Origin of the sequence: Pacificibacter marinus (assembly GCF_018860665.1) — a bacterium.
Lineage (GTDB): Bacteria > Pseudomonadota > Alphaproteobacteria > Rhodobacterales > Rhodobacteraceae > Celeribacter > Celeribacter marinus_A.
Genome location: NZ_JAHKPK010000040.1, coordinates 106,384 through 149,156 on the forward strand (window position 1 = coordinate 106,384; position 42,773 = coordinate 149,156).

The following is a 42,773-nucleotide window of genomic DNA, read 5'->3' on the forward strand; positions in this document are numbered from 1 at the left end:
CCGAAAGACCAAAGTCTTTTGCACGTTCCATGTGGTGGAAAATTTCCGCAGAGCGCAGCAAGGCTTTGGTCGGGATACAGCCCCAGTTCAAACAGATGCCACCAAGATTTTCGCGCTCGATACAAGCGACGGATAGACCGAGCTGAGCCGCCCGAATTGCAGCAACATAGCCACCAGGGCCAGCGCCGATTACGACCAGGTCAAAAGATTTGTCTGCTTGTGTCACAGCACACCCCCAAGGCACACATATTTGAGCTCAAGGTAATCTTCCATGCCATGACGTGAACCTTCACGCCCAAGACCGGACATTTTCACCCCGCCAAAAGGGGCTTCAGCCGTTGAAATCAACCCCGTGTTCACACCGACCATGCCGTATTCCAGCGCCTCAGAAACTCGGAAAACCCGAGCCACGTCTTGAGCATAGAAATATGAGGCCAACCCAAACTCGGTGTCATTCGCCGCAGCAACGGCTTCAACCTCGGTCGTAAAGCGAAACAGCGGGGCAATGGGGCCAAAAGTCTCTTCACGCGCAACCGCCATGTCAGAGGTAACATCCACAAGCACAGTCGGCTCATAGAATGTACCGCCCTTGGCATGCCGTTTTCCGCCCTGCAAAACGCGCCCCCCCTTGGCCAAGACATCGGCCACATGATCTTCGACCTTGGCTAGTGCAGCAGTATCGATCAACGGGCCAAGATCAACACCTTCGTCCATTCCATTACCGGCACGTAATTTAGATACGGCCACCGCGAGCTTGTCTGCAAAGGCGTCATAGACACCGTCCTGCACATAGATCCGGTTTGCACAGACACAGGTTTGACCATTGTTGCGAAATTTCGCGATTATCGCCCCTTCGACAGCCGCATCCAAATCTGCATCGTCAAAAACGATAAACGGCGCATTGCCACCAAGTTCCAAACCGAGCTTTTTGATTGTCGGCGCAGACTGCGCATACAGTTTTGCGCCGATCTCTGTTGAGCCGGTAAAGGTCAGTTTGCGGATCACAGGGCTTTCTGTCAGCTCAGCCCCAATTTCAGCGGCGGATCCCGTAATCACGCTGAACAACCCTGACGGCAGTCCCGCACGCTCGCCCAAAACGGCAAGTGCAATTGCAGAATACGGCGTTTGAGACGCAGGCTTGAGAACCATAGCGCAGCCAGCTGCAAAGGCAGGGGCAGCTTTGCGCGTGATCATGGCGTTCGGGAAATTCCATGGCGTAATTGCCGCCACCACACCAATGGGCTGTTTTGTCACCGAAATGCGTTTGTCAGGCTGATGGCCAGGGATCGTCTCGCCATAAACACGGCGGGCTTCTTCGGCGAACCATTCCACGAAACTGGCCCCATAGGTGATTTCGCCTGTCGCCTCTGCGAAGGGCTTGCCTTGTTCGAGCGTTAAAATTTGCGCCAGTGCATCACGGTTCTCGATCATCAGATCAAACCAGTTGCGCAGGACCGTGGCCCGATCTCGCGCGGTGCGCGCAGCCCATTCCTTTTGTGCCGTTTGGGCCGACTCAATGGCACTGGCCACCTCGGCCCGCCCTAACTTGGGCACATATCCAATAAGTGATCCATCTGAGGGATTATGCACTGCAATCGCGTTGTTTGGATCGGCATCCAGCCATGTTCCAGCGACAAGATTGACGTCGCGCAAAAGGCCCATCGCACGCAGATCATTAAGGGTAAAGGCCATCACTGCGTATCCTCCATATTTTGCGTCAAGAACTTAGCCAATTCGGACAACTGCCCCTGAAGCATTTTTCGGCCGCCATGCGTGGCAAATCCTAATTGCTCTGCAGCAGCTAGAAGCGGGGTCACCTCGGGTTGCATGATGACCTCTGCCACGATCGAACCAGATGACAGGCCCGCTGGATCAAAAGGCAAAGCATCGTTTGGCGCCATGCCAAGCGACGTTCCGTTCACCGCAAGATCATGTCCGCTCGGATCATCACCCACGCAGAATTCCACATCCGGAAAGGATTCTGAAAGTCGCTCACTGAGCGCCTGCGCTTTTGCCCGTGTTCTATTGGAAATGGTGATTTTTTTCGGCCCGCGCGACGCCAAAGCAAATGCAATCGCGCTCGCGGCGCCTCCGGCCCCGACGAGAAAGACCGCCATGCCCGTGACCGAGATTTTTGCATCATCAAGGCCGCGCGTAAAGCCCTCGCCATCCAGAATATCGCCATGCAGTTTACCTTGTGCGTCACGGCGGATTACATTCACGGCTCCGGCAGCTATTGCACGGTCAGACAGCGTATCACACAAAGGTGGTACGGCTGTTTTATGTGGCACAGTGACGACAACCCCCGCAAAGTTGCCAATATTGCGAAACCCAGAAACAACAGCCGCGAGACCTTCGCGCGACACTTCGACAGGCACGAGAACAGCGTCTTTTCCCATATCGGATAACATCGCATTCATCGCCTGCGGCGTGCGGACTTGAGTGACAGGATCAGCGATAATCGCGAGTAGTTTTGTACGTCCAGTAATCATGTTTGCCTCACACTAAAAGAGTCATAGGAGATTCGAGAGCGGCCTTAAACGCCGCCAACCATGTGGCTCCAACTGCGCCATCAACTGATCTATGATCCACGGATAGGGTCACGCTCATCACAGAGGCAAGCACAATCTGGTCACCGCGCCCGACGGGTCGCCTTTCCGCGGCCCCGACAGCAAGAATACAGCTTTGGGGTGGGTTGATGATGGCGGAAAAGCTTTTAACGCCAAACATCCCGAGATTAGAGACCGAGAAACCGCCACCTTGATAGTCTTCAGGTTTAAGCCCCCCATCGCGTGCTTTGGTTGCCAAAGTTTTCATTTCCGTCGAAATGGCGCCAAGGCTTTTTTGGTCCGCATTGCGCAACACAGGCGTGATCAATCCCCCTTCGATCGCGACCGCGACCGAAATATCAATGGATTTGAGCCGCAACATGGCCTCATCGGTCCAGATGACATTGGCCTCGGGCACTTTTGCCAAGGCATGCGCCACCCCTTTGATTATGAAGTCGTTGACGGAAATTTTGTCCGCCTTTTCGCGCCCTTCGTTGATCTGCGCTCTCAGATCAAGCAAGGATTCGATATCGCAATCCGCCTCAAGATAGAAATGCGGGACCGTGGTTTTGGCCTGCAACAACCGGCGCGCGATAATGCGACGCATGTTGCTATGCGGAACACTGTCATATGCGCCAATACCAGCCAAATTGGGGGCGGAGCTTAGTGCAGGCTTTGCCACAACGGGAACCGCCGCAGTCAGCTCAGCAGCGCGATCTACGTCAACCCGAACGATGCGGCCACGTGGCCCCGAACCAGTTAATCCCAAAAGGTCTACGCCTTTTTGCGCCGCAATCCGACGCGCGAGCGGCGAGGCTGCAAGCTTTTGCGATGGCACAACCGGCGTAATGTCAGACAGTGCCGCCGGGACAGGTTCAGAAGGCAGATCACCCTGCCCCGACGTCGCTCCACCAAGCACATAGCCCTCCAGCGCAGAGGTATCTTCACCCTCGACCAAAAGCACCGCGATCACTGAACTCACATCCGCGCGTTCGCCTGCAGGCACGATGATTTTGCCCAAAATGCCCGCACTTTCAGCTTCGAATTCCATCGTTGCCTTATCTGTCTCGACCTCGGCCAACACCTCGCCCGCAGCGATGGCATCGCCTTCGGACTTGAGCCAGTTGGCGATGATCGCATCTTCCATTCCAGCTGACAGGGAAGGCAAAATAATTTCTATGGGCATATCGTCTCTCCTTATTCCGCCGCCAGAGGCAGCCCCTGATCAGCCATGATATCACGTAGACCCGCTTCAATATCTTGCGGACGCGTACAAGCCGCAGCTTCCAGCACTTTGGAAATGCTGGGGGACGCTTCTGCGCCATGCACACGTTTGATGGGTTGATCGAGCGCATCAAAACAGCGGCGTTGCAGCGCGTCAGACAACCAACCACCATAAGAGGTGCCCCCCACGCCTTGTTCAACGATCAACACATTTCCTGTTTTCTCAACCGAAGGCTCAATGGTTTCCCAATCAAGTCCGGCACGATCGAGGCTGCGCAGATCAATGATTTCTGCATCAATACCCAGACGCTCGACCACTTCGCGGGTCTTTTCGACCATGCCGAGATAGGTGAGGATCGTTACACGAGAGCCTTCGCGCACCACCTTGGCTTTGCCCAAGGGGATACAATAATCCAGATCCTCAGTCGGAACCGCACCTTTGGACGCATAAAGATCAACATGCTCAAGAACGAGCACGGGATCTTCACACAAAAGCGCGGAATTCATCAAACCGATGTAATCAAAGGGCGTCGAAGGCGCCACTATACGCCATCCGGGCGCAGTGGCAAAAATACCAGCAGGATCCATTGAATGCTGCGAGCCATAGCCCGTGCCCATCGCCACTTTCGTGCGCAACACCACTGGCATAGGACTATCACCGCCGAACATGTGGCGCGCCTTGCCGATCTGGTTAAACACCTGATCTGCTGCGACCCACATGAAATCGGGGTACATAAATTCTATCACCGGACGCACACGCCCATCAGCGGCCATGCCACCCGCGACCCCAGTGAAGGCATTCTCGGAAATCGGCGTACCGAGGCAGCGATCGGGGAAGTCTTCAGACAGGCCGCGTGTCGCGCCATTTGTGCCGCCTTTGAGGCGATGTACATCTTCGCCTAGAACGACAATGCGGTCATCTTGCTCCATGCGGCGCCCCATGACATTTGCCACCACATCAATGAATTTCACCCCGTCTTTGAGCGGACCTGCAAAAGTCTCTTGCTCTTCAAATCGGGCATTTTTAAATTCCGATAGGTCGCCACGCAGGCCGAAATCGCGGAAATCTTCTTCTGGCCACAGAGCGGGTATGATGCGGCGCTTGCCGTCCACCTCTTCAACCAATTCAGCTGCGACATCTTCCATCAATGTCTGACACTGAACCTGCAAATCTTCGACCGCATGCGCCCCAATGATTTGACGTTCCGTCAGATCGCGCGCCATCGCATCCAACGGATCACGACCGCGCCATTCCAGTTCTTCTTCCTTGCTGCGGTAGCCAAAAGCAGATCCGGGAAGTGCGCCATTTTGATGGAAATAACGATAGACATCCGCCTCAATCACCACGGGACCATCGCCGCGGCGCATGATCGCATTGGCGTCTTCTGCCGCCAAATAGACAGACAGCGCATCCATTCCATCCACTTTGAGTGCAGGAATACCAAAAGCAAGCCCGCGTGCGGACAGACGTGTTTCGGCAGTCACTTCTTCGACATTTGTCGAAACAGCATAACGGTTGTTTTCAATAAAGAAGCAAATAGGCAACTTCCACGCAGCGGCAATGTTCATCGTTTCCAGAACAGAACCTATGTTTACAGCTCCGTCACCGAAATAGGTGTAAACGACATCTCCTGTCCCAGCCTTTTTATGCGCCCAAGCTGCCCCTGCAGCCATAGGCACGCCCCCACCGACAATCGCATTTGTGCCAAGGTTGCCACTTTCCGCCCAGCGCAGGTGCATTGATCCGCCACGACCTTTGCAAAACCCTTCGGAAAGCCCGAGAATTTCTGCCAAAGTCCGCTTGGATAAGCCGCGTAAGGTTTCACCAAAGCTTTTCTCTGGGTCAATCCCATCAGGCGCAGCATAGGCGAATGCTTTGGCCAAAAATTGGTGATGCGCACGGTGCGAGCCATTGATCTGATCAGTGCCACGCATCGCCATGGCGGACCCAACAGCACCGCCCTCTTGACCAACCGCAGAGTGTGCGGGGCCATGGATCAACCCTTGGCCTGCAAGATCGAGCACCTTTTCTTCAAACGCACGGATCAGGTGAAGTTGGCTAAGCATGGTACGCCCAACACTTGGGTGAAGTGCGGAACGATCCTCTTTTGAGGCTTTGATCGCCCGCCAAGTTGTTTTCGGTGTCAGATCATCATAGATCGGCATATCTGTTATCCTTTACAAATAGCTGTAGGAGGACCAGCCGCCATCAGCGACGAGGGTCTGGCCAGTCACATAAGCGGAAGCGTCCGAGGCGAGGAACAAAGCAGCGGTGGCGATTTCTTCAGGGGTGCCAAGACGCCCCGCTGGAACACGCGCATTGAGCGCATCAAGATCAAGCCGCCCCTGCTCTACAAGAGTTTCAGTCAAAGCGGTGCGCACATACCCCGGCCCAATGGCATTTACGCGGATGTTGCGGTCGGCCCATTCAATAGCCAGCACCTTGGTCAAGGCCACTACCGCCGCCTTTGTGGCGCAATACGCGGCACGTTCGGGAGCGGCGACCACACCATACATAGAGGCCGTATTGATGATACTTCCCCCACCGTTTGCGGCCATAACGCGTCCAGCCGCCTGCGCCATAAGAAAGGTGCCGGTCAGGTTTACATCAACCGCGTTGCGCCAAACGGATTCTTCCAAATCAAGGGATGGCGCATTGCCGGCAATTCCGGCGTTGTTCATCACGATGTCCAGTCCTCCGCCCAATTCAACAGCCAAGTCGCAGGCGGCCTTAACGGCGGATTGGTCGGTGATGGAGCCCGTAAATGGGGTCATGCTATCTGGCCGTATCAAATTCAGTTCTGCTGCGGCTTTGGCCAGCCCATCGCCATCCAAATCGAACAGCACAAGACGCGCGCCCGATTTGGAAAGAGCACGGGCCATCGCCAAACCCAGACCTGAAGCCGCGCCAGTTACAAGCGCAGTGCGTCCGGTAAAATCGAACGATGTTGTCATGGTAAATCTCCTCTGTTCCCGGACAAAATGCTGTGCTCGGGTCGAAAACTGTTCAGTAATGATTGCGTGCGAGTGAGACCGTCAGCTCATGTAGAGCCCGCCATTGACGTGAAGGGTTTCTCCATTAACGAAACTCGCAGCCGGACTGCACAAAAAGGCAATCGCTGACGCCACCTCAGATGCCTGCCCCATGCGCCCCATCGGCGTATGCGTAAGCGTATCATCCCCCCGCGTCGCGATCAGGTCCTGTGTCATGGGCGTCTCGATCACCCCAGGCGACACAACATTGACGCGTGTTCGGGGAGACAACTCATTGGCCAGTGCGCGGCTCATCGCCCCGATCGCCCCTTTGCTGGCTCCGTAATGGACATTTGATTTTGCGCCCCGATGCGCCGCCATCGAGCTCAAGTTCACAATTGAGGAATCCGCTTTAAAATGCCCAACCGCACGGCGGGTAAGATAGAACACCCCGTCGAGATTGATCGAAAGCGTACGCCGCCATTGGTCATCTGTCATTTCCGAAAAGGGTTCCGACCGGTAGATACCAGCCGACGGCACAAGAAAATCAATCCCACCCATGTCAATCGCCACAGCGATAATCCGGTCGGCATCATCAGGATTTGCAGCGTCAATAGCGAGGGTTTCAATACGCCCTCCCTTTGGATCAGTCAGCGTCGCGGCAAAGGCCAAAAGCGCCGCACCATCAAGATCGGCAAGCACAAGGTTGGCCCCTGCATTGTGGAACATCGTGGCCACGGCTCGCCCGATCCCACCATTGGCACCGGTCAGAACAAGCGTGCGATTGGTGAAATCAAACATCATGCCTCGCCCCCGACCAAATCGGTGCGGTACTCCGTGATATCAGCATATTCGACGATCTCCAGAATATGTCCTTCTGGGTCACGTAAAAATGCTAAAAATGTCCCTGGACGTACCTCGACAGGCTTTTCGCCTGTGATCAGAACACCTCCAGCAGCCACAGCACGTGCCACAACGGCCCGCAAATCATCCACGATAAAGGTCACATAGCTGGCCTCATGCCGATCAAGAATATGTTCACTCGGCGCTGGCCGCTCGGAGGGCGCGGTTTCTGGTGCCAACAGCTTAATCCGCTCTCCCCAAGAGGTTTGCAACCGCACGACACGATACCCTCCCAAGCTCAAAGAAGCCTGCGCGGCCTTGTCTGCAGGCACGGAAACATCGGCGGCAACAGTCAAGCCCAGCGCATCGCGGTAAAAGGCAAGCATCACAGGCAGATCGCGGACTGTCAGGCCCATTTCCATTGGTGCAGTCATTTTCATGGCATGTATCTCCCTTACACCGCGAGCCATTCGTCGGTAATTTCCGGCCTGTCATTCAATTCTTGGGGTGTGCCTTCGAAAACGATTTGGCCATGCCCCATCACACAAACCCGATGCGACACCCGCATCGCGATGGTGAGTTTTTGTTCAACTAAAACCACCGAAACGCCGTGCTTGTTAATGTCTTCAATCACTTCACCCACAACGGTCACGATCTTGGGCGCAAGCCCTTCGGTCGGCTCATCAATCAACATCACCAACGGATTGCCCAAAAGCGACCGGCACATCGTCAACATTTGCTGCTCGCCGCCCGACAGACTGCCTGCGCGGGTGTTGCGACGCTCTTTAAGGCGCGGAAAATAGGTGAACATCTGGTCCACCGTCCACTTTGCTGAATCAGACGGCCCCCTTTGACGTCCCATTTCTAGGTTCTCGTCTACCGTCAAATTGTGGAACGTTTCACGTTCTTCGGGAACATAGCCTAGGCCGCGTCGACAAATCGTATAGCTGCGCAATCCAGCGACATCGGCCCCATCAAGGCGGACATGCCCCTCGGTCGGCGGCACCAAGCCCATGATCGATTTCAACGTGGTTGAACGGCCTGACCCATTGCGCCCCAAAAGGCTGACCACTTCGCCACGGGCGACATCAAACGTCACGCCGTGCAGAATATGGCTTTTGCCGTAATGGGCATGCAGCCCTTCGACGGATAAAATAGTCGGATTACTCATGCCGCCTCCTCGCCCAAATAGGCTTCCTTAACGCGCGCATTGCCGCGAATTTCTTCGGGGGTGCCTGTGGCAATGATTTCGCCATAGACCAAAACGCTGATGCGATGCGCCAGCGAGAAAACGACGCTCATGTCATGTTCCACAATCAACAGCGTACGCCCTTGGGTAATCTCGCGGATCAGCCCAGCGGTGTAATCCGTTTCCTCATGCGACATGCCAGCCATCGGTTCGTCCAAAAGGATCACCTGTGGATCGGAAGCTAAGGTCATGCCAATTTCAAGCGATCTCTGCTCGGAATAAGACAGTTCACTGGCCAAAGACTGCGCCCGATCGGTGAGCCGGATTTTGGTCAAAAGATCATCGACTTCGTCATTCACCCGCCGCACACCTGCAGCGGATCGCCAAAACACATACTGTAGATTGTGTTTGCGCATGACCGCCAATCGCAAGTTTTCAAACACACTCACACCGGGAAAGATGTTGGTGATCTGGAATGACCGCGCCAAACCGCGTTTGTTGACCTCTGCGGGTTTCAACCCTGCAATGTTTTTCCCGTTCAGTAAGATTTCACCCTTTGTCGGGGCGAACTGACCAGAACAAAGGTGAAATAACGTGGATTTTCCGGCACCGTTCGGCCCAATGACCGCGTGGCGTTCGCCTGCTGTCACATCAAGGGTCACCCCTTGGATGATTTTCGCTTCGCCAAAGGATTTATGGACGTTTTGCAAAGTAAGAATGGGATCAGTCATGCCTGTGCCTCCTGACGGGCCGCAGCGCGGCGGTTGACGATGATGGCAAGTCTGATGCCCAGCGCAAAGACACCGATGCCCAAGCCCCAAGGCACCGCAGAAACGGGTGACCAGTCATAAGTGAAAAGTGTGATGTCAGGCCAGTGTCCGTCACGGGCCACAGCGCGATACTCAGTCGAAAGCACCCGCTGGAGGAACTCGATCACAAACACAGCGCCAAATGCTGCAATAGCGAGGCTGGCAATACGTTGCGCCATAGTGATGGCCGTCTGCGCCAACCCGTCACAGGAAGGATTTTTAATGCGCTCTGCGATTTCACCGACAATACCACGTGGCAAGAACATCATCACAAGGACGAAAATGATCCCTTGATACAAAAGCCATACACGCGTCAGATCTGACGAAATATAACCAAAGAACGTCATCACGGCGGCACCTATCGCGGGACCAAGAAAGACCCGTACGCCACCGATGAAGCTGTTTAGAACCACTGCCGTCGAAATCTGAGACTCAAGCACAACATAGTTGCTGGCTTCGATATTGAGGGATTGCAAAGCGCCTGCAAGCCCCGCGAACATGGCAGAAACGGCGAAAATCAACGTACTTAACGCATGGGTATTATAGCCCAAGAACCGCAAGCGATGCGCGTTTTCCCGCAGTCCCAGCGCCAACCGACCCAGCGGTGTTTTGCTAAAGAGATACAGCAATCCAATGGACAATAAGGTCCACACAAGCGTCAGGTAATACACGTCAGTGAACGAACCGAATTCGATCCCCCAAGCGGGCATGCGAAAGGACGATATCCCAGCTTCACCGCCAAATACATGTTTTAGATGCGGCGCAAGTGCGTGCAACAATTCGGCCAGCGCGAGGGTAATCATCGAAAAATACACGCCGGTACGCTTGGTCGAGAAATATCCGGCAAGGATACCACTCACCAACCCCGTGGCTGCGCCCACCAAAGGCAAAAGAGGTGTCGGCAAAAGCCCTTCACCGTCAAAGGCATTCATCGCATGAACCGAGGCAAAGGCCCCGACCCCAAAGTAAGCGGCATGGCCAAAACTCAACATGCCAGCTTGCCCGCACAACAAACCAAAGGCCATGGCGAACAGAGCAGCGATCAGCATTAATATGGCTGCATTCAGCAAAGAGTCAGAGACGAGCCAAGGCAGGACAGCCAGAAGCGCCACGGCGGCAAATAGAATAATATATTTGAAGTTCATGACTTATTCCTTCTCGCCCATAAGTCCAGACGGACGCAGCATCAACACCAGCAACATGATGAAAAAGGGCAATGTTGCAGCCAGACTGGACATACTGATGGTCAACAGCCCGCCGGATTTTTCAGCCCAATCGCCAAGTCCGACGATAGACAAAACATCCACCGCACGCAGATCACTCCCGACTGCGAGAGAATTGGTAATCCCGATCAACAGAGAGGCCGCCATAGCTCCGCCCATAGATCCCAAGCCGCCAACAACAACGACAACGAACACCATCACACCAAGCTCAAGCGCCATATTCGGGTTGGTGGTATAAAACGCCCCCGCCACAGCGCCAGCCAGTCCAGCCAGCCCAGCACCGATGCCAAAGACACCCATAAAAACAAGCGGCACGTTATGCCCAAGCGCCTCAACCGTTTGCGGCCGGTAAATCGCCGATCGCACGACAATTCCGACCCGTGTTCGGGTCAACAACAGATATATGGTGATGAACATCGTAACCGCTACGCCGCCCATAAACAGTCGATAGATTGGGTAATCCAAACCGGACAACGTGAAGGCCGCAAAGCTCAATTCAGCTGGAACGCGGTAATCCACGGCGAAGTTGCCATAGACCATCTTAACCAGCTCAGCGATCACCACAGCCAGCCCGAATGTCACAAGCAGTTCGTGCGCATGTCCGAACGCGTGGACACGTCGTAGAATAAAGCGTTCAACGCAAACCCCCAGCCCCATAACAACGATGGGTGACAGTAAGATCGCGAACCAGAACCCGACGAAGGGTTCAAGCGTGTAAGCAAAATAAGCACCAAGCATGTAAAAGGATGCATGTGCGAAATTGAGCACCCCCATCATCCCGAAAATTAGTGTCAATCCGGCTGAAACCATAAAGAGCAAAAGCCCATAGATTGTGCCGTTGAGCAAAGCAAAGAGTATCTGATCCACCCTGTCCCTCGTTTCTGTAAAGCAGCCTTCTCTCACCATGGCCGAAGGGAATCTCCGGCCATGGTTGTCGGTTATCCGTGAGAGAAAAAGAGTTCGGTTTCCCGAACGTTACATTTTGCAGCTGTCTTGCACGGGCTGTTCAGCATCTTCCGCAGAAACAAGCTTCACTGGAACAAACCCAAATTCGGATTCATCCGCTTTATACACAGCATCGCGGCTCACTTTTTGCACGACCATCGGCAAACGGGCTTGGTGATCCTCAGCCCGCATAGACATATGTCCCATAGGGGTTTCAACCGTTGCATTCTCAAGTGCGACAACCAAATCAGCGGCCTTCAAACCATCTTCCGTTGGCTCGACGGCTTTAAGTGCCTCTTTCAAAAGCATCATGCCAAAGACGCCTTGCGGCTCAACATATGTTGGGTAATGCCCGATGACTGATTTATAATCCTCAACAAAGGCCTTGGATTTTTCAGCGTTGGCCTCAGGGTTGAAAGATGTCGCAACAAAATGTCCCTCAGCAATGGCACCAGCGTTGCCGATATTGCCCGGCTGATCGAGGAATGCCGTGCCGAAGCGCGCGTCAAGACCAGCGCCGCCGGCAGATTTCATCAACAAAAGTAAGTCATTTGACCAGTTGCCAGTGATAACTGTATCAGCGCCGCTTTCTTTGATACGAGCAACATAAGGCGAAAAGTCTTGGATTTTGTTCACTTCATGAAGCGTCTCTTCAACAACGGTGAAGCCAAGACGCTCTGCTGAGGCAAGCGTACTGTTTTGAACATCGACACCCCAAGAATAGTTCTGGTTGATGGCGTAAACATTTTCGCCTAACGCGCCGTTTTCCTTCATCCCATCAAGCAGCGCATTCACGATGATATCTGCGTTCGGGGTCATGCGGAAATGGTATTCGTGGCACTTTGCGCCCGTCAACTCCATCGCAGCACCACCGACGTTGATGTAAAGCACTTCATTGCCCTTGTTACGCAAATTGTATTTGCGCACATCTTCGGTGATCTGTCCCGCGACAGCAGAAGACGACCCTTGAATAATAATTCTCGCACCGTCTGAAATTGCGGCACGCACACGATCAGCAGCGCCAACTGGACCGCCTTGGTTGTCATACTCAAGCAGCTCCACCGGCTCACCGCCAAACCCGCCTTCGGCATTAATTTTGCCGATGCCGTAGATAACTCCGTTGCGATAAAACAATCCTGTAGAAGCCTGTGGTCCAGAAAGCGTTTCGACCAAACCAATTTTAAGCGGCTCCGCAAATGCAGCACCCGCGCAGCAAACAAGAGCCACTGCAGCAGTGCCGCGAAGAAGATTCCGAATTGCCATGTTTTTCCTCCCTAACATGTGTTGAAGCATTCAAAGAGGCCTCCACCTCTTTGGATCACCGTAACAATTACATGAAATGTCATACCAGTCAATAATTGGATGGACCAATTTTATTTTTAAACAAAAATCTCAAACCCCCATGCTTTTTATCATTATATACAGTAGTTTTATAAAAACTTCCTCTTTGATCTGTCAGACCAAATCTGTATAATGCATAAATAAGGAGTAAAAATGTTACAAGACACCCGAGCCCAGCCCCCCCGAAAACGCAGCAGCCACCTACCAGATGAAATTGCCAAAGACATTATAGAGCAAATCAGCTCTGGCACTTTGATCGTGGGTGAACGACTGCCCTCAGAACGGGATCTCTGCACAAAGTATGGCGTGAGCCGCGCTGTCGTGCGCGAGGCCTTAACGCAACTCAAAGCGGATGGGCTAATCGCCGCGCGTGCAGGTAGCGGAGCCTTTGTCACCAAACGGGATTCAACAAACGCCTTCCGTTTTCAGCACTTTTCGGTCTCTAATCGAGCGTCTTTAGAAGAAGCAATGGAGCTTTTGATACCGATTGAGGTCGCCGCCGCAAGAATCGCAGCAAAACATAGAACCGATGAAGATCTCAAAAAAATAAAACGCGCGTTGATTGGCATGGAATATGCAATTGCCAGTGACCAGCTTGGTGTCGAAGAAGATTATCTTTTCCATCAGGCCATTATTGATTCCACACACAATCAACATTTTATTTCTCTGTGTCACCATCTGGAGGCCACAGCCAAAAACATCATTCGCCAAGCACGCAGCAACACGAAAAAAAATCTCTCCGAGCTACAAGACGCCGTTCAAGCAGAGCATAATGCCATCTACCAAGCCCTTAAGGACGGAAATGAAGCCGAAGCGGCCCATACGGCAGAACGCCATCTGCTCAATGCCGCCGCACGGATTCAAATATACTTGGACATTCCCGAAACACTTTAGAGCTAAACGCTCGTGCTGCAGGGTGCATGCCATCTTTACTGTTCTGGCCAAGAAGCACGGATGGCGTTTCTATGCACTGAAACCGAGACCCGACAAACCCAACGACTTCAATGAGGCCTAAATGCTTTACCATGTTAAAATGACAGTAAACCTCCCTGCGGATATGCATCCTGACGAGGCTGCCGATATCAAATCTCGTGAAACAGCTTATTCACATAGGTTACAGACAGAGGGCATCATACGCCATATTTGGCGGATTACAGGCCTTTATGAAAACATCAGTATTTTCGATTGCCGCGACAATGCTCACTTGCATGAGGTGCTTATGGGGTTACCGTTACGCCCCCATATGACGATTGACATTATGCCGTTGTCCCAACACCCTTCGTCCATACGCTGCGGCGATTTATGATATGTGAGGTGTCCCTTATATGTATCGGAAGTTTACGAACTCTATCACGATCCGGTGTTTTGCAAGATACTGGAACGGGAAGGTATACGCGGCTATTGGTCTTATCGCAGTTTCGCTCCGGTCTTTTTGGAGCAATATTTCGAGAGGGAGCCTGACGACCTGATGGCCGCTCCGCACGAAGACGTCGACAAAGAGAACGAACGCCTTCGCCAGGAAGTCCGGCTGCTATGTGAAGAGTATCCGTCTTGGTCAAGCCGCTTTTCCAACCATTTACGATTAAAGCCGACCATGCCAAACTGGTCGACGCAATCCTCGCAGGCATCCCAGCCGATCAGGTCAAAGACCGGATGCTGACTTTGACACGCGCCGCATTGAATTGGAAGCACAGCTTGAGCGCGCCTCCCACCCCCTCAGCAATCCGAAGATGCCAGAGACCTACCGCGACAAAATCAGCGATCTGATTTCGCAACTTCAACAGACCGATCTCATGCTGGACGCCAAGGACTCCCTGCGTGGTCTAGTGGATCGGATTGTACTCACACCAACGGAGCCTGAGGGCAAGCTGTCCGTCCATATTCATGGCACCCTTGCTGTGCTGTTATCGTTAAGTGTGGGCGTAAAACGCAAAAAATGCCTGAGTGACAAAACTCAATCCCTTGATAATATTTATTTTATCCATCCTTTGCCCCGCAGGCGATTACAACGCAACCTGTCCAGAGGAAGATGCAAATTCATGCTACAATAGTCGTCGTTTTGGACGCGCATGCGAAATCTGCGAAATGCGCGACACGTATCTGACACAAGATCCAAGACGCAAAGGTAGACATTGGTGTTCGTGGCCCACGCACTCGTTTGCGGCTGCTGCAGCGCGCTCCCAGATTTTCTTCGACCTCGCCGCTATCCACAAAATTATAAAATCGATGGCGTCCCAAATGTCAGCAACCAAGCTGTACAGTACTATTTTTCTAATCGCATATATTATTTGAATTTGGGAAAATCCGAGCATCATTGAACAGTACAAATTGTGATCCAGGCCATCTAAGACGTCATGGCTGGCCACCTCATATTGGTGGTATGAACCCGCACAATGGAACCGTGATCAGTTCGATTGTGGGGTCAATATCCCATCACATTGCCCCTCGACCTAGAGCCACAGATTTTATTTCAAGACCTTTGCGCAGGTGACGATCGGAGGGCCTATATCAGAAAGCACAAAAATAAAGTCGCACCAAAAACCCTGCGATAGAGTTTAATAGAACGCACCATCAGAGCGCTCTAAGTTTTACCCAACTCCATTTCAGCAGCGGTATTGAGACCAGAGTAACGCATATTACGATTAGCACTGCCGAAATCGGACGCTCCAGAAAAATTGACCACGACCCCCGACTGATCATAAGGCTACGCCGTAAGTTTTCTTCGAGGATTGGCCCAAGGATCAAACCAAAGGCCATCGGCGTTACTGGCAAACTCAATCGCGAAAAGACAAACCCCACCACGCCAAAGGCAATCATCACGTAGACGTCGTTCATGTCATTGCGGATGGCGAAAGCGCCGATCACACAAAACACCGCGATAAAGACATACATCAACTGCGGAGGGATCCGCGTCACAAGCACTGCCGCGCGGATCATGCCAAGACCAACCACCAGCGTCGCGATCAGCGCCAAAAGAACCGATACATAAATCCAAGCCACAAAAGTCGGATTGTTAGCAAACAGCAACGGCCCCGGGGTCAGGCCATGCAACATCAATGCGCCCATAAGAACAGCCGTAATCGTATCCCCCGGCACCCCCAAAGCAATGAGTGGAATAAGAGAGCCACCAACAGAGGCACTGTTGGCCGCTTCGGGCGCTACAATCCCATCGGCATGACCGGTACCGAATTTCTCAGGTGTCTTGGACAAGCGCCGTTCTTGCGCATAAGCGATAGAGACCGCCACCGCAGAACCAGCCGCGGGGATAGCGCCGATAAACGTACCGATAACGGAACCGCGCAGCATCACTTTCCAACGGCTAGTCAGTTCATTCAGTGGCAACATCACTTTGCCGATCTGTGGCCGCACCTTGGGTGTCTGCGCAAAGCCCACCAAATTTTGCAAAATTTCACCCAGACCAAACAGACCAATGATCATCGGCACCAAATTCAAACCCGATTGTAACATCGGCGTATTAAGTGTCATGCGTTGCGCATCTGTCAGCGCATCAAAGCCAACCATACCCAAAATGACGCCAATAAATCCGACAACACTGGCCACCAGAGTTGATCCATTTGAGGAAAAAGACAGCATCACAATACCAAAAAGCGCAACAGCGGCAAATTCAGGGCTGCGGAAATTGGTGGCAAATTCAGCCAGCACCGGTGCAAGCAAAACAAGCATCGCAAGACCGATCATGCCGCCTATCGTCGAGGACACAAGCGCAAAGTTCAAGGCATGCCCTGCTCGCCCCTGCTGCGCCATGGGGTAACCATCGATCTGCGTAAAAATAGACGCTGGCGTGCCGGGCAGCTTCATCAAAATGGCAGAAATGGACCCGCCATAGACACTCGACATAAACACCGAGATCAAGAAAAGCATCGCAACGCCTGGTTCCATGGTAAATGTCACGGGCATCAATATAGCCAAAGCCATCGTTGATGAAATTCCGGGAATGGCCCCAAGCACAAGACCTAGAACAGTCCCAAGCACGACAAGACCAAGCATCATCGGGCTAGATAGATATCCGAGCAATACGTCGATAAAAGAGGTAAGCAGCATGTAATATCCCCGATCAAGCAGGTAGTGGAAGCGTCAAAAGACGCACAAAAATCAACTGGATGAACAGCGCAGCGCCCGCTCCGAAAATGAGCGCTTCAACAGCATGTCGCACCGCATGTCCCCGCAGGGCAGAAAGCAACACGTAAATCCAGATCGAGGAAAACAGGACTACAGCCAACATTGTCCCCAGCCCTTCGATGGCCGTTGGCATCGCGAGTAAAGAGGCAACAAAACCAATTGGCAGCCCCCAAGATCGCACACCTTCAATGAATTGATGTGTTGGCAAAAGGCTGACACCTTGGTCTCGCACCCCCAGCAGCCCGATCAAAGACAGAATACCTCCAGCCAAAGCCAGACATCCAAGACACAAAGACGCCAAAAAGAACGGCCCAGGGTCGCCCCGCATAGGCATGTTGGAATACATGCCTTGACTGTCTCTCAACAGCAGATAGCCGCCACATGCGAGGAAGAGAAACAGCAATCCTGCCGCAAATGTTTTGCGCGCCGATCCATCAATGGGGGGTGTCATGTCTGGCTCCTAGGGTATACCTTGAAATATGCTGGCGGACCCCACAAGAAGGCCCGCCCGTCGTTAGCTTCAGTCGCGTTTGAGTTCCGGTGCAACGAGTCCAGCGTTTTCCAGCAGCGGATAAACAAGCTCTTGCTGCATGGCGAGTTCAGCAGCGGCATCAGTCGCGCCAAGCGGACGCAACACCATGCCGCTTTTCTTTGCTGCCGCAACGAAACCTTCGCTATTGACTGCGGCCAGAAGTCCTGATTCCAACTTTGCGCGAATATCAGTAGGGATACCGACCGGCGCAACCATCATAACAAAGTCATTCACAACCACATCGTAACCTTGTTCTTTGAACGTCGGCACATCAGGCAACTGCGGGTGACGCGTCTCAGAAGCGACGCCAAGCACATTGATCGTGCCAGCGAGCGCATGTTCAAGGATCGGTGGAATCGGCAGCGTTGCGGTTTGCACTTCGCCGGTTAACAACGCGGTCACTGTTGGCGCATGACCCGGATAAGGCAAGCGCATCATATCAGTGCCCAGCGCCTGCGGGATCACTTCAGCAAAGACGAAAGAGTTACCACCCTGTGGGTCATTGCCATTCATCAGCCCCATCGGGTCCTCTTTCATCGCCGCGACATAGGCTTCAAGCGTGTCGATGCCAGTATCGGCTGAAATTTGAAGAGCGCCCGGTTCGTCACTGACATAGGCCAGCGGATCAAGCCCATCGAGCTGTGGCGCACTGGTATTCATGTAAGATTGCGACACCGCATGCAGCCCCATCACGCCTATGGTGTAACCATCGGGGTCTGCTTTGGCGATGTGACGTATACCCGTAGAGCCGCCAGCGCCGGTGACATTGTCTACGACGACAGCTGTGTCCATGATGGTTGATAGTTCGTGCCCAATCAGACGACCTACAAGATCATGGCCACCGCCTGCTGGCCAAACCACAGTGATGTGAATAGGCTTACTGGGGTAGGCATCATCAGCGAATGCAGCCTGAAACGGCAGCGCGGCAAATGTGGCCAAGCAAAGGGCGGAGGTAAAGAGGTTACGTTTTTTCATGACTTCCCTGTTCGTTTTGAAGTTGAGCGTTGGTAGATAGACACAGGCTATCCGCGCACAGCCCACCGAACGCGGGCCGCGAATTTCTTTTCAAGATATCAGCCTTGAAGGCAGTGCATTTCACTACGGAGTTCTTTGCCCTTTTCGGGTCTTTGCTCCCTTATTCATTTAGAAAAGCTGACTAAAACTTGTTTGTATAGAAATAAAATATTCAACTGAATAATTTATTTCTATCGCATCCGATTGCACCCTAAGTATGCCTATTTTTCAGGCAACCTCTGCTAATTTGAAGTCCGAATGCTTACAGATCGATTTCGACATTTCCCTCTGGTACAGAGCAACAAATGAAGACTTCTCCCTCTTCAGGCGAATCGATCAAGTCTTCCGTATACGTAACATTTCCAGACACCTTGCGGCAGACGCATGAACCACATATTCCAGATCTGCATTCAAAATTAGGAGCAAGCCCTTGAGCTTCCGCAAGCTCTAAAAGGTTTTCACTCGAACCATCCCAAGCCACCTCAATACCAGATTTCACGAAGCGAACGATAGGTCCCTGCCCTGCACTTCCAGCTTCAGAAGCAGGCAACTGGGACGCACTAGGGACAGTGACTTTTTTTGTAGCAGCCACATGAGAGGCCCCAAAAACTTCCTGCTTTATCTCACTATCAGGCACCCCAAGGTCACACAAAACCTCACGCATCGCGGTCATGAAACCACTGGGGCCGCAAAGATAGACATGGTAGGCATCAAGCGGCAGCAAATTACGCAAGCTGTCTCGCCCTAAGAGACCAATTTCTTGACAACGGCCAGAAGACAGGTCGCCATCATCCCCTTCTGCAAAGACGGTATAACTGTGAATATGCGCCGCTCCCGCGATGACCTCAGCAAGCTCCTCGGCGAAACCGTGCTGCGTCGCATCCATGCAAGCATGTACAAAATACACCGGTCGATCAGGCTGGCGTGCCAACACAGAAAGCATCGCGAGCGCCGGTGTTATCCCGATCCCGCCAGTGAGCAAAAGCACCGGACGCGCATCGTCCGCCAACACAAATCCGCCACGCGGCTTTTCCGCCGCCAGACGCGTACCGACCTGCGCCCGTTCATGCAAAAAGCGTGATCCGCCTTTACCGCCAGCCTCTAACTTAACGCTGATACGATAACCGCTGTGATCCGCCGGATCAGAGGAAATCGTATAGGTTGCGATTTTGCGCTCTGGTAAATTCAGCCGCAAGGGCAAGTGTTGCCCAGCCATAAATGGCTGAAATACGCCCCCCACGACCTTTAAGCGCAACGAAATCACATCTCGGCTTTCCTGAACACGGTCCGCGACTTCCAGCATCATAGGAGCGTCAACCATTTGACCCACCTTGCGGCACACCAAGTACCGTCATTTCGTCACGCAAAAACTGCGCAATTGCAGCATTTTGATCAATCAAAGAAAACCGCGCACCATCGCCATAGTCTGTCAAATTAATCATTTCAGTTGTGATCACCGCCAAACGGCTGTCAGGATGATCCGCGTGGTATTTCAACACTTTGCGGGCCACATGCTTACACGGCTCCAACCGCCATGCTTCCCAAGGTGAATGCCATTCCCCTGGCGCTGGCCGAGTAAAGGGATAAAGGATCGCGCGCCCGTATTCCCCATCGCGCTTTCGTTGGTGCGGATCATCGGGCACGCCTGCTGCCCCATTAGATCTATCATGCCTAGACCACAGGTTACGCGGCCCAGACGGCGTCACAGAACGCAACTGAAACCACCGCACAAGTCCGGCATCCAGCCATTGATCCACCAAATTTTTTGGCTCGTAAGGATCAAGAACCACACGCCCAGCAGTCACATCTTCGCGAATACCAGACACCTCTAATTCAGCATCATCGCCCATTTTGAACAGCATATGAGAATAATCGAGCGTCAAATTAAATGGAACGCCTTGCTTGTCCGACGCTTCAGCCACTGTCAAAATGCGGCGCGGATCTTCGCTCCACATATTCACATGCAACTCAAAGCAGGGCTCTATCCCAAGCTCCTGCCCCAATTCCCACGCATCAAGCCAAGCGCGAATGACCTCATCATCTGTGACCCAACGCTTTTCGCTGTGCCAGTTATAGACCATCATATTGTGGAACTTCGCCCCGACCCTTACCGCGCGCTCCATATTGGCGCGCAAAGCAGGAAGATACTGCTCTCCCAGCTCATAAACACCGCTCGCCGTATGCACTGGCAAAGCGTTTGCAGCTTTTAAGTCAAGAAAAGCATCAACCTCATGCTCAAGAGGCAAGCGATCAAAAAAGTCGAACACACCTGCTTGTGCAACCATTTGAAACTGGTCTGAAAGCGATGGTTCAGTGAATGCAACAGGTCGCTCGGGCGTAGAGGCTTGCGCCCCACGGCCGTTACAACCAATCAAGATTGGCGTCATGCGTTTACTTTCTGAATAGGATGCCCGCGAGGGCAGTGTTGCCAAAGGTGTTACGACGCATCAGTCATGATAGATGAAAGACGTATCTGGCTCTGAGGCCGCATCAACCGTCCTCTCGCGTTCAAGCAACGCGTTGATACGCTTGCGATAAACCATCGGCCCGCGATCCACGGCGATCCGAATTGGGCGGCGTTTAAGGGGGGCTTGCTCTTCGGCGTGAACCGCCTCAAGGATTTCCTTGTCTTCACCAAATGCAATCCGGAACATCGCATCGATTTTCTCGGAAGCCTCTTCGGTGTCCACTGCGGTATTTCGCAAATGCATCCAGCGGTCGATTGTGTAGTTTTCTGTCACCGGCGTCATGAAGTGCAGCGCAAAAATACGGTTTCCGGAATCTCGATCATCTTCTTTAATTTTATCTGCAACATCAGCCGAACCGAAATCAATCACAGCGATGGATGGGACATAAAGATGGTAGTAGTGCCAGCGATCCACATTGCCCGTAAAACCGCCAAACGCCTTAAAGAAGCCGATCGGCTCAGCATCGCGTATCCAGCGCCACGCTGTGATCGTCTTGCCCTCTGTCGAAACATGAACCGGCACGTTTTCCGATGCAGAATTGCCAAGTGTCGTAGGATGGACAAAACTCACATGCGCCGGATCCACGAGATTTTCAGCCACATTCAGATAATTGGATTCAAGATGTAGAGCATCACCGTGATGTGCATGCCAATTCGGATCGGAAAACTGCGGCAAATCGAAAATATCGTCAGTGTTCGCACTATGCGCATCCCCCATCCATATCCAAACGATACCGTGACGCTCCTCGGTAGGGTAAGCCTCGACATATGCAGATGGCGGGATCTTATCCTGACCCGGCACCCGCGTGCATTTCCCGTCAGAGCCAAAAGTCAGCCCATGATACCCACACTGCACAGCGTCCCCGATGCGCTTTCCCTTAGAGAGCGGCAACAGGCGGTGCGGACAGCGGTCCTCAAGAGCCGCAACAGTGCCATCTCCACGGCGGTACAGCAAAACCGGATCCCCAAGGATCACAAAGCGACGCAACTCATCATCAATTTCCGATGACCATGCCGCGACGTACCATGCATTTCTGACCAAAGTTGTCATATTCATTCCCTCACTGTTAGCCTGTGCGTTGAGGGGAATTAGTACGTACTAAAAGTAAATAGGGATAGAAAAATCATCACAAATCGAAAATAATTGAAGTAATTTATCAAAAATGGGCGATAAAGATTAATATTTAATCAAAAATGAATAAACACCATTCGATAATTAATTTCAGTACGAAGTTACTGAGAGTCGGGACAATCCGACAGAACTTTGCGCAAGAGCTCAACAAACAAGCTGCGCTCAATAGGTGTGAGCGGCGCAAGAAGGTCTTCTTTGGCCTTCAGGCTGATCGGAATATGGACCTGCGCACAGTCGCGCCCAGCAGGCGTCAATTCAATAACTGACGCGCGCTGATCGTCTGCGCTCTTTGTTTTTTTGATCAACCCGTCTTTTTCAAGCTTTCGCACCACAACTGTCGTGGTCGACGGATCCATAGAGGTCAGACGCCCAAGTCGGCTTTGAGACACGGCACCTTCCTTAAGCAAAGTCACCAATGCCACAAACTGAGTGACTGAAAGGTTCGGCATCACGACGGCCTGCGTGAACATTTGCGCGACGCGCTGATGCACTCTACGAACGAGTTGCGCCGGATGTTCACGCGGATCGTAACTGTCGATAGTCTCTTGAGAGACAGATTCATTGTCCATGAGGGGCCCATTGCAATCAGAACTGTATGAACCAAATCCTATCGCCTTCCGCAACGAAACGCCAGCCAGCGAGATGGCCACGCGACTTGAAAAACGTTCCCACCATGCGCCGCCTGATTGGCGTGTTTGATAGTCATCTGAGCAGTATTGTGGCATATGACGCGTCAGCAAAAGAAACGTCGCCAGCAAACGCTGAAATCGAATTGCCCAAATTGAATCACCGCCACAACCGCTTTAGAAAATACGATTAATACAGTACGCAAAAGTGATGAGAATACCGAGATAAAGCGGCTATTTGGCCTCGTCAGGTTGATGGGCGCGCCGTAGATCAGCGATGGTATCGATGTCCAAAAGCGCATGTGCTGGCAATGGCAAAACTTGATTATCGGACAACGCTTTGATTACACGCCCCGCCCCCTGATCGCCAGACAGCGCCAGAAGTTCGGCGACGTAAGCCGCGGGAAATACCGCAGGCGGTAGAGTTTGGTCGCCACAGCTACTGGCAGCGGGTGACGCCTGCGCCATTTCAAACAAGGCCGCAATATGCGGCACAGGCACAAAGGGCATATCCGCAAGCATGACCAGCACCTGAGTAGCCCCCAGTGATTTCGCCATATGCAGCCCAGCGCGCAGGCTGTCACTGTGCTGCGCATTTTGGGGCACCTGCACCGCTTTAATCCCAGCCGCTTGGGCGATTTTAGCCACTTGATCGCTTTGCACGCAGGCAAAGCTGGCCTCCAAGCCAAGCGTATTCAAGGTTTCAAACGCATAGGAACACAGCGGACGCCCCTTCAAGAGCGCCAGCAATTTATCATCCGCCCCAAAGCGGCGCGAGTGGCCCGCAGCTAGGACAAGCCCGACCCGCATCACAGCTGCCTTTGCGAATTTTCAAACGACAGGACTTCGGCCAAAACTGACACCGCCAAAGTACGCGGGTCGCGCGTGGAGCGGATCAAACCAATTGGCCCTTTGAGACGCGCAAGATCGGCCTCATCAACGCCTTTAGCACGCAATGCTTCAATCCGTGCAGTCGCAGTACGAAAACTGCCTTGTGCCCCGATGTAAAACGCTTGAGAATTGAGAACACTCAAAAGAATATCCGCTTCCCAATCGTGACTATGAAAGAACAGGGTCACAGCCGTGTGGGCATCAATCGCAATCTCATCGGGAATGGCCGCTTGGGTGATGTGGAGTGTGCTTAAATTCGGAATAGCACGCCGCGCCGCCGCCAGTGTACCGGTATCCGGTGACAAAAGAACCGTGTCATACCCCGCAGACACCGCCATCGCGGCAAAGGCAGACGCCTCAGCCCCTGCTCCCAGCACCACAAAACGCACGTCAGGAATAATATGCAGCTGTGTGGTTTGCTCTTGGGTGTTTTGGTCGCGGGCACTTTGGCCATCAACGCTTTGACCATCAAGACTGTGTGGTGTGACAGAAACCCCACCCTGATCCATATCGACTGTCAGCGTCACGGCACGCTGTTCAGTTATAGTGTCGGACACGGGCTGTAACTGGCCAATGTCAGCAATCGGAACAAGGAAAATATCCAATGATCCACCACAAGGCAGTTGGATATCCATAAAGGGTGATCCTTGCCCATAGCGCAATTTGCGTGGGATGCTATCTTTGAGCACATGCGCTGCGTGTCGCACCACATCCCCATCGATGCAGCCTGACGACAGCCCACCAAAACAAGTGCCATCTTGCATCACAAACATGCTGGCACCGATAGGGCGAAACGATGGTCCCGCGATGCCCCCGATCATCGCCAAAACACATGGCATATCATCACTCTGCGCGCGGCCTTGCGCGTGAGCGATGGCATGAGAGATTGGAAAATCAAAGGCGCGAATTGTTATCATGCAAACGGTTTAACGCACTTGTGCTGGGAGGCAAGAGGTGCCGCGCATTTTTCTGAACAGTCGAAAAACATGCTCCCCCACCGCCATTTATCCAAACAACTGGGGGGGAGACACACTTATCCTGGATTATGATACCTCAAGTGCCGCAAGAATCGCAGCCGTGATTTCATCTGTGGTGCTTTGACCCTGTTTCGTGCCAACACCCTGTAAGGTGGCGGCCTCAACTGCGGCAAGCACGGCTGATGCTGCATCTTTTTCACCCAAGTGATCCAGCATCATTGCGCCAGACCAGATGGCGGCAATCGGGTTGGCTATGTTTTTGCCCGCAATATCAGGTGCAGACCCGTGAACAGGTTCAAACATCGATGGCACGGCAGGATCAGGGCAGATATTTGCAGAAGCCGCAAAGCCCAAGCCCCCCTGAATAGCAGCGCCTAAATCGGTCAAAATATCACCAAACAGATTGGACGCCACGATGACATCCAAAGTTTCCGGCGCCATCACCATCTTGGCGCACATCGCGTCGATATGCATATGGCTGACGGTCACATCAGGATACTCTTGCGCAACCTCGCGTGTCACTTCATCCCAAAACACCATAGAGTATTTTTGCGCATTTGATTTCGTCACAGACGTCAAATGCTTGCGACGTGCGCGGGCTTGCTCGAACCCAAAGCGGATAATGCGCTCAACACCTTTACGCGTGAAAACAGACACTTCGGTGGCGACTTCATTGTCTTGACCTTGATGCACACGCCCACCAGCGCCAGAATATTCGCCTTCGGTATTTTCGCGGATGCACAGAATATCAAAGGCGTCACATTTCAGCGGTCCTTCGACCCCCGGCAACAAACGATGCGGGCGGATGTTGGCATATTGCGTGAATGCTTTGCGGATCGGCAATAAAAGCCCGTGCAAGGACACCGAGTCTGGCACCGTATCTGGCCAGCCGACGGCGCCCAAATAGATCGCGTCGAATTTAGACAGAGTTGCGATACCATCTTCGGGCATCATCACACCGTGTTTTATATAATATTCGCAAGACCACGGAAAGACATCGCTTTTCAACTCAAAGCCAAAACGTTGCGCAGCAGCCGTCAGCACCTCCATTGTGGCATCGGTCACGTCCAAACCAATTCCATCACCGGGGATCAGCGCAAGTTTATAAGTTGTCATGTTCAGTGGCTCCAAATCTTAGGTTTGACTCACGCCCATCCAAGAGGTGAGCAATAAATCTCGCTGCTGTTTTGCTGCCATGCGCCTGTTTTGCAATCCCTGAAAATGCTATTTTGTAAATGTCATCTGAATTTTAAGTGTCCTGACGGCGGCAAAAACACACGAGCGCATGGCGACTATAGCAACGTAATACCCGTTCAAATACGCGACAGATTCCACTCAAAACGCCTACCAAAAAGGCCAATACTCAACTCTAGGATGCGACGCTACAGCTAACAAGAATCTATCAAATTTTTACAATTGCGGCGCTGACGACGTGAACCGACTGTAAAAGGATCAATTTTAGAGATGCGCCTGATAAAAAATTGAGCAAATTCAGAATGTGCGTATTTTTTAATCGACAGCATAGATCCTCACTTGTCGACCCCACCCTTCAGAAGCTGTTTCTATATGCAATCTCACCTAGAGATTTATCCAAGACGAACGTGCCCCCCTCTTGGGCCAAAAACCTATATCCTTGATGATTTATTGCTAATTACCTTAAACAGGTGCCAGATGACTCAGTGCCATCCTTGCCTTTGCAGACCCAAGCCATTTGTTCAAAAATCAGCGTCGCATCGTAAATAAATCAGGCATTTTACCCCATGTAGCTGAGAGTAATTTGCTCGAGAAATCATAGTTTACGCTATGGCACTCAACCTCATACTGAACCGTTTCAAAGTTTATCTCTTGACTCAAAACGCTGACGCAAACATGTTTCTATACAAACATAAATTACACCCAAAAATGGTGTGTCAAAAATTCGCACGTTGCCGCAATAACGAACACGGTTGACCCGTGGCAACAGACTTCAACAGGAGAGAACAATGAATAAAATTCTAACCGTCTTGGCAACAACGACTTCAATGCTATTACCGCTTGCTGCCACAGCACAGGACCATGATTTTCGGGTCGGCCTTATCACGCCCCCTGTCCACGTCTGGAACCAAGAAGCGCGCGCCATGGGGGAAACCCTGAACGAAACTTCCGATGGTCGTTTTTCTGTCACGACGTTCCCATCTGGCCAGCTTGGTAGCGAAAGCACAATGTTGCAGCAGCTCCAAACAGGCGCATTGGACATGGCTTGGCTCACATCTGCAGGCCTAACTTTACGCGTACCAGACATGAGTGCCCTTCACGCGCCGTTCCTTGTTGATAACATCGCAGATGCGGCCAAAGTTTTGCGCTCTGATGAGGCTATCGAAATTCTTGACGCTTTGCCTGCCGCAACAGGCACCGTTGGTTTGTGCTACGCTATGACAGGCATGCGCCAGTTGATGACGAAAGATGCCATTGAATCCGCCGAAGATCTTGACGGCATGCGTTTCCGCATCACGCCGGCACCAGCTATTCAGACGTTCTTTGAAATGTTTGGCGCAGCCCCAGCCCCCATGCCGTTGACACAAGTTTACGATGCATTGGCAAACGGTCAGATTGATGCGATCGACATGGATTACGAGTCAATCATCAACTTTGGCTACCACGACCACGCGTCAAACTTGATGGAAACCAACCACCACTTGTTCCCAATGGTTGCTTTGATTTCTGGTCGTGTTTGGGCACAATTGTCCCCAGAAGATCAAACGATTGTACGCGCGGCGGCTCAACAGCACTGTGACGCCACGATCGATCGTTTTGTCGAAGAAGAAGCTGGCAAACTTGAGAAACTCAAAGGCATCGAAGGCCTGACAGTGACCGAAGATGTCAGCTCTGAATTTTTTGGTGACATCGTTGAGCGTTGGGATGCTGACTGGAGCAAAGAAACACCTTACGTTGAAAAATTGCGCACACTCGTCGCAACGTACTAACCCCAAAAAGGCCGGCGACAGCACCCCCGTGTCGCCGGTTTTCACTTATCCAGATTGGAAGATACGATGATCCCACGTGCCCTGAGCCGACTATCATCAGGCTTTAGCGCCATCGAACGCTTTTTGCTGAAATTTTTGATAGGTGCGCTGGCCGTTTTTATTTTGACAAATGTGCTGTTGCGAATGTTTGGCATCACCTTAGCATGGGCCGACGAATTGGCCATTTACACCATGGTTCTGTCAGGGTTTGTAGGTGCCTCTTTGATGTTACGCGCACGGATTGATCCGGCTGTATTACTGCTGCACACCTTTGTGCCGCACAAAGTTACAGTGCTCTTGCGGGCGACTGTATCGCTTATATCAGCCGCGTTTGGGATCCTTCTTCTCTATCTCTGCGTGCGATGGTTTAACCCTGTCGTATTGATGCAAAACGGGTTTGATACGCGCGCGTTTGAGGCCCAGACGTTTAATTTCATCTACACAGACATGACACCTGTGATGGCGATTCCGACCTATTTCCTTTATTTTATCGTCCCGTTTTTCGCACTCGGGATTACGATACACGCGACAACAAATCTGCTGGAAGACTTAGGCTTTTTGACACGCCCTAATGATCCCGCGGGCCTTAAAATGGATAACATCTAATGACCGTACTTATATTTTTCCTTCTGTTGGTCGTAGGCGTTCCAATCGGCATTATCCTATGTTCTGCCGCCTATGTTTTCATTCTAAGTTCTGGCAACACAGTGTTGCTGGACAGCTTTGGCCTGCAAATGTTCAGCTCTTTGAACAACTTCGGCCTTTTGGCAATCCCATTGTTCATCTTGATCGGTGAATTGATGAATGGCGCGGGCATCACGCAGCGCTTGATCCGCCTTGCGGCTGTCTTCGTTGGCTCCCTGAAAGGGGGGCTGGCCTATATCAACCTGATTGCGAATATGATGGTGGCATCAATTTTGGGGTCCGCCACAGCGCAGATTGCGATGATGACGCAAGTTATGGTGCCTGAGATGGAAAAAGAAGGCTACGAGCGCGACTTTTCCACGGCCGTGACGGCCTTTGGTGGTCTTCTTGGCCCGATCATTCCGCCCTCAATCGTCTTTGTTGTCTATGCTGTTTTGGCGCAGCTTGCCGTGCGTGACATGCTGCTGGCAGGCATCCTGCCCGGCATCATGCTTACGGGCTTGTTCATCGCGACAATCGCGGTGCTTGGCTACTGGCGCAACTATCCACGCGGCAAAAGCCTCAGCTGGCCTGACCGTTTTAAAGCGCTCTACCAAGCGCTGCCAATGTTGCTCATTCCCGCTGTGATTATCGGCACCATCCTTGGTGGATACGGCTCCCCAACCGAAGCCGCGGCACTTGGTGCGCTCTGTGCAGCTTTGCTCGGTATATTCTTTACCAAAACATTGAAGGTTTCAGACTTAGGCCCCATCCTGTTGCGCACAGGGATCAATTCCTCTTTGGTGCTGTTTCTTGTTGCCTCGGCGGGTGTATTTTCTTGGGTGTTGGTGTTCGGCCAAGTACCGCAAACTGTTGCCGCATGGATTGAAACGGTCGCAACGACGCCGGTCATGTTCATGCTGCTTGTGATGGTGATCTTGTTGATGCTTGGCACGATTATTGACGGCATCCCTGCTCTCATCATGGTCGTACCGATCTTGCTGCCCATTGCGACAGGAACCTACGGCATTGACCCTATTCACTTTGGGATTGTGGTGTCGATCAATCTTATCCTTGGATTATTATCACCGCCTGTCGGCATCGGATTGTACATCGCAGCGAATGTCGCGAAAATCAGCCCTATAGCTGTGTTCCGCACATCACTGCCGTTCTTTGTCGTCACGTTCTTTGCACTGATTATTCTCGCACTCGTCCCACAAATCAGCCTAGCGTTCCTGTAACCGACAGCAAAAGCGATCTAACAAATCTGACGAAGAAGCCTTAGCAGCGTTTGGCGTTGCTGAGGCTTTAATGGTTTTAGGGTCTCTTTCGAGATCTCAGTCGCGGCCCCCATCACCTCAAGCAAGGTCGACAAACCTGTTTCGGTCAGTTCAAGCAAGATCATTCTCTTGTCAGTTGCACTTGGATTTTTTTGCACAAACCCGCGCTTAAACAATCTTTGCACCACACCATTTATGGTCGACTGATCCATCGCCGCCTGACGCCCAAGTTCGTTTTGAGACAGCCGCCCAGCTTCACGCAACCGCATGAGTACGGCAAACTGTTGAGTCGTCAGCCCATTTTGCATGTGCTCTGTAAAAATACTGATGTGACGCTGATGCGCCCGCCTCAATAAAAACCCAATTTGTTTTTCGAGTTCGTATTCTTCAATCAAAGTTTCGTCGGTGTCTTGTGATTTCAGCGTGTCAGTCATCATACCAGCCCAAATAAATTTCGCCGCCAACGGCATCGGGGCGGCGAACATAACTATTGCATGGATGAAAAGGCTTCGCCAGTCAGAGTTGGCACGGCTACTCGCTTGGCCAAGCATCCAAATCAGATGCGTATCGTTTACGCAAATACTGCGCCATCTCATCCATTTGAGCCGTACTCAGATCGTCCGAAAAGCTCGGCATATCACGCAGGCCAAGATTGCTTGGTGCGTGTAACCCTTGAGATATAATGGTTTTCACGGCTTGACTTGATGGTGCGCGGATCGCCATCGATTTCCCCAATGGCACTTGAGCGGCGGTAAACATGCCAGCCACAGCGGGTTCATGACAGGATGCACATGAGGTTTCAAAAATACGGTGCGATTGCGTGTTCAACATAGCAGGCCCGAGATCAGCAATGGTCGCAGATGTGGCAACAAGCGCAGACTCAGGCGTTTCAGGCAAAAGGCTCGCCAAATACTGGCTCATAGCTTGAATATCGCTCTCGGAGAGCTCTTGAAGATTAGAAACCACTTCAGCCATTGGACCAGCTGCGGCAGCAATTTCATCTGAGTGACCTGTTTGCAGATACGTACTCAAGCTGGCCTCGGTCCAGCCTCTCGTGGCCGCATCGGGCCCAGCCAAAGGCGGCGCATACCAACCGTTGACCATGGCCCCCGTATACCGCGCCTCGCCAGTTTTCTCCGCCCCCAAGGCATTGCGCGGGGTGTGGCAAGCACTGCAATGGCCAATGGTTTCCACCAGATACCGGCCACGATTCCACGCGTCGGTTTGATTGGCCAGCGGTTCAAGCGGTGCAGACACATTTTGGAACATCCAATTCCATGCAATATTTGTCGGGCGCAAGTTCGCTGGGAATGTCATCTGCGCTTGCTCAGCCGGCTGTTTTACGGCTTGGCTTGATTGGATATAGGCATAAACCGCGAACATATCATCATCAGACATGCCCGCAAAAGACGTGTACGGGAATGCAGGGTACAGGTTTGATCCATCACGACTGATGCCTGTGCGCATGGCGCGATTGAAAGCGTCATAAGACCAGCTGCCCAAACCTGTTTCAGGATCTGAAGATATATTGGACGAATAAATCGTGCCAAATGGGGTCTCAAAGGGCTTTCCCCCAGCGCCTGGAACTCCACCGGGCGCAGTATGACAATCAATACAATTGCCAGCTGCGAAAACCTGCCGTCCCTGTTCCAAAAGCTCAGCAGAAAAACTATTCATAGGCGGAGGGCTGGTGGGCGCAATCGGGCGATAGAGCGGCATCGCAACAGCCCCAACCGCTAACGCGCCCCCAACAGCCAAAGCCGCAGTTGTCATACGTTTTCGCAGCCCAAATTTGGGCTTTGCAGGCGCGTCGCCTTGGACAAAATACCCAGCGTCCCGCAATTCAGACCGCATACGTTCAGGCGTAAAGGGCACTTCGCGCAGCCGTACCCCTGTGGCATCAAAAATAGCACTCGCAATCGCAGACGCCGACGGAACGGCGGCACTTTCCCCCACCCCAAGCGGCGGTTCATCTGGCCGCTCGATCAACATTGTTTCAATGGCTGGTGCTTGCGGAAAAGTCATAATGGGGTAATCCCCCCAGCTTTTTTGCGTCGGTTCAATCGAGTCAAAGCTAACTTGTTCGCCAAGCACGCGCCCTGCCGTTTGATGTACATTGCCGTGAATTTGCTGACGCACCCCATCGGGATTAATGACCAAACCTTGGTCCTGCCCAACGAATACGCGGGTCAACGTAACCTCCCCCGTTTCGGTGTCTATAGCGACATCACAGACCCAAGCCGCAGAGGCCGCCGCCACACCAGGGAAATTCCCATGCACATAGGTCGCATGCGAAAATCCGCGCCCGTAAGCCATGCGCCCTTCGCGGCGCAAACGCGGGCCTGTGCGGCGCTCCCAGCCAGCAGCCTCAGCCGTGCGTTGGATTAAGTCCGCCGCCCGCGTGTCTTCGATATGCGCGAGGCGAAACTCCACGGGGTCAGCCTCGGCCTCAGAGGCGAGTTCGTCGATAAAGCATTCATGGGCAAAGGTATTCGGCAAAGCAGACACGCCGCGAAACCATGAGGCCCGCACAACGGGCGCCAAATCATGCACGGTAATGCGTTTGTGAGGAATGACATAGGGCGGCACAACGGTTCTATCGCCCATTTCCACAGGTTGCGGATGGTTGCCCATCACTCCGGTGAGCAAAAGCGCCAAATTCGGCCCGCGATTAGACGGATACCATGTATCAAGGCGGTAAGCGTGAAAACGGCCATCCTTTAAACCGCCCTCAACATCCATAATCTGCGCAGCCCCTTTGGGTTCCCACAGGTTTTCTTGCGCGCGTGTCAATTGCACCCGCACAGGCTGCCCAACAGCGCGCGACATGATCAGCGCATCGCCCGCCACATCATCGGCGCAGTTACGCCCGTAACACCCAGCGGCCTGATACCGTCTGACGTCGATCTTTTCGGGATCCAAGCCAACAAGTTGGGCAAGATCCGCACGCAACATATGCGGGTTTTGGCTGCCACACCAAATGACGGGCGCGCCATCGGCCCAATCGGCAACCGCACAAGACGGACCGATAGAGCCGTGCAATTGGTAGGGCCAAACATAGCTGCGTTTGAGATGCTTATCGGAACTGTGCAAAGCGCTATCAATGTCGCCCGCAATGTCCAACACACGTTCTGTGCTGGGCTGTTCACGGATAGTATTGGCCAAATCACCCATATTTGGCAACTCTGGCGGCATACGCCAATGCACGGGCAACATTTCGGCCAAAGCGCGTGCAATATCGGGTTGCGTTGCGACAACGCCCAGCAGATCGCCTTGGCGAACGACCGCAACGAACCCGTCGCGGCCAGCAATCGCAGCTTCGTCATAGCCAATCAAACTTGTGCCAACAAACGGCCCACTATCGCGTCCAGAATACGGCGGACGGATGACATGGGCGTGCAACATGCCATCGATTTTGACATCGTGAATATAGTTGAAATCACCATTCACTTTGGCAAGTAAATCTCGGCGACCCGTTTTATGCCCGACAACTTTGTACTCAGACGGGTCTTTGAGCTTGGCAGTCTCATCTATCAGCAACTCAGTATCAGTCGCCGCGATCAATGTGCCGACAGCCACCTTGCGCTCAGCGGCACAGGCATGACCTTGATCAAATACAATGTCTGCTGCGGCGACATTCAACTGCAAAGCTGCGCGGCGCGTCAATTCATGACGCAAAGTTGCAGCCGCACGGCGCAGTGGAATTGCTGTCACCTGAATGGTTTCAGAGGCAATCGTCGGCCCCTGATCTGGCGTGGCGGCGGTATTTCCAAGCACCATCGCCACATCTGTCAGCGCAAAGTCCAACTCTTCGGCAACGATTTGTGCCAGAGCCACCTCAATGCCTTGGCCCAAATCCACATGGCCGCAAAAGCCCGTGACTTTACCTGTACCGTCGATGGACACATGCACTTGGCCAAGTGTGTCACAAATATTGAGCTGGGGCAGATTGGTCATGGTTTGGCTTTCATTTTCTCAGCGGCCAGCATCACAGAGGCGATAATTTCAGTATGCGCCCCGCAGCGGCAAAAGTTATGGCGCAGGGCTTGACGAACTTCGACTTCGGTGGGGGATGGATTTTGATCTAAAAAGGCAATCGACGTCATGATCATGCCATTGGCACAGTAACCACATTGCGCCCCTTGCATCTCAATAAAGGCTTCTTGCACGGGGTGAAGTTGGCCTGTTTTAGCGTCGCGCAACCCTTCGAGTGTGGTGATTTCATGCCACCCAGCTTTGCGCGAACGCAACACGCAAGACCGCGCCGGTGCGCCATCAATTAACACGGTACAAGCGCCGCATTGCGCCATGCCGCAACCGTATTTCGCGCCTGTGAGGTCCATTTCTTCACGCAGACAATCCAAAAGTGTTCTGTCTGGATCGCCCGCAACGGCCCTGCTGTGTCCATTGATGTTTAAATGCAATTTTTCATCAGGCATAGGGGCGCATCCAATACAAAGTCGTTAGCTTACAAACAATATAACGACCATAAGAGACGGGGGAAGTCATAAATTTTATGAAACATTAATTTTCAAGAGTGTCTCGTGGAAACGGCCAAAATTGTGATGGACTTTACGTAAAGTGATCGAAATTTTTGCACAGGAAACAAGGAAACTGTGCTTGCCCCCAACAGTGAATAACCGTGCTAAAGCCAAAGGGCCAAGATCGCATATCCGCTCAAGGCCCGATAGAGCATCAGCACTTTTTACCAGTTTTATAGGCTGTCGAGCCAGTTCAAGATATCATCACTATCGGTGACATCCGCGTATTTTTGATCCATGTCATAGAGGTTCGCATCATGGGGCGCTTTTGCGCGGTCAGCGCAGCAATCATGAGGTACCAAAACGTTATAGCCCGACTGCACCGCATCAACCACAGTTCCACGCACACAACCAGATGTGGTCGCCCCCGTGACAACAACGGTATCCACGCCCGCTCCTGTTAAAAGTGCATTCAGCGTTGAGCCAAAGAACGACGACGCCCCTTTTTTGACCACGATCGCATCCTCGGGCTGGATGCCTGTTGCCACATCGATTTCAACCAAACGCGTACCTTCAACAAGTGCGCGCATTCCTGTGGCTTTTTTCAGCCAAGGCAGTATGTCAAGTTCGCCAGGATGATAGGAAATCGTCGTAAAAATAACAGGATAGCCTTTGGCACGGGCCGCGTCACAAATGCGCTTCGTCTTTTCCAACTGCGCGGCAGCATCTGAGGCTGTTGGGTATTGAAGATCCGTAAACCCATATGAGAAATCAACCACAACAATCCCCGGACGCGTGCCACGCGGCACAGATGCGCCGAAACCTGCGGCCTTGTAAGTATTTGACTGAGACATGGTTTGTCCTTTGTGCTGATGGGATGTGTTACGGCTTCAAAACTATTTTAATGAATTTGGCAGGCGACCATATCAGGGGAAAGATGGCCGCCCTAGAAAGAACCTAAAGAAAAGCCCTTAGGTGCGTTCCATCTGAATGTCTTTGACCACGATATCACCATCGATCACGATGGGCTCATCATCAAGGAACAAAGAACAATTGCGCATTGGAATATCGAGGTGACAGGCCGTGTCATTTGGTCCACCCAATTCGTTATTTGGCCCAGTCGAGAACATCACGTTGCCGTAGTAGCTGCGCGGTTCCATACCCATGCCACCGGGGAATGCGCCCGGCATCATGTTGTGCCATTTTGCGTTGGGGTTCATGCCCCAGCCAACATGGCTCATGCCCAAACCGCGTGGATCGTTAAAGGCATCCATGTAGGATTTCACCAGCTCGGTATCGAGCCCACCAGACATGTCGGTGATAAAGCCTTTTTTGATCGTATAGGTGATCGGATCACGTACATAGGTGTTCTGCGGCAACAGAACGTCACCCGCCGCCACAACGATCGTGCCATCAACACCATCATCATCGCCACCTGTGAACACAAAACCAGACGGCCAGTGATCCCAGCGACCAGCCTCATCCGTACAAGCGTATTCTGTGACGGCTGGATAGGTGTTCAATTTATACGTCACATCGGTGCCATAAGGCGACGTGATGCGCATGACTTTGGCTTTAGACAGCATTTCGCCTGCAATCGTGACCTTTTCTTTGATCTCTTGCGTGGGCAACATACGGGCCAAAAGCTCTGGCGGCTCAACTGCGGTCAAGATGCGAGTGCCCGCGGCCTGAATTGCGAATTGCTCAGGTGAGAACAGCAAAAAGATACAATCGATCAGCATCTCACAGTTTTTCAACGCTTCAACCGCGTCAGGCATTGCCGCCAGACCGGTTTGACCCACAGCCCATTCGCCGGTGATCGCAGGCGCTGGCAGGCGCATGTGGTACATATTCGCGCCAAGCACACGGCCCGCCGCCATAAAGGCGTCAGCGTAATCCAAACGCTCGTTGCCTTGGGTCAAAACGATCAGGCGTTCATCTTTACGCACGCCTGACATCTTAAGTTGATGTAGACAGATTTCAGTAAAACTTGCGTGGTCCATTATCTATTTTCCCTGTTGCTTAGGCTTTAAAATCTAAAGTTGCGGCCAAGAATCCTTCGAGATCATCCCAAGGGATCATATGCCCTGCACCCTCAACTGTGCGCACCTCAAGCGATGGCAAAAGCTCTTTGAGTTCGGCTTCATCTTCGGCCTGAATCACAGGCGCGCCGCCCGCAATGACCAACCGTGTTGGGATCGTCAATTTCGGCACATCGACATGGATGTCATCGGTGTGGAAGCCGTCATAGGCCGTGCGGATCGCGCCCCAATGACAGGTGTGCAACCATTCGGCACGCAGCGCGATTTGCTCGTCCGTCCACGTTGGGCAATAGGCCCGCATGTCTTCAGCGGAACAGCCTTTAACGGCCATGTGAATGGAGTCGCCATACCACGCCCACTGCGGTGGGTACGCACGACGATTTGGACCAGAAACAGGCGGATCAAGCAGGATCGCGCCTTTGAAAGCATCAGGTTTGGTCGCAGCCGCACGAATAGCAGTCCGCGCGCCCATAGAGTGACCCATTACAATTGGCTGGCCCATGATTTCAGCCAAGGCCAAAGCATCAGCCGCCATCGCATCTAGCGTGTAATCCAGATCACCAGTTTCACTCAAACCACGACCACGAACATCCAAAACATGGACATCGAAAGAAGCGGCAAGACGTTCTGCAACAAAACCCCATGTGATCGCAGGTGATGTAATTCCAGGGATCAAAAGCAGCTTTGGTCCTTGCCCTTCATAATGGATCAGGTGGTGACGAATGCCATTGGCGTGAACGTTATATCCGTATCCCATCATAGTCTCCTTAGTACGCGCCGGACAGCAAAGTGCCGCCACCGGGAACGCGTGTATCAAGATCAAGTTCTTTGAGCATCTGCCATGTCGTGGCGATTGCTGCGGTGACGACAGGCTTACCAGTGATTGCCTCGGCCATAGACACTGCAGCCAACGATGGCATTTGCACACAGGCGGACAACACAATCGCGTCGACGTCATCTGCTTTCAACCGCTTCGCGATCTCAGGCAAATTCATTGGATCATGTGCTGCGACGGCCAAATTGTCTTGGATTTCAAGCGCGATATAATCGACGACTTCGATGCCTTCGTCGCGAATGTATTCCACAACCATTTCAGTCAATGGCTTCATGTAAGGCGCAATCAAAGCAACCTTTTTGGCACCAAGCGCGCGGATACCATCAACCAATGCACCAGCAGAGGTGACAACAGGAGCAGCGCCACCGTTGTCAGCAGCAACACCAGCAAGACGTTCGCCAGAAACGCGGTGATAGCCTTTGCCCATGGACATAATCGCCACGAGGCAGGCGTAGCCCATTACGTCAACCTTGGCATCAGAAAGTTCAAGCGCACAGCGATCGCTATCCCCATCCATCTTTGCCAATTCCTCTTTGGTCACATGCTTCATCCGCATCCGTGCGGAATGAAACGTGAAACGCTCAGGGGCGATGGCTTCACGCGCTTTGAGCAGCGCGGGGATTTCTGTTTCCATGGTGACGTTAGAACTTGGCACGATTTGCCCGATACGAAAACTCTTCATGATTCTCATCCTTGCTGGCTTGGGTTGACCTGAGGATTAATTACAACTTGGTATAATTACAAGTCTGAATAATTATTCCAGCGACAGATGCACAGAAATTAAGCAACAGTCGAAATGCGTGATTACGGCAGTGGCGCCTTAAGACCCGCTGACAAGAACGCAGTCAGATGATCCAACATTGCCACCTGCCCTACATCGCCGATTTGGCCATCAGTCAAGTCATTGAGCCGTCCAAGATCATTGAGCATGAACATGTAGGTGCCAACGAGAAAGGCCATGCGCACGGAAATCACGTCTTTGGGAATATCAGGCAATACGTCACACAATGCATCAATGTACCGCTTGACAGACGCGTCATAGACTTCGCTGCGCAGGTGCAAGGCATGTTCATCCAGCTCAGAATGCAGGCGCGCCTGCAATCGCACAAATGCTGCGCCATTGGGACCAGAATACTTCATATCCCATTGAGGCTTAAGGTAACTTCGTATGATACCCTCAACATTCAAATGTGATTTTTGAGCCAAAAGTTTATCTAAAGAAACGTGACGAGCAGCAGAAATCACCAAGCCGCGACGACGCACAACCTCGTCAAACAGATCTTGCTTTGACCCAAAGTAATACCGCACAAGCGCTTGATTAACCCCCGCGCCCGTCGCGATATCGCGCACTTTGGCGCCATTAAAGCCAGCTTGTGAAAAGATAAGCTCCGCTTGATCTAGGATCACATCTCGCAGCTCAACGCCCTCTTTGGGGCGTCCCGGCTTGCGTCGCGTTGTCTCTTGTATGCTATCCGCCACGTCACTGCCCAATTACAAATATTTCATCCATTTTGACAGTCGGCCCTCTGAAACTCAAGCCTCTATATTATACAAAATATTAATTAATGGCGTTATTCCGTCGAGAAATCATGCCTATCAACAATGCAGCCTTTCGATATCCACATTCATCTCTACTGCAGGCCATAGCCTATTTTTTAAGCATTTTTCTCTTTCAAATGACTGTTTGAAACATAGGCTTTTGACTTTTGGTCAGTCTTGGATAATTGTTGGCATACAAACAAATTGATTCTGACATACAGGACACCACATGACACAGATCGACCAAGTAGATATCGCACTGATCGGCGCGGGGCTCGGTGGCGCAGCCGCTGCGGCTTTGCTTTTGGACGCTGGATTTTCCGTTCACACGTTTGAACAGGCACCAGAATTCACGCGCCTTGGCGCAGGGATTCATATCGGCCCAAACGTAATGAAGATTTTCCGCCAAATCGGACTGGAAAAACGGCTGGAAACCATTGGGTCCCACCCCGATCACTGGTTCTCACGCGATGGGAACACAGGCGAGTACTTGTCGAAAATCCCATTGGGTGACTACGCGAAAAAAGAATACGGTGCGTCTTACATCACAATTCACCGCGGCGATCTGCATGCCGAGCAAATCGACGCCCTGCCCCAAGACAAAGTACATTTCAATCATCGCCTTACCGATATTGTCGAACGTGATTCCGATGTATTGTTGACCTTTGCTAATGGCAAAAAAGTTGCAGCAAAATTGGTGATCGGCGCAGATGGCATCAATTCAATGCTGCGTGAAAAACTGCTTGGTGTTGAAAAACCCCGTTACAGCGGCTGGGTCGGCCACAGAGCGCTTGTCAATATGGACAAACTGCGTGCCTCTGGTCTTGAGTTTGAGCCCTGCGTCAAATGGTGGTGGGAAAAATCCCGTCACATCATGGCATATGCGACTAAAAACGATCAATCCGAATACTACTATGTCACTGGCTTGCCACAGGACACTTGGGATCATGAAACGAGCTTTATCGACAGCTCTCGCGAAGAAATGGAAGCTGCCTTCGGTGGTTCACACCCAATGGTTCAGGCCCTGATCGACGCCACAGAAACCGTCACCAAATGGCCATTTTGGAACCGTGACCCATTGAACTTATGGAGCCAAGGACGCTTGGTATTACTGGGTGACGCCTGTCACCCAATGCGCCCACACATGGCTCAAGGGGCATGTATGGCAATCGAAGACGCGGCTGTGCTAACCCGTGCCTTGTCTCAAAGTGGTCTCGACAATTACACCTCTGCCTTTACATCTTATGAAAACACCCGCCGCGAACGCGCGACTAAGGTGCAGACAATTTCCAACGCCAACACATGGCTGAAAGAACCTGAAGATCCCGCATGGCTTTACGCCTACGATCCGATGACAGCGGATTTAAACTAAAATTAAAAGCGGCCCCTGAAACGGGGCCGTTTTTTTAATCAGCGTCGTGAAACTGATTCAGATTGAATACACTTTAGCCCATCATCCAGTCCTGAAAAATCATCTTATGAGTTAGGGGGTAGATAGGAACCCACCGATAGCAAAAGCGTGGAGCCCTTCTTTGTTGGGCCCCTGTCATAACAAGCTCGCTCAATCGGTTGGCGTCGGAAAAAGCGTATAAGTAGGCCCCGACCACTGAGCCTACCACTTTGAAGATGATCTGCCCCTGCAGTTAGATAAGCGCGCGAGCAACAACGCCTATCAAACCGTAACAGGTCTATGCAGCATTATCTGTACCCAACTAAATTCAAACGTGAAATGGCCCGCCAGATGAGCTCAGGAAAGCTCAGCATTGGTGACGTAGAAAAAGGCTGTCGGGTATCAAATAGGTCGGCCTATAAGTGGAGGCAAGTTTTCGGGGGGGGGGGCGCGGCCAAAGAAAAACGCCTAAAAAAAACAGCCACCACAAAAGGTATTCACTGAGATCATGGTCGACGACGAGAAGCCCAAAGTTGCGACACCCTTTGAAAAAATCACCTTGAAGCGTTGCGAGATAGTGTAGATATGTAGGGACTCTCGGGACACTTCCTGTAAATTACCCAATTTTGGGTGGAGGAAGTTTTTATGACGAACGAAGAACGTGACATTCAACGCAAGCTGAGGCCTCGCCATCCCCCCGAACTTCTTATGGACCTGTCGCGCTTTAGTGCCGCCCCAAGTGCTCGTTTAAGCCACCTTGCGTTCGAAAGCGACAGGGCTTTTCCAGCCCAATGCTGAGTGGCGACGGCGTGGATTTACGAGGCCGTTGATGTATTCGAAGATCGCCACCTCAGCCTTGCGTCGTGTCTCCCAAGGATGCCGCCAGATCAGCTCAGCCTTGATCACTGCCTAGCAGGGTATTGCGCAGCAATGTCCCGAGAAGGGGTTTTGAAGAACGTCTCAACAGCCGCGTTATCGTAGCAATTGCCCTTGCCAGACATTGATACCTTAAACCCGTGCTGGCGCAGGATGCATCGATAATCATGAGAACAGTATTGCGACCCGCGATCCGTGTGGTGGATGCAGCCTCTGGGCGGTGTTCTGAACGCAATGGCCATTTACAACGCACGGATCGCCAAGTCCCGTTTCATCAGATTGCTGACCGCCCAGCCAATGACACGGCGTGAATGCAGGTCCAGAAGCGAGACCTTGTCCGCCATTGGTCCGAGGACAATGGTCGAGCGCAAGATAAAGCCAACCCTCCTGGGTCCAAACATAGCTGATGTCACCAGCCTGTTATCTGTCAGGGTATTGCGCAGCAATGTCCCGAGAAGACATTTCTGGTTCGGCGCGTTGGCGGTGAAGTCACGATCCAGCAGGTTTGGCGCAATGTTGAACTTGTGATTACTGTCGGTCGTGGCCTTATGTTTGCGGGTTCGCACACCGGATATGCCATTCTGGCCCAGTGACGAGGGTTCCGCAAATGATCTGGGGGATCATTTGCCCGAGGGACACGGCCAACACGACGATGACCCACATTCAAACCAATCTCCTTCAACTCTACGGTCATACGGGGGCGGCCACTCTCGGGACATTGCTACGCAATACCCTGACGTGCAGTGCATAGCTGCCCAAGCTCAGGCGCGATTGTTCTTTAATGTGTGCCAACGTCACCATGTCAGACCGCTGTCTGCGGCTGGCAGGTCGGTTGCGATGCGCCCGCAAACCGCGCGGACTAACAGCCATAGCCCGACACATCAGTTCAATGGAAAATGCAGATCGGTGTTCTTCCCCTCTCATCGAAACTACGTTTCAATTGCCGGGCAGTGGATAAACTTAAACCTCACGGCTTTTGGCTCGCAAAGATCCCTCTCGGGACATTGCTACGCAATGCCCTGCCGGTCGACGCACCGTGACTTTTTTAGAATTTCCCTCTTTCACCGGGCAAGCCGTCCCCCGGACGGTTTGCATATCCGGATCAAGTCCTTGTGAATGCGGTTCTCACGTCGAAGCCGGTCATTCTCTTGGGCGAGGCTTAAATCCTCTTTTGACACGACATCCGTGTCTCGATGCGCCGTAATCCATTTGTTCAATGTCGACATGCCGACGCCCACCTTCTCGGGACATTGCTGCGCAATACCCTGCCAGGCAATGGATCATCAGCCACCTGCTTACGCGTCAGCCCACTGGTCAGCGCGATCCGCACTGCATCTTGGCGGAATTCGTCTGTCCGTTTCAGTCCCACTCTCGGGATCATGCTGCGCATAACCCTGCCGTGCCGTGCATAGTCCGTCTCTTTTGTTACAGTAAATGCTATCAAAGGAGCGGCATCAAACCGTGACAGGTCCATCCCGCCATCTATAAAAGCTGGATCTCCCAATCCCAAAATACTGGCATGCTTTGAGTACATTGACGATCTTCTCAGCATGCTGGAGCACTCTCAGCTTGCGTTGAATGTCACGTTCTTCGTTCGTCATAAAAACTTCCTCCACCCAAAATTGGGTAATTTACAGGAAGTGTCCCGAGAGTCCGTACATATCTACAGGAAAGGCGCAGGCACATGGGGGCGCTCTAAAATCATGGGCAACTGGAAACGCGGCACCGGTATTCTCAACAACGAGCTCTATATCGGCAATTTGGTTTGGGATCGCCAACACTTCATCAAAGACCCAGAACAGCAAAAACGCCAAGCTCGCCTGAACCCG

The 42,773-nt window shown here is 52.3% G+C and carries 39 protein-coding genes and 2 pseudogenes; 8 read left to right on the forward strand and 33 right to left on the reverse strand.

The genetic code is table 11. The annotated features are described in order from the left end of the window. From KO497_RS12470 to KO497_RS12530, 13 genes are all read right to left on the reverse strand, one after another. Positions 1–226, reverse strand: a 226-nt coding sequence (locus KO497_RS12470; protein ID WP_215944301.1) for an FAD-dependent oxidoreductase, incomplete at its 3' end; no start/stop codon positions are given. Further along, positions 223–1,692, reverse strand: a complete 1,470-nt coding sequence (locus KO497_RS12475) for an NAD-dependent succinate-semialdehyde dehydrogenase (protein ID WP_215944302.1) — start codon at positions 1,690–1,692, stop codon at positions 223–225. The genes KO497_RS12475 and KO497_RS12470, both read right to left, overlap by 4 nt. Next, entirely contained in the window at positions 1,692–2,492 is an 801-nt protein-coding gene (locus KO497_RS12480; RefSeq protein WP_215944303.1) for a shikimate dehydrogenase family protein, read from the reverse strand. The genes KO497_RS12475 and KO497_RS12480 overlap by 1 nt, the downstream gene beginning before the upstream one ends. Positions 2,493–2,499: 7 nt before the next feature. Further along, the gene (locus tag KO497_RS12485) at positions 2,500–3,735 is read right to left on the reverse strand and encodes a pyruvate dehydrogenase complex dihydrolipoamide acetyltransferase (RefSeq protein ID WP_215944304.1); all 1,236 of its coding nucleotides are present in this window, start codon (positions 3,733–3,735) and stop codon (positions 2,500–2,502) included. An 11-nt stretch (positions 3,736–3,746) separates the two neighbouring features. Further along, a complete protein-coding gene (locus KO497_RS12490) occupies positions 3,747–5,939 on the reverse strand; it encodes an alpha-ketoacid dehydrogenase subunit alpha/beta (RefSeq protein WP_215944305.1) in 2,193 nt (730 codons plus the stop codon). 12 nt (positions 5,940–5,951) lie between these two features. Continuing rightward, positions 5,952–6,728 carry an SDR family NAD(P)-dependent oxidoreductase gene (locus tag KO497_RS12495; protein ID WP_215944306.1) on the reverse strand — a complete coding sequence of 259 codons (777 nt, stop codon included), beginning with the start codon at positions 6,726–6,728 and terminating at the stop codon, positions 5,952–5,954. Between the two features lie 81 nt (positions 6,729–6,809). Next, positions 6,810–7,550 (reverse strand): SDR family NAD(P)-dependent oxidoreductase, encoded by a 741-nt coding sequence (locus KO497_RS12500; protein WP_215944307.1) that lies wholly within the window; start codon positions 7,548–7,550, stop codon positions 6,810–6,812. Further along, positions 7,547–8,029 carry a VOC family protein gene (locus tag KO497_RS12505; protein WP_215944308.1) on the reverse strand — a complete coding sequence of 161 codons (483 nt, stop codon included), beginning with the start codon at positions 8,027–8,029 and terminating at the stop codon, positions 7,547–7,549. Before KO497_RS12505 ends, KO497_RS12500 begins: the two co-directional genes overlap by 4 nt. Before the next feature lie 14 nt (positions 8,030–8,043). Continuing rightward, complete coding sequence (locus KO497_RS12510; RefSeq protein ID WP_215944309.1) at positions 8,044–8,760, reverse strand: ABC transporter ATP-binding protein; 717 nt, start codon at positions 8,758–8,760, stop codon at positions 8,044–8,046. Beyond that, positions 8,757–9,509: an ABC transporter ATP-binding protein gene (locus KO497_RS12515; protein WP_215944310.1), complete on the reverse strand. Its 753-nt coding sequence runs from the start codon at positions 9,507–9,509 to the stop codon at positions 8,757–8,759. The genes KO497_RS12510 and KO497_RS12515 overlap by 4 nt, the downstream gene beginning before the upstream one ends. Then, positions 9,506–10,732, reverse strand: a complete 1,227-nt coding sequence (locus KO497_RS12520; RefSeq protein WP_215944311.1) for a branched-chain amino acid ABC transporter permease — start codon at positions 10,730–10,732, stop codon at positions 9,506–9,508. The genes KO497_RS12515 and KO497_RS12520 overlap by 4 nt, the downstream gene beginning before the upstream one ends. A 3-nt stretch (positions 10,733–10,735) precedes the next feature. Beyond that, positions 10,736–11,677 carry a branched-chain amino acid ABC transporter permease gene (locus KO497_RS12525; protein ID WP_215944312.1) on the reverse strand — a complete coding sequence of 314 codons (942 nt, stop codon included), beginning with the start codon at positions 11,675–11,677 and terminating at the stop codon, positions 10,736–10,738. A 108-nt stretch (positions 11,678–11,785) separates the two neighbouring features. Beyond that, positions 11,786–13,018 carry a branched-chain amino acid ABC transporter substrate-binding protein gene (locus KO497_RS12530; RefSeq protein WP_215944313.1) on the reverse strand — a complete coding sequence of 411 codons (1,233 nt, stop codon included), beginning with the start codon at positions 13,016–13,018 and terminating at the stop codon, positions 11,786–11,788. A 231-nt stretch (positions 13,019–13,249) separates the two neighbouring features. Between KO497_RS12530 and KO497_RS12535 the strand changes: the two genes are divergently transcribed. The 3 genes from KO497_RS12535 (at position 13,250) to KO497_RS12545 (ending at position 15,147) form a co-directional block, all read left to right on the forward strand. Next, entirely contained in the window at positions 13,250–13,990 is a 741-nt protein-coding gene (locus tag KO497_RS12535; protein ID WP_215944314.1) for a FadR/GntR family transcriptional regulator, read from the forward strand. A gap of 121 nt (positions 13,991–14,111) precedes the next feature. After that, positions 14,112–14,402, forward strand: coding sequence for a muconolactone Delta-isomerase (locus tag KO497_RS12540; RefSeq protein ID WP_215944315.1), 291 nt, complete (start codon positions 14,112–14,114; stop codon positions 14,400–14,402). A gap of 424 nt (positions 14,403–14,826) precedes the next feature. Then, positions 14,827–15,147, forward strand: a complete 321-nt coding sequence (locus tag KO497_RS12545) for a hypothetical protein (protein WP_215944316.1) — start codon at positions 14,827–14,829, stop codon at positions 15,145–15,147. A gap of 520 nt (positions 15,148–15,667) precedes the next feature. On the opposite strand, the gene KO497_RS12550 is transcribed toward KO497_RS12545, so the two are convergent. The 10 genes from KO497_RS12550 to KO497_RS12595 all read right to left on the reverse strand — a co-directional run bounded on the left by KO497_RS12550 (position 15,668) and on the right by KO497_RS12595 (position 25,991). Beyond that, positions 15,668–17,158 (reverse strand): tripartite tricarboxylate transporter permease, encoded by a 1,491-nt coding sequence (locus KO497_RS12550; RefSeq protein ID WP_215944317.1) that lies wholly within the window; start codon positions 17,156–17,158, stop codon positions 15,668–15,670. 13 nt (positions 17,159–17,171) lie between these two features. Then, positions 17,172–17,687, reverse strand: a complete 516-nt coding sequence (locus KO497_RS12555) for a tripartite tricarboxylate transporter TctB family protein (protein ID WP_215944318.1) — start codon at positions 17,685–17,687, stop codon at positions 17,172–17,174. A gap of 69 nt (positions 17,688–17,756) precedes the next feature. Then, entirely contained in the window at positions 17,757–18,743 is a 987-nt protein-coding gene (locus KO497_RS12560; protein WP_215944319.1) for a Bug family tripartite tricarboxylate transporter substrate binding protein, read from the reverse strand. Positions 18,744–19,044: 301 nt separating this feature from the next. Then, positions 19,045–20,103, reverse strand: coding sequence for a 2Fe-2S iron-sulfur cluster-binding protein (locus KO497_RS12565; protein ID WP_215944320.1), 1,059 nt, complete (start codon positions 20,101–20,103; stop codon positions 19,045–19,047). After that, complete coding sequence (locus KO497_RS12570; RefSeq protein ID WP_215944321.1) at positions 20,096–21,169, reverse strand: sugar phosphate isomerase/epimerase family protein; 1,074 nt, start codon at positions 21,167–21,169, stop codon at positions 20,096–20,098. Before KO497_RS12570 ends, KO497_RS12565 begins: the two co-directional genes overlap by 8 nt. A gap of 60 nt (positions 21,170–21,229) precedes the next feature. After that, entirely contained in the window at positions 21,230–22,300 is a 1,071-nt protein-coding gene (locus tag KO497_RS12575) for an aromatic ring-hydroxylating dioxygenase subunit alpha (RefSeq protein ID WP_215944322.1), read from the reverse strand. 182 nt (positions 22,301–22,482) lie between these two features. Further along, entirely contained in the window at positions 22,483–22,950 is a 468-nt protein-coding gene (locus KO497_RS12580; RefSeq protein WP_215944323.1) for a MarR family winged helix-turn-helix transcriptional regulator, read from the reverse strand. A 291-nt stretch (positions 22,951–23,241) separates the two neighbouring features. After that, a complete protein-coding gene (locus tag KO497_RS12585; RefSeq protein ID WP_215944324.1) occupies positions 23,242–23,817 on the reverse strand; it encodes a nucleotidyltransferase family protein in 576 nt (191 codons plus the stop codon). After that, on the reverse strand, positions 23,817–24,815 hold the full coding sequence (locus KO497_RS12590; RefSeq protein ID WP_215944325.1) for an XdhC family protein: 999 nt from the start codon (positions 24,813–24,815) through the stop codon (positions 23,817–23,819). The genes KO497_RS12585 and KO497_RS12590 overlap by 1 nt, the downstream gene beginning before the upstream one ends. 126 nt (positions 24,816–24,941) lie before the next feature. Then, a complete protein-coding gene (locus KO497_RS12595; protein ID WP_215944326.1) occupies positions 24,942–25,991 on the reverse strand; it encodes a tartrate dehydrogenase in 1,050 nt (349 codons plus the stop codon). 866 nt (positions 25,992–26,857) lie between these two features. Between KO497_RS12595 and KO497_RS12600 the strand changes: the two genes are divergently transcribed. The 3 genes from KO497_RS12600 to KO497_RS12610 all read left to right on the forward strand — a co-directional run bounded on the left by KO497_RS12600 (position 26,858) and on the right by KO497_RS12610 (position 29,742). Beyond that, positions 26,858–27,838, forward strand: coding sequence for a TRAP transporter substrate-binding protein (locus KO497_RS12600; protein WP_215944327.1), 981 nt, complete (start codon positions 26,858–26,860; stop codon positions 27,836–27,838). A gap of 66 nt (positions 27,839–27,904) precedes the next feature. Next, positions 27,905–28,483: a TRAP transporter small permease gene (locus KO497_RS12605; RefSeq protein WP_215944328.1), complete on the forward strand. Its 579-nt coding sequence runs from the start codon at positions 27,905–27,907 to the stop codon at positions 28,481–28,483. Beyond that, on the forward strand, positions 28,483–29,742 hold the full coding sequence (locus KO497_RS12610; RefSeq protein WP_215944329.1) for a TRAP transporter large permease: 1,260 nt from the start codon (positions 28,483–28,485) through the stop codon (positions 29,740–29,742). Before KO497_RS12605 ends, KO497_RS12610 begins: the two co-directional genes overlap by 1 nt. Before the next feature lie 17 nt (positions 29,743–29,759). Here the strand turns inward: KO497_RS12610 and KO497_RS12615 are convergent, their stop codons facing one another. The 8 genes from KO497_RS12615 to KO497_RS12650 all read right to left on the reverse strand — a co-directional run bounded on the left by KO497_RS12615 (position 29,760) and on the right by KO497_RS12650 (position 38,618). Then, positions 29,760–30,218, reverse strand: coding sequence for a MarR family winged helix-turn-helix transcriptional regulator (locus tag KO497_RS12615; RefSeq protein WP_215944330.1), 459 nt, complete (start codon positions 30,216–30,218; stop codon positions 29,760–29,762). A 94-nt stretch (positions 30,219–30,312) separates the two neighbouring features. Then, entirely contained in the window at positions 30,313–33,738 is a 3,426-nt protein-coding gene (locus KO497_RS12620) for a molybdopterin cofactor-binding domain-containing protein (protein WP_215944331.1), read from the reverse strand. After that, positions 33,735–34,220 (reverse strand): (2Fe-2S)-binding protein, encoded by a 486-nt coding sequence (locus KO497_RS12625; RefSeq protein WP_215944332.1) that lies wholly within the window; start codon positions 34,218–34,220, stop codon positions 33,735–33,737. Before KO497_RS12625 ends, KO497_RS12620 begins: the two co-directional genes overlap by 4 nt. Before the next feature lie 275 nt (positions 34,221–34,495). Continuing rightward, positions 34,496–35,116 (reverse strand): isochorismatase family protein, encoded by a 621-nt coding sequence (locus tag KO497_RS12630; protein ID WP_215944333.1) that lies wholly within the window; start codon positions 35,114–35,116, stop codon positions 34,496–34,498. Between the two features lie 117 nt (positions 35,117–35,233). Next, positions 35,234–36,265, reverse strand: a complete 1,032-nt coding sequence (locus KO497_RS12635) for a leucyl aminopeptidase (RefSeq protein WP_215944334.1) — start codon at positions 36,263–36,265, stop codon at positions 35,234–35,236. Between the two features lie 19 nt (positions 36,266–36,284). After that, on the reverse strand, positions 36,285–37,064 hold the full coding sequence (locus tag KO497_RS12640) for an alpha/beta fold hydrolase (RefSeq protein ID WP_215944335.1): 780 nt from the start codon (positions 37,062–37,064) through the stop codon (positions 36,285–36,287). Positions 37,065–37,071: 7 nt separating this feature from the next. Beyond that, positions 37,072–37,773, reverse strand: coding sequence for a maleate cis-trans isomerase family protein (locus KO497_RS12645; protein WP_215944344.1), 702 nt, complete (start codon positions 37,771–37,773; stop codon positions 37,072–37,074). Between the two features lie 170 nt (positions 37,774–37,943). Beyond that, on the reverse strand, positions 37,944–38,618 hold the full coding sequence (locus KO497_RS12650) for a TetR/AcrR family transcriptional regulator (RefSeq protein WP_215944336.1): 675 nt from the start codon (positions 38,616–38,618) through the stop codon (positions 37,944–37,946). A 289-nt stretch (positions 38,619–38,907) separates the two neighbouring features. On the opposite strand from KO497_RS12650, the gene KO497_RS12655 reads away from it, so the two are divergent. Beyond that, positions 38,908–40,050, forward strand: a complete 1,143-nt coding sequence (locus KO497_RS12655) for an FAD-dependent monooxygenase (protein ID WP_215944337.1) — start codon at positions 38,908–38,910, stop codon at positions 40,048–40,050. Between the two features lie 765 nt (positions 40,051–40,815). On the opposite strand, the pseudogene KO497_RS12660 reads toward KO497_RS12655, so the two are convergent. Together KO497_RS12660 and KO497_RS19165 are read right to left on the reverse strand one after the other, a co-directional pair. Beyond that, a pseudogene (locus tag KO497_RS12660) lies at positions 40,816–42,313 on the reverse strand (IS3 family transposase). Positions 42,314–42,419: 106 nt separating this feature from the next. Next, positions 42,420–42,545 (reverse strand): annotated as a pseudogene (locus KO497_RS19165) (helix-turn-helix domain-containing protein); the annotation flags it as partial. Between KO497_RS19165 and KO497_RS12665 the strand changes: the two are divergent. Continuing rightward, the coding region (locus KO497_RS12665) for a hypothetical protein (RefSeq protein ID WP_215944338.1) at positions 42,495–42,773 on the forward strand (279 nt) is incomplete at its 3' end. The pseudogene KO497_RS19165 and the gene KO497_RS12665 overlap by 51 nt on opposite strands.

Coding starts and splice junctions, on each gene's coding strand:
- KO497_RS12475 (WP_215944302.1), bottom strand. CDS start 1,692: ATGGCCTTTACCCTTAATGATCTGCGTGCGATGGGCCTTTTGCGCGAC.
- KO497_RS12480 (WP_215944303.1), bottom strand. CDS start 2,492: ATGATTACTGGACGTACAAAACTACTCGCGATTATCGCTGATCCTGTC.
- KO497_RS12485 (WP_215944304.1), bottom strand. CDS start 3,735: ATGCCCATAGAAATTATTTTGCCTTCCCTGTCAGCTGGAATGGAAGAT.
- KO497_RS12490 (WP_215944305.1), bottom strand. CDS start 5,939: ATGCCGATCTATGATGATCTGACACCGAAAACAACTTGGCGGGCGATC.
- KO497_RS12495 (WP_215944306.1), bottom strand. CDS start 6,728: ATGACAACATCGTTCGATTTTACCGGACGCACTGCGCTTGTAACTGGC.
- KO497_RS12500 (WP_215944307.1), bottom strand. CDS start 7,550: ATGATGTTTGATTTCACCAATCGCACGCTTGTTCTGACCGGTGCCAAT.
- KO497_RS12505 (WP_215944308.1), bottom strand. CDS start 8,029: ATGAAAATGACTGCACCAATGGAAATGGGCCTGACAGTCCGCGATCTG.
- KO497_RS12510 (WP_215944309.1), bottom strand. CDS start 8,760: ATGAGTAATCCGACTATTTTATCCGTCGAAGGGCTGCATGCCCATTAC.
- KO497_RS12515 (WP_215944310.1), bottom strand. CDS start 9,509: ATGACTGATCCCATTCTTACTTTGCAAAACGTCCATAAATCCTTTGGC.
- KO497_RS12520 (WP_215944311.1), bottom strand. CDS start 10,732: ATGAACTTCAAATATATTATTCTATTTGCCGCCGTGGCGCTTCTGGCT.
- KO497_RS12530 (WP_215944313.1), bottom strand. CDS start 13,018: ATGGCAATTCGGAATCTTCTTCGCGGCACTGCTGCAGTGGCTCTTGTT.
- KO497_RS12535 (WP_215944314.1), top strand. CDS start 13,250: ATGTTACAAGACACCCGAGCCCAGCCCCCCCGAAAACGCAGCAGCCAC.
- KO497_RS12540 (WP_215944315.1), top strand. CDS start 14,112: ATGCTTTACCATGTTAAAATGACAGTAAACCTCCCTGCGGATATGCAT.
- KO497_RS12545 (WP_215944316.1), top strand. CDS start 14,827: ATGCCAGAGACCTACCGCGACAAAATCAGCGATCTGATTTCGCAACTT.
- KO497_RS12550 (WP_215944317.1), bottom strand. CDS start 17,158: ATGCTGCTTACCTCTTTTATCGACGTATTGCTCGGATATCTATCTAGC.
- KO497_RS12555 (WP_215944318.1), bottom strand. CDS start 17,687: ATGACACCCCCCATTGATGGATCGGCGCGCAAAACATTTGCGGCAGGA.
- KO497_RS12560 (WP_215944319.1), bottom strand. CDS start 18,743: ATGAAAAAACGTAACCTCTTTACCTCCGCCCTTTGCTTGGCCACATTT.
- KO497_RS12565 (WP_215944320.1), bottom strand. CDS start 20,103: ATGGTTGACGCTCCTATGATGCTGGAAGTCGCGGACCGTGTTCAGGAA.
- KO497_RS12570 (WP_215944321.1), bottom strand. CDS start 21,169: ATGACGCCAATCTTGATTGGTTGTAACGGCCGTGGGGCGCAAGCCTCT.
- KO497_RS12575 (WP_215944322.1), bottom strand. CDS start 22,300: ATGACAACTTTGGTCAGAAATGCATGGTACGTCGCGGCATGGTCATCG.
- KO497_RS12580 (WP_215944323.1), bottom strand. CDS start 22,950: ATGGACAATGAATCTGTCTCTCAAGAGACTATCGACAGTTACGATCCG.
- KO497_RS12585 (WP_215944324.1), bottom strand. CDS start 23,817: ATGCGGGTCGGGCTTGTCCTAGCTGCGGGCCACTCGCGCCGCTTTGGG.
- KO497_RS12590 (WP_215944325.1), bottom strand. CDS start 24,815: ATGATAACAATTCGCGCCTTTGATTTTCCAATCTCTCATGCCATCGCT.
- KO497_RS12595 (WP_215944326.1), bottom strand. CDS start 25,991: ATGACAACTTATAAACTTGCGCTGATCCCCGGTGATGGAATTGGTTTG.
- KO497_RS12600 (WP_215944327.1), top strand. CDS start 26,858: ATGAATAAAATTCTAACCGTCTTGGCAACAACGACTTCAATGCTATTA.
- KO497_RS12605 (WP_215944328.1), top strand. CDS start 27,905: ATGATCCCACGTGCCCTGAGCCGACTATCATCAGGCTTTAGCGCCATC.
- KO497_RS12610 (WP_215944329.1), top strand. CDS start 28,483: ATGACCGTACTTATATTTTTCCTTCTGTTGGTCGTAGGCGTTCCAATC.
- KO497_RS12615 (WP_215944330.1), bottom strand. CDS start 30,218: ATGATGACTGACACGCTGAAATCACAAGACACCGACGAAACTTTGATT.
- KO497_RS12620 (WP_215944331.1), bottom strand. CDS start 33,738: ATGACCAATCTGCCCCAGCTCAATATTTGTGACACACTTGGCCAAGTG.
- KO497_RS12625 (WP_215944332.1), bottom strand. CDS start 34,220: ATGCCTGATGAAAAATTGCATTTAAACATCAATGGACACAGCAGGGCC.
- KO497_RS12630 (WP_215944333.1), bottom strand. CDS start 35,116: ATGTCTCAGTCAAATACTTACAAGGCCGCAGGTTTCGGCGCATCTGTG.
- KO497_RS12635 (WP_215944334.1), bottom strand. CDS start 36,265: ATGGACCACGCAAGTTTTACTGAAATCTGTCTACATCAACTTAAGATG.
- KO497_RS12640 (WP_215944335.1), bottom strand. CDS start 37,064: ATGATGGGATACGGATATAACGTTCACGCCAATGGCATTCGTCACCAC.
- KO497_RS12645 (WP_215944344.1), bottom strand. CDS start 37,773: ATGGAAACAGAAATCCCCGCGCTGCTCAAAGCGCGTGAAGCCATCGCC.
- KO497_RS12655 (WP_215944337.1), top strand. CDS start 38,908: ATGACACAGATCGACCAAGTAGATATCGCACTGATCGGCGCGGGGCTC.